Below are 57,671 nucleotides of genomic sequence, written 5' to 3' on the forward strand. Positions count from 1 at the left end.
CAAGATTAGATTTCCCATAGCGTAAGCTAGTAAGACCCCTTGAAGAACACAAGGTTGATAGGTCAGGAGTGTAAGTGTGGCAACACATTCAGCTGACTGATACTAATAGGTCGAGGGCTTGACCAATATTACATATCAACTACAAATTATGTGCAATTTTCAGAGAGCATACTTTCTGAATAAATGTTCCGCGATAGCTCAATGGTGGAGCACTCGGCTGTTAACCGATAGGTTGGAGGTTCGAGTCCTCTTCGCGGAGCCATTTTTTTTATAGCTAGAAATAGCTACTTTTTTTTTGCTTTTTTTTAGGGTTAACAATTAATGACGATTTTGTAATGAATGTTTATTAGATTGTAACAATATGTCCACAAATAAATAGTATTATAGTATAGGACAATAGGTTATTAAATAAAAATTGTAATTGATAAAAGGAGAAACGAAATGAAAAAGAGGGGAAGAAGAAAAGTTAACTACAAAAGGAGACGAGCGGTAGTGTTAGTGGCTGCACTTGTTGGTATTCTTGCAATTGGGGGAATTACATATAGCGTATTAAAAGGTGATAGCGAGACTGCTAAAGCCGATACGAAAAAAGAAGAGACAAGCACTGATAAAAACGAAACTTCAACTGAAAATACAGAAGAAAAAAAATTAGATAATTCAGGATACTTACCTTTAAAAGATGATCCTAATGCTGATGATGCAATTGAAGTTGCAAATATGACTCAAGGATTAATGAAGGGACAATTACATTATCCTGTTAGAAAAGATGGTAAAAAAGTAGTGTATTTAACTTTTGATGATGGTCCATCAACTACAAATACACCTAAAATTTTAGATATATTAAAAGAAAATGATGTTAAAGCGACTTTCTTTGTAATGGGTAAAAGCTTAGAGAGTAACGGAGCGCCAGAGTTATTAAAGAGAGAAGCTGCTGAAGGACATGCTATAGCAGGTCATTCATATACTCATAACTATTCATATTTATATCCAAATAGAGTTATAAATGCAGATAGATTTATGGGTGAAGTTAATAAAGTTAACGAAAAGATGCAAAGTATTTTAGGAAAAGATTTTACTACTAGAACAGTAAGATTCCCAGGAGGATATTGGTCTTGGCAAAATAGAACACCTGTAAGAGAAAAGTTAGATAAGGGTGGATTTGCAATAGTAGATTGGAATGCCTTAAATGGAGATGCAGAAGCTAAAAGTAGAAGTGAAGCGCAATTAATTGCACAAACTAAAAAAACAGTTGAAGGATTAGGTCCAAATGCTGATAATATAGTATTTTTAATGCATGACACTTACGGAAAAGATACTACAGTTGAAGCACTTCCAGAAATAATAGAATATTTTAAATCTCAAGGTTTTGAATTTAGAACTATGAAATAGAGTTTAATGAGTTGTCTTTTAAAGGCAACTCTTTTTTTACGTGTAAAAAATTATAAAAGTAATATATTTACAAAAAAGACTATTTACAAAATATGCATAATATGAAAAAATTAAACTGTAACATGAATTATTTTCAATAGTAATTATATTGTAAAATTAATATCAACTTTGGAAGTATTTAAACATAGTAATTATATTGTATAATTGCCTTTATTGAACCCTAACATTAGATGTTTGAAAAATATTAGAGAGGAGGTGGACTATATGAAGGTTATTGAATTAAGTGTTAAAGTGTATGTTTCTAGAAATATAAAAATAGAAGAAGCACAAATAAAAATATCAGATCTTTTAAATCAAACTTTAGCTAAGAATAAGGAATATTTAGAACTACACAATAAAAATAAATTTAAAAATTATGTGTATGATTCTTTGTATCCTATTTCTAAAAACAAAGTTTACGAAAGCGACAAAATATATACTTTTAAAATTAGAAGTATAGATTCAAAACTATCAAACTATTTTTTAAAAGAGTTAGAAAATAATTATACAAATACATTGAAAGTATTGAAGGTAGATATTAAAATAATACCTAAATATCATTTGGAAAAGATTTATTCTATAACTAGTGTTATAGAGAAATATGAAAATGGTTATTGGAAGAATTTTTTTACTATTGATGAGTATATAGATAGATTGAAAATAAATTTAGTAAAAAAATATAATTCATTTACTGGTGAAAAAATTACAGAAGATTTTCAATTATTCAAATCAATAGAAATTTTAAATAAGAAACCTATAGCAGTAAAGTATAAGGAGATTACATTATTAGGAGATAAGCTAGAATTATATATTTCAGATGATGAGGTATCGCAGAAATTAGCTTATATGAGCTTAGCGACTGGAATTGGAGAGATGAATTCTTCAATTGGAGCTGGGTTTGTAAATTATAAGTTTATGTAGGCTATAAATAAGATAGAACTGTTTCTAACAAATCTTATAAAAATATTAGATAGGAGGAGAAAAATGCTTAATCAAATTATAGATAGCATCTATAAAAATTATGGTAATACGCTAGAAGATGTAATTTTAGATAACTATGTTCCAACTGACGGTACTTATATTATAGTAAAGCCAGATAAAAATAATGATTTAAAAGAATTTTATAGAACTGATATTTTGTTTGATAAAAACAAAAAGGATGTTGATAGAAGTATTGAATATTTTAAATTGATTTGCAAAATGGATTATAATAGTAGACTTGTCGACATGAATAAACCGATTGATCCTAAAAAAATAATACAAAGTAACAATTATTTGAGCTTTTTTGTCAAAAAAGAAAGTTTTAAAAATGATGATAAAACAGGGAAGTCCAAATTAAATGAAGAGCGAATAGATGCGTATTATGAGGTTCTCAAAAATCCATTTAATAAATATTCAAAGAAAAAAGCTGCTGAAATTTATAAAGAGGTTGAAAAAGATATTGGTGAAGTTGACTTAGAAAAATTATTAAAAATAAAAGAATGGATAAATAATAATATTTTTGATCTAGATTTAAACTTAAAGCAAAAAAACTACTTAAAGGTATTCTTTTTAGTTGATGAAGAAGACTTTAGAAGAGAAGGTAAACGTTATCTAGCACCTAATATTTATAATAACAATGATTATAATTTAAAAACTAAAAAAGGAATAGTAGGTCTTCCAAATGATAATATGGGCTTAAATTCTAAGAAACCATATTTAGAAAATAAAACAAGATGTGTAACGACTCCTTATTTAATAAATCAATCAAAAGTATTAAAACAGAAGAAAGTTTTTGATTACCTTTTTAATTTAGCATCAAAACGTAAATTCAATATATATTTAAATGATTTTGAAATAAAAGCTTTATCTGATGGAGAAATTTTAGCGGATGAATTTCAAGGATTTTATATAAGGCTTAAAAAAGGAAAAGAAGCTGAAATACACGATTTTGATGTAATTTCAGAGTACTCTCCATACTTAAAAAAGAAATTTAATTTTCAAAATATTTTAGATATAGAAAGTGAAATCTTATATAAAGGTAAAAAAGATAAGGATAAGTGGAAATATGAAGTAATCAAAAAGAAGAAAGAGCTTCAAGAATTAATTAATATAATATTTTTTAATAGATTGTTAATAACTAATTACTTTACAGAAGATGTTCCAATTAAAGAGGTTAATTTAAAGAGAGCCTTATTAATGTCAAGGAACCAGCTATTTAATTGGTTTCACAAGGGGGATTCTACTTGTGTTTGGCAAAGCTTAAATAAAGCTATGAGGTTATGTCTTAAAAACTCTTTGGGAAATAGATATTTTTATAAGGCAATAAATCAATTTAACTTAATATATTCTTTAAAAGAATACTTTGAAGGAGGAGAGGAAAAAATGGCTGATATTCTTATGGGAATAAGAACGGAATTAAAGGAAAAAATTTTAGAAGATAAAGAAGATTATATCAAAAATGATAGGGAATATTTTTATGCAGTTGGTCAATTAACTTCATATTTATTAGGGAAAAGTAAGGGAAAAAATAAGCCGCTATCACTAGCAAATCCTATAATAAATGCAAAAAGCGATTTAATTTTAAAGAAAAAGATTTTTCAGCTTTATATGAAATATAATTATGATTTAGATTTAGACTTAGATGCGAGATTTAAAAGACTTTATACTATGGTTTGTGGATATGAAGTTGAAGGTGATATAAAGGGGGATTTTATAACAGCTGGATATTTAAGTAAGAAAATAATATATGAGAAAAAGGAGAGTTAATTATGAATAAAAGAGTTTACGGATTAATTTGTATTTCATCAAGAATGGCAAACTGGAATGCTGATTTCACTGGGTTTCCAAAAACAACATCAGAAGGAGATATTTTTGGAAGTGATAAGGCATTAAAATACCCTATGAAAAAATCTTGGGATAATGCAGGCGATAAAGTTTTATATATTAAGTCAATGAAACTTTCAGATGGAAAAAAGGGAGAAATATTAGTAGTTCCAAAGTCCTTAAGAGAAAGATATGAGCAAATTTTTAATGTTGAGAATTTAAAAGAAGAGAAGGATGGAAAGAAAGTTTTAACTAATCTTTTTGACGCTAAGGATGTTAAAAATTTTGGAGCAACTTTTGCTGAAGAAGGAAATAATATATCAATTACTGGCGCGGTTCAAATAGGACAAGGTTTTAATATATATGGTGATGCGGAGGCTGATGAACAAAAAATCCTTTCTCCATTTAGGGATGGAAGTGAAAAAACTAATAAAAAAGGAGACAATGAGGAAGCTAAAAATTCAACATTAGGAAGTAAAATAGTAACTCAAGAGGCTCATTATTGTTATCCATTTGTTATAAATCCACTTGCATACAAAGAATTTGTTGAATTAGGAGTTACTAAAGGGTATACAGAAAAAGATTATGAAGAATTTAAGGAAGCTGCAATTTCCTCAACAACAGCTTTTGCAACAAACTCAAAGGTAGGATGTGAAAATGAACTTTCAGTTTTTATAAAAACAGATAGTACATTATACTTACCAAATTTAGATAGATACGTAAAATTTATAAAAGGGGAAGAAAAAAATACTTTTGAATTAAACTTTAAAGAGGTTATGGATGGATTAGAAGGAAGAATTGAAAGTGTAGAAATATACTATAATACTTTAACAATTAATGTGAAGGCTAATTTTGAAGGAGCTAAATATTACAATATCTTCAGTAAAAAAGAGGTGTAATAAATGAAGGCTTTAAAGTTTACATTAGAAGGTAAAACAGGTTTTTTTAAAAGACCTGATGTGAATTCTAATCTATATTTTACTTATGGGCATATACACAAGATTGCTCTTCTTGGAATATTTGGTGCAATATTAGGATATGGTGGATATAACCAAAGGAATTTAAAATATAGTAGAGAAAAAGCTTCAAAAGAACAAAAAAAACTTCCAGAGTTTTATGAAAAACTTAAAGAACTCAAGGTTTCTATAATTCCTAAAAATAAAAATGGAGTTATAGGGAAAAAAATAAATATATTTAATAATTCTGTAGGTTATGCATCTCAAGAGCAAGGTGGAAATCTTATTATTAAGGAACAGTGGCTAGAAAATCCATCATGGGATATATATGTTGTTTTAGATAGTGAAGAAGCAAATAAAATTTTAGAGGCCATACTTAATAGAAATTTCGTATATTTGCCTTACTTAGGTAAAAATGATCATATAGCAGATATATTAAATTGTGAAGTTTACCATTGCGAAGAGTGCTTAGAAGTAAATTATATAGATAGTTTCTTTACTAAAGAGAGTTATAAGTTATCTAATAAACCTATAGATGATGATTATGATGAGTTTGATGATAGTGAGGAGGAAGAAGCTATTTATAAATATGAAGAATTTCTCCCAATAGCTCTTAATGAGGAAACAACAATGTATGAAAGTAAAAGTTTGGTTTATACGAACAGTTATTTAGAAAAACAATATGATAGTTTAGTTTATAAAGTTAAAGATAAAACAATTCAGTTTATATAAGAAGATGGTTGTAGTATATTGCTTCAATAAATTTTGAAAATATAGTGCAGCCTAATTTATTATAAAGGATTTAGTAAAAGAGATTTCTAAATTAAGAATGTTCTAGAAAGGAAAAAAGTTATGTATTTAAAGTTTTTAGATTCAGTCGAGTTGAATGGATTAATTAAAGCGGGATACGAGATTTATGCTCATAAAGATTCAGAAAATATAAAAGAAAAAGAAACATTGAATATGCATATAGATCTATGTAAAAAGTATTTTAAAAGGATTTATGAGGATAAAGGATTAAATAGGATATTTTTAAATTTTGAAAGTGTATTTTTAAATAATCCTACAGAGGAAGAAAATAAATTATTTAGGAAAATGCTAGTAGGAATAATAACCTTACATGATATAGGAAAAATTAATCCGAATTTTCAAAAGAAAAAGATGGATAATGATTTAAATATTAATATGGAGCTTAATATAGATAGCAATCATTCTATATATTCAGCGATAATTTATATAGATTATTTTCTAAATGAAATTTTGAAGGTTAGGAAAAATAAAAAAACAAAAAAAGAAAATGAAGAGGCAATTTTTGCATTACTTATTTTAAATTCATATATAATATCAAAGCATCATTCTCCATTAGATGATATAAAGTTATATTCAGGAGATTTTGGAAAACTAAATGAATGCTTTGATGAAGATCAAATAAATGAAATTGAAAAAAATATTGAGTCAATTTACTTTAAACCGCTAACTTTAAATAAGAAAAAGTTAAAGTTAATATTAGAGAAGTATAAGAATTTTAATAATAGTATTTCAGAAAGCGAAAATCCAGCTAGAAATGTTATTAATATATATAGTTATGAAAGACTCATATTATCAATTTTGATAGCTTGCGATTATTATTCAACTTCAGAATATATGAGTGGAACTGAGGTAAGTGATATAGGAACTATTAAAGATATAAATAAATTTTATGATTCTTTTAAGGAAGGTGAAATATATAAATTAATAAGAGCTTATGAGAAAGAAGAGTATGGAAAGAAAAAAGATTTTTCTAAAGTTACCAATATAAATATTTTAAGAAATGAAATGTTTTTAGATGCAGAGAAGGAGCTCTTACATAATTTAGATAAAAATATATTTTACCTAGAAGCTCCAACTGGAAGTGGGAAAAGTAATGTGGCAAATAATTTAGCTCTTAAAATAATAGAAAATGACAATTCAAAAAATAAAATATTCTATGTTTATCCATTTAATACACTTATAGAACAGAATATTGAAACTTTAAATAAAATTTATAGAGAAAGTAAAGGTGCTTTTGAGGAGATTGCTGTAATAAATTCATTATTTGCTATAAAAGAAGTTAAGGGGAGTTATGAAGAAATAGATAAATATTTTGAAGATGAAAGTTATATAGATTATTCAAAATCATTATTAAATAGACAATTTCTTAATTATCCGATGATATTAACAACACATGTATCTTTATTTTCATATATGTTTGGAACAATGAAAGAAAATATATTTGCGTTCCACCAGCTGGTAAATAGTGTGATAATTCTTGATGAAATTCAAAGCTATAAAAATTCTATTTGGAGAGAAATAATAGAATTCTTAAATGGATTTTCAAATATTTTAAATATAAAAGTTATAATAATGTCTGCAACATTACCTAATTTAGGAGGATTGCTTATAGAAAACAATAGCTTTGAAAACGTAAAAAATAAAAACTCAGTCGATTTGATAAAAAATAGAGATAAGTATTTTAAAAATAATAAATTTAGAAACAGGGTTAATGTAGAGTATTCTTTGATGGACTTAGATAAGGGTGAGGTATTTAATGCTTTAATTGAAAAATTAAAAGAATATAATGGTAAAAAGAGAATAATAGAATTTATAAATAGAAAGAGTGCTTATGAGTTTTTTGCAAAACTTAAAGAACTAGAAGAATTAGAAGAGATAACATCAGAAATAAGATTATTAACAGGTGATGATAATTCTATTGAAAGAAAAAAGATAATAAATGAGATAAAAGGAGATAGTAAATTAGATAAATCACCTTTAACTGATATGATTTTAGTAGCAACTCAAGTTATAGAAGCTGGGGTAGATATAGATATGGATATTGGCTTTAAGGATTCGTCTATATTAGATAGTGAAGAACAATTTTTAGGAAGAATAAATAGATCTTGCTTAAAAGAAGACTCAATAGTTTATTTTTTTAATTTAGATAATGCAATGAGCATTTATAAAGGTGATGTTAGGAAAAATTCAAATTTAACTTTAGAAAATGAAGAGGTTAGAGAAATATTAAAAGAAAAACAGTTTAATAAATATAATAAGTTGGTTAATAAGTATCTTTTAGATAATACTAGTGGATTCAATCAAAACAATACTGAAAATTTTTTCGGAAATATTGTAGGAAATCTTAATTTTAAAGAGATTGAGGAAAAAATGAGATTAATAGATGATGATAAAAATGAAATGCAAATATTTTTAGCTTATGAAATAGAAGTTGAAAACAAAGAAACAAAAACTCTAGAAAAAATAAATGGAGAAGATGTATGGAAAGAATATAAAAGTTTGCTTTTAAACAATGATATTGATTATGCTGAAAAAATGGTCAAACTTTCAAAGATTAAAGCTAATATGAATTATTTTATTTACAGGATAAGAACAAATCAAAACTTTAATTGGAACGATAGAATTGGAGAACTTTTATGTATTTATAATGGAGAAGACTTCTTTGAAAATGGAAAGCTTAATAAAGCAATGTTTGAAAGAGATATTGGAGAGTTTCTATAATTAAGATCATGTTATATTTATATAATAATCTTTTTAAAATAAGGAAGGTGAGAGTTTTGAATGTTAATGGTACACTTATAAATTATTATTTCCATTGTAAAAGACAATGTTATTTTCATGGTAATAGATTAAATCTAGAAGATAATAGTGAAAATGTTAGCATAGGTAAAGCACTTCATGAGGAAAGAAATAAATGTAATAATACAGAAATAGAAATTGAAAATATAAAGATTGATAAACTGACAAAAGAGTATCTTATAGAGGTTAAAAAGTCTGATGCAGATGTGGAAGCTGCAAAATGGCAGTTATTATATTATCTTAAAGTATTAAAAAATAAAGGTATTCTGAGAAAAGGAAAACTAGAGTTTATAGAAAAAAATAAAACAAAGAAGAAAATTTTGCTTTTTGAATTGACTGAAGAAAACGAAAAGGAATTATGTGAAATTACAAATAATATTAAAAAGCTAATTTTACAAGATGATATACCTAAAGTATTAAATGAATCAAAATGCAAAAAATGCGCTTACTATGAGTATTGTTATATTTGAAATTCAGGTTTTATTTTAAGCAATTAAATTTAAGAAAAAAATTTCGAGAGGGGTAATTAAATATGGCAAAAACTAAGTATATAAATTCTATGGGAGAACTTACAAGAAAGGATAATTCACTATGCTTTAGAAAAAATGGAAGAAATATTTATATACCAGTAGAAGGAGTTAATGAGATATACTGTTTAAATGAAATTAGTATAAATACTAAGCTATTAGATTTTATAGGTAGAAATAATATAATTATACATTTTTTTAATTACTTTGAGGGGTATAGCGGTACTTTTTATCCTAAAGATAAATATAATAGTGGAAAATTAATTGTAAAACAAGTTAAAGCATTTGAAGAAAATAGAATAAATATAGCAAAGAGTATAGTAAGTGGTATAGGCAGAAATATATATGAAGTACTGTACCATTATTACAAGCATGATAAAAAGGAAGTAAAAGGAACTATAGATTGGATAAAAAAAGAATTTTACTCTAGGGTAGATGAGGCAACAAATATTAAAGAAGTAATGGCAGTTGAAGGTGAGGTATGGCAAAGATTTTATTCTGAGTTTAAGGTTATATTACCAGAGGAGTTTATGATGAATAAAAGGTGCAAAAGACCTCCTGATAATCCAATAAATGCATTAATATCCTTTGGAAATTCTCTTTTATATACAAAAACAATTGCGACTATTTATAAAACACATTTAGACCAACGGATAAGTTTTTTGCATGAGCCTTCAGAAGGCAGGTTTTCGTTAAGCTTAGATATTAGTGAGGTTTTTAAACCTGTAATTGTTTATAAAACTATTTTTGAATTAGTTAATAGAAAAATATTAAAAGTAGAAAAACATTTTGATAAAAAAGTAAATTACTGTCTTTTAAATGAAGAGGGAAGAAATATATTTATAAAAGCGTTTGAAGAAAAATTAGATTCAGTATTTGTACAACCTAAATTAAAAAGAAGAATAACTTATAAAACAGCTATGAAATTAGATTGCTATAAGCTTATTAAATTTATTATGGAAGATAAAGAATTTATACCTTTCAGTTTAAAGGAGAAATGCTAATATGGGAAAAAAGAATATGAATTTTAACTATGCTTTTGTATTTTATGATGTGAATGAAAAAAGAGTAAATAAAGTTTTTAAGGTCTGTAAGAAGTACTTATCTCATTTTCAAAAATCAGTTTTTAGAGGAGAAATAACACCATCGAATCTTATTAATTTAAGAAAGGATTTAAATAAAGTAATAGAGAAAGATGAGGATTTTATATGTATAGTTAAGCTATTAAATGAAAATAGTTTTGGAGAGGAAGTGTTAGGAATAGACGAAATAGTAAATGGAGAAAATTTAATAATTTAATGTTGTTTTACCAATGATATTAATGAATGGATATGTCGTAACCATTTAAACGAGAGGGGTTAGAGAGTAATGTATATTTTACTTTTAAATTCAATGAAACATTGGTAAAATTATAGTATAAATATTGAAAAGACAGAAGTCTAGCTGTTGTTTATAATTCTAAAATGACTATTTTGCAACGATTGAACATTAACATAAGATGTATTTAAATGATTTAAATTATTAGTTTACAATAGCAAAAAATTACATTGAACATTAACATAAGATGTATTTAAATTCGAAAGGGGGTGAGGTAGATGGAAATTGATATCAATTGAACATTAACATAAGATGTATTTAAATTAGTATGCGGTAATGAAACTATTTCCTCTTTCTCTTATTGAACATTAACATAAGATGTATTTAAATCGATAATCATTTTCTATATCAAATTTTAAAGTAGAGATTGAACATTAACATAAGATGTATTTAAATTGTATTGTAGCCCTATCTCCCTAAAATCTGTTATCATTGAACATTAACATAAGATGTATTTAAATCTAGCTTCTTCTATTGCATATCCTAATTTAGAGTAAATTGAACATTAACATAAGATGTATTTAAATTTGCAAAAACATTACCAAACCAAAAAACACCACGTAATTGAACATTAACATAAGATGTATTTAAATATTTGATAGTTTGCTATAACGTTTCTACCCCACTTTATTGAACATTAACATAAGATGTATTTAAATAGACTTTTTTTTTACGTCATTAATGGGGTGTTAATGATTGAACATTAACATAAGATGTATTTAAATCCATAATAATAGAACTTACGCATAGTTTGAAACTCTATTGAACATTAACATAAGATGTATTTAAATACAAATCTTCTTAGCAGTACTTCGTTATCAGTAGATTGAACATTAACATAAGATGTATTTAAATTTATCTATTGAATTAATTTGACCGATAAATTCTTTTATTGAACATTAACATAAGATGTATTTAAATTGTACTACCAGTACACCACTTGGTTGTGTTACTGGATTGAACATTAACATAAGATGTATTTAAATTGGAACAAACGGTGTACATGGTAAAAATGGAAAGAAATTGAACATTAACATAAGATGTATTTAAATAGGTAATAAAGTTGTAAGTCTTAATATGAAAAAAATATTGAACATTAACATAAGATGTATTTAAATTTTGATTTTATGAAGGATTTAATAAGTATCGTAAGATTGAACATTAACATAAGATGTATTTAAATTAAATTTAATATAGACCAACATGATATAGATGAAATATTGAACATTAACATAAGATGTATTTAAATGAAAGAGTTGCTCCAACTTTTGAGGTGGAATTTCCATTGAACATTAACATAAGATGTATTTAAATATTAGAACAGGTTTATTAAAAGACAGTATAGGTAAAATTGAACATTAACATAAGATGTATTTAAATTTGTCATACTTTAATCTTTTTAGAATTTCAATTGAATTGAACATTAACATAAGATGTATTTAAATAAGTATGCATTGAGTGAAGAAGAAATTGATAGAGTTATTGAACATTAACATAAGATGTATTTAAATGATGATTATGATTCATTTTGCCAAATAGATTTTGAAGATTGAACATTAACATAAGATGTATTTAAATTATTGCAGGGCATAAAGATAACAGAACAGGTAAGAGATTGAACATTAACATAAGATGTATTTAAATTAGTTAAAATCTTCTTTCCATTATCATTATTCTTTTATTGAACATTAACATAAGATGTATTTAAATGATGAAAATTCTTTAGATTTAAACTGTGTAGGTTTAATTAAATATTAATAGTTTAAACTATTCTGTAGGTACCATTATTAGAATTGCAAAGATACTAACGTCAAAAAGATAATAAAGCAGAAGCAACAAGATAGATTATATAATGATATTAAAAAGGTTGATGGTTTAATAATTAAGTCATTAACCTTTTTTACATTTAAGTAGTTATAAAATAAATAATATAAAGTTAAAATTAGCAATGTAATTAAATAATAGATTATAAATAAATACAAAATAAAATTTATATATAATTTTAATATATATGAAACCTATTTAATGGATTTTAACGATAAGATATAATTATAATGTAGTATAAGATATAGAATTTTTAATATTTGAATTTAAATAGAGATATATTATAAATGAGGAGTGAATTAAATGGCAAAAATACTTTTAGTAGAAGATGAAGTTAGCATAAGAGGATTTTTAAAGATAAATTTAACGAGAAATGATTTAGAAGTTATAGAAGCAAGTAACGGTGAAGATGGCATTTCTAAAGCTATGATTGAAAAACCAGACGTAGCTATATTAGATGTTATGCTTCCTGGTATAGATGGGTTTCAAGTATGTAGCAAACTAAGAGCTGAATATCCAGATATGGGGATAATAATGTTAACAGCTAAGGGTCAAGATATGGATAAAATTATGGGACTTGAATATGGTGCAGATGATTATATAATTAAACCATTTAACCCTCTTGAAGTAGTTCTTAGAGTTAAAGCTTTACTTAGAAGGGTTACATCTGATAAAAAGAAAGAAGATATATTAAAGCACGGTCCTTTTATATTAGATTTATATTCTCAAAAGATAACTAAAAATGAATTAGAATTAGATTTAACTCCTAAAGAGTATCTAATTATGAAAACATTTATAGAAAATCCTAATAAGGCTTTTACTAGAGATGATTTATTAAATAGTGTTTGGGGCTATAATTATTTTGGGGACCCTAAAATAATAGATGTTAATATAAGAAGACTTAGAGCTAAAATAGAAGATGATGCTTCAAACCCTAGATTTATTGAGACTGTTTGGGGAATAGGATATAGATGGAAGGAATAAAGATTTTATTATGAGCATAAAGAGAAAACTTATTAGAAACTTTATGATAGTAATATTATCAAGTATTGTTATATTAGACTTATTATTAATATTTTTTGTTAGAGGATATTATTATGACAACACAGAAAATATGTTAACTAACCAAATAGATATAGCAACTAATTTTTATGATAAATATTATTCTCATACTTCACTTATCAGGAATGTGTACGACAACGTTGATGCATTTTGGAATCAAACTACAGCAGAAGTACAATTATATGATGATAAAGGTAAACTTATAATGGACTCAATTGGTGTAAGTCCTAGTAATGATTCTGAAGTTAAAGGACAAATAGATAGAGCATTAAAAGGCGAAAGTAGTAAATGGGTTGGAAATGTAGGGTATTATTCTCATAAGGTTATGGCAGTTTCAAAGCCGATAGCGGTAAATGGAAAAACAGTAGGAGTAATAAGATTTGTTACTTCATTAAAAGAGATCGATGACTCTATACTTGCAATAATATCATTTTTTATAGGAATATCATTTGTAGTATCTATAATTGCAATAATCCTAAGTTTAGTTATGGCTAAAAATATAGTAGACCCTATCTTAAAACTTAAAGATACAGCTGAAAAGATGGCAGACGGCGATTTAGATCAAAGGTGTAATATAAAAACTAAAGACGAAATAGGGCAACTTGCATTAACTTTAGACTATATGGCAGGTGAACTGAAAGAAAGAGAGAAACTTAAAAATGACTTTATATCATCAGTTTCTCACGAACTTAGGACACCACTTACATCTATAAAGGGTTGGACTATAACATTAAATGATGAAAATACAGACAAAGAAACCTTAAAGCTTGGTTTTGATATAATTGAAAAAGAATCAGATAGATTGTCAGGTTTAGTAGAGGAATTACTAGATTTCTCACGTCTTGTAAATAACAACATAACTTTAAGAAAGCAAGATGTTTCTATAGAGGCATTTTCAAATTATATTTTAAACTATATGCTTCCAAGGTCTGAGAGAGAAAATATAAAATTAACCGTAAAAAATAATACTAAAAATTTAGTATTTCCTTTAGATGTTAATAGATTTAAGCAAGTTATGATAAATATTTTAGATAACTCATTTAAATTTACTCAAGAAGAAGGAAATATAACAGTTAACTTTAGTGAAGATGAAAATAACTTAATAGTTAGCGTAAAAGACGACGGGTGTGGAATTCCTAAAGATGAACTTGAAAGAGTTTTAGAGAAATTCTTTAAAGGTAGTAATGCAAACTCAAACACAGGTATAGGGCTATCAATAGCAGATGAAATTGTTAGATTACATGGGGGAGTTCTTGAAATATTTAGTGAATTATATAAAGGAACTGAAATAATTATATCTATACCTAAAGAAAGGGAGGAATTTTAAGGGTGCTTAGAAAAATATTATTTACTATTTCAATATTTTTAATTTTACCGTTTGTTTTAACAGGATGTGTTAAATTAGATTCTAATGAAATGGTTCAAATAAATACTCCTAAAAATGATAATTTATCAATAAAAGGTAAATGGGATATAGAAAGTTACGAAGTTATAGATAAAAGTACGTATTCGAAAGATAGTATAAACAGTTTAAAAGGAAAAGACATTATTATTGACAATGATAAAATAAAAGTAGGTGATAAAGAATACGTTAGTGTTTCTTATAAATTAAAGGTAGTAAAATCAGATTACGAAATATCATATGGTTCAAAATTTACTGCATCAGAACTTGGAATAGGAACAAAGGATATTGAAGTTATCACAGCTAGTGATAAAAATAATATAATTTTTGATTTCTTTAAAAACGGAGATAGCAGCGGATATATATACTACCAAGGTGTTTTATTTAAAGTAAAAAAAGTCGATAAGGCACGTGAAGAAGAATTTAATACTTCAGTTGATAATCAAATAGATTCAAAAGCTAGTAGTACTACAAAAGGAATGGATAAAGGGCTTTATTTAACACTAAAAACTCCTAGAGTTAAATTAGATGATGGAAGTTATTCTGATGAAAAGTATAGAACACTTTGGGTAAGTTATGTAGATGGAAAAGTTCATCCTGTAGATGAAGTAAGCGGTATATTATTTCCTAGAATGTCAGGTATGTGGGTACTTAATAAAAAACATGTACAAAAGAACGGACATACTCAAGAATATTTTACAGCAAGCCAGTTTAAAAGGGAAAGTAAAGATGAATACAAAATAGAAAAAGGAGTTAGTATTTACAGCAATATTAACTATATATCAAATGATTATGTTTTAACTGAAAAATATACAGGAAATGATTTTCAAAATAAATTCCCAGATTACGAAGTATTACCTGTAGATAATTTATTATCAGATAGGGGAATAGTAATAAGTGATATCTATCCTAAAAACATAAATTCAATTTATGAAAGTGACTTTTCTAAAGAATTAAAATCTTTAAGCCAAGAAGAAATAAGAGACGTTATGCCTACTATAAACTACGGAAATTTCACAGTTAAAAGAGATGATGGGAAGTGGGATTTATACGGTAGAATTTCACCTATAGATCCAAATGGAAAATCATTTGACTATCCATTAAATATTAAACCAAATGCTAGTTTAGTTAACTTTGATACCTTAAGTATCCCGTGGAGGGCATTAAGAGGAGAAGTGCCTCTTATAAAAGATGCTTATATGTCTCCGGATGGTAAGCTTGCAGTAATATTAATAGAAAACGAGATTTTAGTTTATAATGTAATTGATGGAAATAAATTAGAAACTACACCTTCTGAAAGATATGAAATAAAAGATGATGAAAAAGTCATCATGTCAGATTGGTGTGAAAGTGACTACGTTGAAATGTGGGGTAACACTTTCAAAGAATTTAAAAAAGAAGTAAATAAGGAGGGATAATATGTTATCAAAAGAAGTTATAGGTAAAGTTTTATCAAGATGTCTTATAACAGGTGGAGACTTTGCTGAAATTTTTGAAGAAGATAGTATTTCAAATTCATTATCTATCTTAGATAATAAAGTACAAAGCGCTATAGGTGGAAGAAGCTATGGTGTTGGAATAAGGATTTTTAAAGGATTAAAGAGTATCTATGCGTATACAAACAACAACTCTTTAGAGAGTCTTTTAGATACTGCATATAAAGCAGCACTTGCACTTGGAGACTTAAAAGAAGAAAAGGAAATAATTTTAAATAATAAAATCATAGTTCCAAATAATCATATAATTAAGCATTATCCAGAAGCTGTAGATTATGCTAAAAAGATTGGAATTATGAGAAACGCTTATAATAGTGCTAAAGATTATAGCACTGATATATCTAAAGTTAGTGTAAGTTATGCAGATAAGGACCAAAAGATTTTAATTGCAAACTCAGAAGGTTTATTTAAAGAAGATAGAAGAGTTAGAACTAGACTTGGAATAAGTGCTATAGCATCTAAAGACTCAGAAAATCAAACAGGTTTTGAGGGACCAGGACGTTCTATGGGCTTTGAGATGTTTGAAGAAATAGACCCAGAATTTTACGCAAAAGAAGCGGCTAGAACTGCTGTAACTATGCTTCATGCAAAAGAATGTCCAGCAGGAAAGATGACTGTTGCTATAGATAACGGTTTTGGAGGAGTGTTATTCCACGAGGCTTGCGGTCACTCTTTAGAAGCGACATCAGTTGCTAAAGGAAACTCAGAGTTTTCAGGAAAGCTTGGACAGCAAATTGCATCTACAAAAGTTACAGCTATAGATGACGGAACTATAAAATCAGCTTGGGGTTCTATAAATATAGATGATGAAGGTCATGAATCGAGAAAAAATATATTAATCGAAGATGGTATTTTAAAAGGCTATATGATTGATAAATTAAATGGTAGAAGAATGAATATGGAACCTACAGGTAACGGAAGAAGACAAAGCTATAAGTATGCTCCAACTTCAAGAATGACAAATACTTATATAGCGGCAGGAACTGATAATACAGAAGATATTATTAAATCAATAGATAATGGATTATATGCTAAAAAGCTAGGCGGAGGTTCAGTAAACCCTGTAACTGGAGAATTTAACTTTAATGTAGCAGAAGGATATCTTGTTAAAAATGGTATTATAGGAGACCCTGTAAGAGGAGCTTCACTTATAGGTAAAGGAAGCGAAGTATTAATGAAAATAGATATGGTGGGAGATAATATAGCGCAATCTCAAGGAATGTGTGGTTCATCTTCTGGAAGTATACCAGTTAATGTAGGTCAGCCTATGATAAGAGTTAAAGATATGACTGTAGGTGGAAGATAGGAGGTGCAAAATAATTATGGAATTTAAAGAATTTAAAGAGAAATTATTTAAAAAAGCTAAAAAGAGCGGTTTAGACGAGTTTGAAATATATTACCAAGATAAAGAAAGTTTAAGCATAAATATCTACAAAGAAGAGGTAGAAAAATATAATTTAAATAAGTCATTTGGAGTATCCTTTAGAGCTAAATATAAAGAAAGAATGGGATATTCTTATACTGAAATAATTGATGAAGATTCTATAGATATGCTTATAAAAAATGCAAAACAAGGAGCTGAATTTATAGAAGATGATGATATTCAATTTATTTATGAAGGTGATAAATCTTACGAAAAAGTAGAAAACTACTATAAAGCGTTAGAAAATATTGACCCTGAAAAACTTATAGAACTTGCTATAAATATGGAAAGAGAATGTAAAAAGCAAAGTGACAAGGTAGATAACTTTGGAGGATGCGGAATAAGCTATGTAAATTCAAGTTATGGAATTATAAATTCAAAAGGTTTAGATTTAGGGGATAAATTAAATTTACTAACAGCTTATGTTGTACCTATACTAGATATAGATTCTAAAAAATATGATGGGTTTGGTTATGCTACGGCTAAGAGTTTAGAAGAAGTAAACCCAGAAAAAATAGCTTCTATGGGAATAGAAGAGGCTATGAAAAAAGTTAATGCAAAGCAAATAAAATCTTCTAAATACAAAACTATAATAAATAATGAAGCTATGGTGTCTATTCTTCAATCATTCTGGTCAGTATTTGATGCAGATTTAGCTCAAAAAGGGATTTCTCTTTTAAAGGGTAAAGAAGGAAATATAATTGCATCTAATAAAGTAAATATAATTGATAACCCATTACTTAAAGATGGTTTAGCATCTGTAGGATTTGATGATGAAGGAGTAGCTACATTTAAAAAATCACTAGTAGAAAAAGGTGAACTTAAAACCCTACTTCATAACTTAAAAACAGCGAATAAAGCAGGAATAAAATCTACGGGAAGTGGATTTAAAAGTTCTTATGCATCTCCTGTATCAGTAGGTCCTTCAAACCTTTATATAGAAAAGGGTGAAAAGACTTTAGATGAAGCTATAAAAGAAGTTAATAACGGTCTTTTAGTAACTGAGTTTTCAGGACTTCATTCTGGTGCAAACTCAATAACTGGAGAGTTTTCTTTAGCAGCTAGAGGCTTTAAGATTACTGACGGAAAAATAGACCACCCTGTTGAACAGATAACTGTTGCAGGAAACTTCTTTACTTTATTAAAGGATATAGAGGATGTGTGTGACGATATAAAATTCCCAATGAGTAGTTTCGGATCACCTTCTGTAATAGTAAAAGAACTTTCTATAGCAGGAGAGTAGATAATTAAAAGAGCGATTATAATTAAAAATACACCTAACAATTTTAGTTAATTGTTAGGTGTATTTTATTTAAGAAATTTTTAGGCTAGTAATAGTAGTATGAGCTATTAAAAAGAGTAGCGAATAAAGAGGCTAAAACTACTGCATAAAGTATTATAATAGCTATTGTTATTATGAATGACGCAATACCAGCTCTATTCCAAGTTGCTTGGATTTCAAGGAATTTGTCTACATCTTCGTTTGTATAGTTACCATTTTTAAAAGCCCAAGAGTTGCCTTTAAAACCACATACAAAGACCCAAACTATATTAAAGAATGGGATTAGACAAAGTAAAGGTAAGTAGCTTTTATTACCTATCCCCCAGATGATATTGAACATAAATGCGCCCCAGTTCCACTTTTTTATTTTTGCTGGAACTTCAAGGCTTAAATGGTCCTCAGAGTTAACTTCATAATTTCTAACTTCCACTTGAATCCCCCTAATAATTTTTACATACAAATAATACCATAAAATAATAAAAATGGGAATAGGTAAAATTAAAAAACCAGCAAAATTAAATGCTGGTTTTTTTATCGTAATCTAACTTTTGAAAAATACAAATTTTTTATTATTTTGGTAGTCCAAAGTAATTTGCACGGATAAGCATATCAGATATTTGCTGACTATCTTTTATAAGATTAATATCTTTTTCGCTTAAATCTTTAGTGTCTCCAACTATTCTACCTGAATTAAGTATAGCATAATCTTTATCAGTATTTAATAGGGATCTTCCCATGGTTGAATTTTTATATTCATCACTTGAGATACCTAATCCATAAAGAAGTGTTGGCATAATATCAATTTGACCACCAGTAACATCGAATTTCTTTCCGATTTTTTGAGTTTTATCATATATTATTAGTGGAACTCTTGGATTTCCCTCATCTGAGAACCAAGGTTCTTTCTTTGATAACATATCTATAGTATGACCATAATATTTGTGAACGCCAGTATGATCCCCTGTAATAGCAACTACAGTATTATCTAAAAGTCCCTCTTTATCAAGAGATTTTAAGAAGTTACCTATCATAGAATCAGTGTAGTGAATAGATTCTAAGTATCCACCCATTTCACTTTTATCAAGTTCAGGGTTTAAGTCTAACTTACGCATATCTTTTGGAAGTTCAAAAGGCATATGAGAAGTTAAAGTTACAGTAAATGCATAAAATGGTTCTTTTAATTCTTTTATCATAGGCGTTATTTGATTAAAGAACTCTCCATCACTAATTCCCATCCCAACTATATCTTTATCATCTACTTTATAAGAATAGAAGTCAGTGAATTTTTGGAATCCCATTCCAAGTAATGCGTTTCTGTAATTCCAAAATGATCCTTTATCAGGATGGAAAGCTTCTGTAGAGTATCCGTTACTTTCTAAAATTCTTGGCATAGAATTATAATCACGTATAGGATATCTAAAGAAAGTAGTTCCAGTTCTAACAGGAATCATTGAAGTATTAACCATAAGGTCTGAGTCTGCACTAGTACCTTGATTTACTTGTTCGTATATATTTGGGAAGTATATTCCGTCTTTTTTCAAGTTATCAAGTACAGGTGTTATTTTTTTACCGTTTATCTCTTGACCTACAGCAAAGTTTTCTAAAGATTCAACTTGAATAACTATAAGGTTTTTACCTTTGAATTTTCCAAAGTATTCGTTATTTTTTAAGCCTTTATTTTTAAAATTAAGGTAATCTGTAACTAACTTTTTATCTGAATCTGTTAATTCATAAGGCTTTGAATTCTTATATACATCATAGGCATCAAATATATGATAACCTATAGGTGAAAAGAATTGTGAAGTTTGAGTTGAATCAAATGTTTGAAACATATACCCGTTTGAAACATCAGTGTTATTTAATATATGTATGTTAAAAGGAACATAACCTATAAAAACTATTGACCCTAAAAAAGAAACTAGGAAAGTTTTAATAGCACGCTTTTTAACAGAAAAAATAGCTTTTCTTTTCACATATACATAAATACCAAGTATAACAAAATCTAAAAGGAACAATAAATCGTATGGGGTAATCATAGAGAATATTGATCCGCTCATATTATCTAAATTAGCAGTTTGGGTTACTATTAGTAAAGATGGAAGTGTTAAAAATCCTCTAAAATATAATAAATCAGTAAGTATTATAGAAGTTAATACAGCATCTATTATAAATAGGTAAATTACTCTTCCTTTACCTTTAAAAAGTAAGGCAAAACTTAAAAATAGTAGTGTGAACGCAAAATAATAAGTTAAACAATATTTAGAACTATCAATTCCAATCCAAAGGTTTAAAGAATAACAATCAGAGTTTCTAATAAAACCTTGGAATAATATACTTTTTATTATTATTGAAATTAAAGGAATTAAGAAAAGAATAGTTCTAGATTTTGTGGAATTATCGATATTTTTGAATGAAAAATTCTTTATTTTTGATAAGAACTTGTCCAATAAATCACCTCTCAAATTTTCTAGTCCAATTAAAATTATATTATAGGTAAATATATAAAGCAATAAAGTTTTAAACTAAATAAAATGGATATGTTATAATAATTATTATAAATTAGATAGTTTTTTGGAGGGATTAAGATGAAAAAAATAGATTGCAGAGGTTTAGCGTGTCCTATGCCTGTAATAAGCACAAAAAAATATTTTGAAGGTATAGAAGAAGGAATAGCTGAAATCATAGTAGATAATGAAATAGCAAATACTAATATCACTAGATTTTCAGAAAATGAAGGATTTAAAGTAGAGAGTAAATTAGAAAATGGTGATTATATATTAACTATAACTAAAGAGAAGACTTCTAAAACTTTAGAGAAAAAAGAAGGATTTGCTATAATGATAACTACTGATAAATTAGGTGAAGGTTCAGAAGAACTAGGTAAAACTCTTATGAAGAGCTACGTTTATGCGTTAAGCGAATCAAAGGAAATACCAGAAGAAATAATATTCTTAAATGGTGGAGTAAAATTAACTTCTGAGGGGTCAGAAGTTTTAGAAAGCTTAGAAGAACTTTCTAAAAAAGGAAGTAGAATCATAAGTTGTGGAGCATGTTTAGATTTTTATGGATTAAAAGATGATCTTAAAATAGGTGAGATTGGAAATATGTACACGATAGTAGAAATATCAAACTCAAAGAGAACATTAAAGATTTAACTTTAGTAATTAAAATAGAAGAGGAAATTAAATGAAGCATGTATTTGTAATTAATCCAGTAGCTGGTAAAGGGAAAGCTTTAGAATATGAGGAGAGAATTATAGAAATCTTTAAAGATAGAGATGAAGATTTTGAAACGATAATTACGAAAGAGGTTGGTCATGCTGTAAAAGCCTTAAAAGAGGCTACAAAAGATGAGGATTGTAGAGTTTACTCTATAGGTGGAGATGGGACTTTAAATGAAGTTTTAAATGGAATAGTAGGAAGCGGCTCTTCTTTAGGAGTCGTTCCTGCAGGTTCTGGAAATGATTTTGCAAGAACTTTATATAATAAAGAATATGGTGATAAACTTTTAGAAAAACTTATAGATGGTAAAGAAGAAGTTATAGACTTATGCAAAATAAATGAAAGATATTATTTAAATATATCTTCTATAGGGTTTGATGCAGAAGTTGTTATGAATGCTAGAAAGTATAAAAAGCACAGGTTTATAAGTGGTTCTATGGCATATTTTATAAGTGTTATACATACGTTATTTACCTTTAAGCCAATGCATCTTACTGTTTATTTAGATAATGAGATAAAAGAAGAGGAGATGTATTTAGTTGCAGTTGCAAACGGTAAATACTATGGTGGTGGGATAAAGATAGCCCCTAATGCTGATATAAAAGATGGTAAGCTAGAAGTTTATGCTATAAAGAAACCAAAGATACATAGATTAATTAAATTTTTACCAAAAGTACTTAAAGGACAAGATGTAAGTGGTATAGATGAAATAAAATATCTAAAATGTGAAAAGATAAGAGTAATTGCAAAAAAACCTACTGTTGTAAATATAGATGGTGAACTAACATATTTAAAAGATATTACTTTTGAAATAATAAAAGATGGAATTAAAATAATAATTCCAAGATAACCTTAAGTTTGGAGGTATAAAGCAAGTTATGAAGGAGTATGATTTAGTTGTTGTAGGTGCTGGAATAGCAGGTATGACAGCAGCATTTGAAGCTGGAAAAAGAGGCGTGAAAAATATTATTATAATCGAAAGAGAAGATTATATAGGTGGAATTTTAAATCAATGTATACACAATGGTTTTGGACTTGAACTTTTAGGAGAAGAAGTTACAGGACCAGAGTTTATAAATATAATAAATGAGAAATTAAAAGATATAGATTGCACTATAAAATTAAAAACTTCTGTATTAGAGATTTCAAATGATAATATAATATCTTATGTAAATGAAAAAGAAGGAATAAATGAAATAAAGGCTAAGGCTATTATTTTAGCTACAGGTTGCAGAGAAAGATATACCGGAAATATACTAATTCCGACAAACAAATACGAAGGTGTTTCGACAGTTGGAAATGCGCATAGATTTATAAATATCGAAGGATTATTTCCCGGGAAAGAACCACTAATTACTGCAAACAGTAGGTGGGCTATGATTTTAGCTAGAAGAGTACAAATAGAAGGTGGAAAAGTATCAGCTCTTTTACTTAGCGAAGATTCGGGATATATTCCGACAGAAGAAGACTTAGAACTTATTAAGCCATTTAACATAAAAGTAATAAAAGGTTATACTCTAACAGAACTTAGTGGAGATGGAAGAATACAAAGTGCAAAACTTAGAGAGAATAACGGAAGCGATGAAATAGAAATAAATTGCGATTCTTTATTTTTATCTGTAGGATATTATCCTGAACTTGGTATAGTTAAAAAGATAAATATACTTAAAGATAAAGAAAGAAGAGTTCCTATATTAGATGGATTTAAAACGTCTATAGATGGGATTTTTGCTTGTGGTAATGTTATCTATGGAACAGACTGTGTGAATTTAAAAAATATTGATGGAATAGAGTGTGGTTTTGAAGCTGCAAAATACTTAAAAGATAATTTTGCAAGCTTCAGTAAATAACAGATTTTGCCCCTTAGGGTTTAAGTGAATTCCATCTAAATAGATGTTATTATATTTGTTTTTATTTGTTAAACTATAAAAATCTATTAATGTTATAGGATACTTTTCTTTTAAACTTAAAAGTTTCTCTCTTAAAATAGGGAGGAACTTTTCTGTGTTTTTGTAGTAATTTGAAGGTGCAAAAAGTTCAAATGCTAAGTCTTTAATTATATCTGGAGGAATTCCTATAAAAACTTTTGAATTTATAGAAAGGGAGTCTTTTATCATAATTTCAATATTAGAAATTATAGAATCTACATTTCTACCTGAAAGTAAATCATTAGTTCCGCACATTATAAAGACATTTTTAGGTTTATTTAAAGTTACGTCCTTATAAAACCTAGATAAAATTCCAGTTGATGTGTCACCATTTATACCTTTATTTAAGATATGTAACTCACACTTAAGTTCTTGTATTTTGTAAACAAAAGAATCTTTTTTAGATACGCCGTACCCAAAAGTTAAGCTATCTCCTATAAATAAAAAGTCCACCATAAAATCACTCCTTAAAATAATTTATTAAAGCAAGATTTGCATATTAAAGTTTTCCCCTTATTCGCTTTAATAAAATCCTTTGTTTTAATTTTTTTAGTGCAAACTTCACAAACCAAATCGTTATCTGTTGAAACAACCTTCTTATTTTCCTTCTTAGGGGAAGATATATTCTTTTTTAAAGAAGAATAATTTAAAGGCTCACTTTCTATTTCTTTTATAACTGGTTCGTAAGAGAGGGAATAAGAACTTTCAGGGTATAAATATAATTCAAATCTTGGATCTTCCTTATCGTAAAATTCTTCAACAACTATTCTTCTTATCTGAGCATCATTAACTATAAGGCCACTTTTTTCTACTCCATCAAATATACTTTTTGATATGTTTATAGTATCAGGATGTCTTTTTTCGCTTTTATAATAAACCTTTAAAATAGCTATAAGGCTTTCGGAAAATACTATATCAGGATTCTGACTTCTAGCTATGTAAGCTATCTCTTGTTCGTAAAGTGCATATCTATCATTATAACTACCTGTATTGTAAGGTAGAATTGCTCTTCCATCTTTGTTGTGTAATTTGAAATTTGACTTAGTTATAGGCGAACCTTTAACTACAACTTTTGCGTATTTTGCCATAAAAAACTCCTTAATCTTAAAATTTCCTTTATTTTAATAATATACATTATTAAAAACTCCTTAACAACTCTTAGAAAAATTGATAATAGGTATATTATGAAGTATAATTAAAAAAGTATTATGACTTTAGTTAAGTAAAGAGTTATAAGAAGGTTATATCATTTTATTTTTAGTAAAATTTGATATTTTTAGATTTATATAAAAAAGAGGTAATTTATTATGGAAAGTAAATTAATTTTATCAATAGAATCAAGTTGCGATGAAACTTCAGCAGCTGTCGTTAAAGATGGAAGAGAAGTCTTATCAAATATTATCGCATCACAAATAGATACTCACAAAAAGTTTGGAGGAGTAGTACCGGAAGTTGCATCAAGAATGCATATAGAAGTTATAAATGGTGTTGTAGAAGAGGCACTTAAGGAAGCTAATGTAACTTTAGATGATATAGATGCAATAGGGGTAACTTACGGGCCAGGACTTGTTGGAGCACTTTTAGTTGGACTTCAGTATGCTAAAGGTCTAGCAATGTCAACAGGGAAGCCTTTAGTTGGAGTAAACCATATAGAAGGACATATTTCTGCAAACTATATAGAACATAAAGATTTAAAACCACCTTTTGTTTCGTTGGTTGTTTCAGGTGGGCATACTTTCATAGTTCATGTTAAAGATTATGGAATATATGAAGTTTTAGGGCAAACTAGAGACGATGCTGCAGGCGAGGCTTACGATAAAGTAGCAAGGGCTATAGGACTTGGATATCCAGGTGGACCTAAAATAGATAAATTAGCTAAAGAAGGAGATAAATTTGCAATTAAATTTCCAAGGGCAAAGTTTAATGATGGAAGTTTAGATTTTTCTTTTAGTGGAGTAAAATCAGCAGTTTTAAATTATTTAAACAAAGCCAAAATGAAAGATGAAGAGGTAAATAGAGCAGATGTTGCTGCATCTTTCCAAGAGGCGATAGTAGATGTTTTAAGAAATAACGTTTTTAAAACTTGTGAAACTAAAAATTTAGATAAAATAGCTATAGCAGGTGGAGTTGCATCTAACTCAGCGCTAAGGGAGGCACTATTAGAAGAGGGAGATAAAAAAGGAATAAAAATATTATTCCCAAGTCCTATTCTTTGTACAGATAATGCAGCTATGATTGGAAGTGCAGCTTACTTTAGATTTATAAAAGGGGAAACTTCTCCTTTAGACTTAAATGCTAAACCTAATTTAAAGCTATAGAATACATAGGGGTGGGGAAATGAAATTATTACCTGAATCAAATAGCTTCCACAAAGTTAATATGAGAGAGAAGCTTTCAAAGTTAGTAATATTAAAGTATATAGCTATAATTTTATTAGCTGTATTTGGAGTAGGATTTTTACTTCAAATGGCCTATAATTTCGTAGGAAACGAAAAGATAGGTTCAAGAATAAATTATACAAGGCTTGATGGAAAGAGAATTGAGTACAAGCAAGGCGGTGCTGGTGATTTTACTGTGATTTTTGATGGAAGTATCGGTGGGGGATCTTCAGAATGGACAGAAATTGCAGAAAAAACTTCAAAAGAACTTGGAGTAAAAACGTTCGTATATGACAGACGAGGGTATGGATTTAGTGATGGAGGAGATGCATTAACTCCAGAAGCACAAGCAGTACAATTAAAGGACATATTACGAAAAGCAGCAGCTCAAGGACCATACATATTAGTTGGAGAAGAATATGGTAGCTTAGTTATGACAAACTTTGCTAAAAAATATCCAGACTTAGTAAAAGGAGTAGTTTTAGTAGATCCTTTAGATGAAAAAACTATGTCAGAGGACATTAAGTTTTTTGATTCATTTTATAAAAAGGTTCAGTCTTTTGGTTCAAATATTTTTCTAACTTGGACTTTAGATAAATTAGGACTGGCTACTAAATTCACTAATTATGAAAATAAATTAAAATATGATTATGAAAAATATAACTACTCTTGGCAAAAAAATCAAAGTCCATATAGACAGGCGATATCAAACGAGACAAGTATGATTAAATCAGGAAAAAGTAACAGCCAAACTGACGGAATGTTTAAAGATATACCTTTATATATAATAAGTGGAGCTGATAATAGTCCTTTAGCTAGGCTAGGTTCTAGTGATTTAACTAACCAATATAAGACTTCTTATAGCGGAGGTTTCACGTCTATGAATAACGAGGATTCAATTTTAAAAGCTTTAAGTAGAGTAGTAGATAGTGCCCGTAGAATAGAAAGAAAAAATAACGGGAATAACTAAATAGAGGATAAATTAATACCGAGGTTTTAATAAATCTTGGTATTATTTTTTGAAAATTTCTAGTTTATGACATATATTTGTCACAATATATAGATATAATTTGAGCATAGTAATTAAATGGGAGGTTTTAACCATGGATATGGAAGAAAACAAAGACTATACAACAGTAGATTTTGAACCTATAAAAGAAGAAAAACCTAAAAAGAAGAAAAAAGGATATGGAGGAATAATTGCAGTAGTAGTTATAGTATCATTACTTTCAGGACTTATAGGTGCAGGTGCAACTTACTTTTTAGTAGGAAAAAGAGATGGTAATTTTACTTACGAGCAGAATCCTAGCTTTAAACAAGGTGAAGCGCTAACAACTCAAGAAGCATACCAAAAGGTAGCACCAGCAGTTGTTGTAGTATCAACAAAGAGCTTACAATTAGCTAACGGATTTATACCAGAAGAAGTTGAAGGAATAGGTTCAGGTTTTATTATAAATGAAGAAGGTTATATATTAACTAACTACCACGTTATAAAAGGTGCAAAAGAAGTTAAAGTAACTTTAAGCACAGGAAAAGAAGTTAACGCAAGTGTAGTTAACTACGATGAAACTCAAGATGTTGCTATGCTTAAATTAGAAAACGGAGTAAAGGTTCCAGCAGTTGCTGAACTTGGAAATTCAGAAGATGTAAAACCAGGTGAAGATGTTATAGCAATAGGAACTCCTCTTTCAAAGAATTTTGCAAGCACAGTTACTAAAGGTGTAGTAAGTGCTGTAGGTAGAACAGTTGAAACAAGTTCAGGAAAACAACTTAACTTAATTCAAACTGATACAGCTATAAACCCAGGTAACAGCGGTGGTCCTTTAGTAAACTCACAAGGTCAAGTTATAGGAATTAACACTTTAAAACTTGCAGGTGAAGCTGAAGGAATGGGATTTGCAATTCCTATAAACGAAGTTAAAGAAAAACTTGATGTTTTATCAAAGCCAATATTAAACATAGGTATCAAGGTTCGTGAAATCAACAAAGACCTTTCAAAAGAAATAAATCTACCTCAAGGTATATATGTTTCAGAAGTTGAAGCTTTCTCACCAGCTGAAAAAGCAGGAATAAAACCAGGAGACGTAATTATAGGATTTGATGGAAAGAAAATAAAAACTTTTGATGAATTAAAAGATATAAAAGACACTAAAAAAGAGGGAGACAAAGTTAGTATTGAAGTCGTACGTGACGGTAAAAAATTAAACACTGACGTTATACTAACATCAGAAACTCCTAAAGAAAAATAATCTAAAGCGGGACTTATGTCTCGCTTTTTTTTATATACAATAGGAATTTTATGTAAAATATAGTATAATTATTTAAAAATATTTACTTTGGAGGGTGTATGGGCAAGGTAGATAAAATATATGAAACATTAGAGATTTTAACAAAGGATAATAGAGAGGGTATAACTACTTACGAATTAAGTGAATATTTAAGTCTTGATAGAGCAAACATCTCAAGATATTTAAATATTTTGCATAAAGAAAAAAAGATATCAAAAAGAGAAGGAAGACCAGTTAGATATTATTTAGAAAAGTCTAATGAAAAAATTACAGAGAAAGAAATTGAAATAAAACTTAAAGACAATATATTAAATAATAGTTTAGATAATTTAGTTGGTGCAAACCATAGTTTGTCTATACCTATACAGCAAGCAAAAGCAGCAATGCTTTATCCACCTAGAGGACTTCACACTATTTTGCTTGGAGAAACTGGGGTTGGAAAATCTATGTTTGCAGAACTTATGTATAAATTTTCTAAAGACTTAGGGTTATTAAAAGAAGATTCAAAATTTATAAGGTTTAACTGTGCTGATTATGCAGATAATCCACAACTTGTAATGGCTCAGATCTTTGGAGTAAAGAGAGGAGCGTATACTGGTGCTGATAAAGATAGGGATGGATTATTAAAAAAGGCAGATTCGGGTGTATTATTTTTAGATGAAATACATAGATTATCTCCTCAAGGGCAAGAGATGTTATTTACGTTTATAGATAAAGGGATTTTTAGACCATTAGGGGATACAGGAGACCCTATTAGGGCTGATGTTCAGCTTATAGTTGCAACTACTGAAAACCCAGAATCGTATCTTTTGAAAACATTTACTAGAAGAATACCAATGACTATAACGCTTCCACCTCTAAAAGATAGAAATATAACAGAAAGATATTATCTTTTAGAGAACTTTATAAAAGAAGAATCAGGAAGACTTAAAGAGAGCATTTATTTTAATAGAAATGCTTTGATTTCATTTTTATTATATGAGTGTCCTTATAATATAGGTCAACTTAAAAGTGATATACAGTTAGCTTGTGCAAAGGCTTTTTTAAAATATAAATCAAATGAAAATAGATTTATAATTATTGATGGTTCTGATTTAAATAAAAGGATAAATAATGGGATATTAAAATTCCAAAAATACAGAGATGAAATAGAGAGCCTCTTAAAGAATATGGGAGAAACTTTAATCTTCTCATATAGTGATGAACCTATAAAGAAAGAAATAGATAATAAGAAATCATCAAAATATTTTTATGACATAATTGAAGAAAAGATAAAAGCCCTTAAAAGTGAAGGGATGAGCGAAAAAGATATAAATAAGATTATAAATATAGATATAGACAGATATTTTAATAAATATATAAATGAATTATCAGAAGATATAAAACTTGAGGAAATAATAAAAATAGTAGATAAAGAAATTTTAATAGTTGTAAAAAATATTTTAGATAAGGCAGCTAAAAAGCTAGATAGAATATATGAAGACAACGTTTATTATGGGTTAGCACTTCATATGCAAGGGAGTATTGAAAGAATAAAGAACGGGCAAAAGATTTATAACCCAAAATTAAATAATATAAGAATTAGATATATGGAAGAATTTTTAATTTCTATGGAACTTACAGAAGAAATAGAATCTAAATTTAAAATTCATATACCTTTAGATGAAATAGGCTATTTAACTATGTTTCTTTCAGCTAAATCAGAAGCAGAAATCAAAGGGCGAGAAGAAAAAGTATCAGTTTTAGTTGTTATGCACGGAAATTCTACAGCAACTAGCATGGCAGAGGTGTCAAATAAATTTTTAGGTGAAAAATTTGTTTATGCTTTAGATATGCCACTTAGTATGAAGGCAGAAGAAATGTATTTAGTTGTATTAAATAAGATAAAAGAAATAGATAGAGGAAAGGGTGTACTTCTTCTAGTTGATATGGGTTCTTTAACTAATTTTTCTACTATGATTATGGAAGAAGTTGATGTTTCTATAAAGACAGTTGATATGGTAAGTACTTTAGTTGTTATTGAAGCTAGTCGAAGAGCTATTAACGGTAGAAGTTTAGATGAAGTGTATTCTTCTTCAATAGAAGCTACTAAGGTTAACTATTTAAATAATAATTTAAATAAAGGGAAGAAGGAAAATATAATTATAACAACCTGTTTTACTGGAGAAGGTTCAGCAGTTAAATTAAAAGAGATAATATTAAAAAAACTACCTATTAAAAATATTAGAATAAAACCTTTAGATATATTAGATAGAGATGAGTTTTTAAGGAAATTAGAAAGACTTAAAAATGATTATAATATACTGGCTATAGTTGGTACTTTAAATATGAATATTATAGATATTCCTTTTATAGAAGCAAAAGAAATATTAAAAGGAAGTGGGATTTTATTATTAAGTGATTATATAGATAGGGAAGAGGAATTTATAAAAATAACAGACTCTCTAAGTTCAAGTTTGAAAAAACTAGATGGAAAGGTTTTAGTTAAATATATAAGGCGCGCAATTTTAGAAATACAAGATAGATTAAATATAAAGGTTTCACACGAAGTATCTATAGGGATAATAATGCATCTTAGTTTTTTAATTGAAAAAATACTTTCAAAAGAGAATAGAAAAAAATTCAAAGGGTTAAATGAATTTAGAGATAATCACTCAAAAGAGTTTATTCTTTTAAGGCAGAGCTTTAGAAATATTGAAATAAATTACGATATAAAAATGGATGATGACGATTTAGCTTATATAGCTACAATGTTTTTAGAAAATGCCATTAGTGTGTAAAAAAATAAAACTGTGTATTTTGCTATTTAGTGTGTATTTTTATAAATTCAAACTGTGTAAAGATAATAGTGTAAATAATTACATGGTGATTTAAAAGAAAAGCTAACAATAGAGCCAAATATAGAATTTTTTATAAAAAAATATCTTTTAGTCATAATGTGGCATGCAAGTTGCTATATATAAATAGTGTAAAGTGAAAATAAAATAAAATTAAAATAAATTACCGCTAAGGGGGAATTAAATATGAAAAAAATATTATTATGTTGTTCAGCAGGAATGTCAACAAGTCTTTTAGTAACTAAAATGGAAGCAGCAGCTAAGGAAGCTGGAATCGAGTGTATGATAAATGCATATTCAGAAGCTGACGTTAAAAACCACGAAAGTGAAATGGACGTATTATTATTAGGACCACAAGTTAGATTCTTAGCTAACAAAATGAAAGCTAAATATGAGCCAATGGGAATTCCAGTAGATGTAATCAATACTGTAGATTACGGAACAATGAATGGTAAAAAAGTTTTAGATCACGCTTTAAAATTATTAGATAAATAAATTTATAGTACTTAACATTTATTATAGGACACAAATGAACTCTAATGAAATCATTAGAGTTCATTGACTATTACTTTTAAGCAAGAGGAGATTGATCTATGGAATATATAATAGGTGTAGATGGTGGAGGTACTAAAACTGAAGCTGTTGCGTATAACCTAGATGGAGAAGTCCTAAAAACTTCACTTACTGGATTTGGTAACTTAGTTAGTGGTAAAGAAGAGGGCTTAAAAAATATAACTGATGCTATAAAAGAGATTATAGAAGAATTAGGAAAAGATGGACTTAAAGGTTTATATCTTGGAATTGCAGGGTCAGAAGTAAGTGACAATGCAGAAATTATCTATAAAGAAATAAAAACTAAATTTGGTATGGATTCAATAGTTATGAATGATGGCGATTTAGCCCTTAAAGCATTACTAGGTGGAGAAGACGGAATATTAGTTATAGCAGGAACAGGTTCAACTGCTTTTGGAGTGAGTGGTAACAAACAAGCTAGATGCGGTGGATGGGGTCACCTTTTAGGTGACGAAGGTAGTGCATATAGAATTGCAATAGCTGCCTTTAAAAGAATGATAGAAGAAAATGATTTTGGATTTGAAAGAAGTGAATTATCACAAGATATATTAGATAAATTAGATTTTAATGATGTAGATGAGATTATTGGCTTTATTTATTCATCTACTAAAGATGAGATTGCAAAAATGGCTTCTTTAGTTTCTATTCATGCAGAAAATGGAGACGAAAAAGCTAAAGAAATCTTAGTATATGAAGGAACTGAACTTGCTAAAGCTTGTGAAAGGGTATTTAAAAAGCTAGAGTTTGATTCATGTAAAGTAGGTCTTGTTGGAGGCGTAATTAGAAAATCTAAGATATTTAGAGAAACGTTTGAGGGTTATTTAAACGAAAATATAAATGTGGAAGCTTTTGTTTCTGATGATGTATCAGCAGCTAAGGGAGCATATTATATTTATAAAAGAGAAAATAGATAAAGTTAGTTAAATGAGTGTATTGGAGGACGTAAGTAATGAAAAGATTAGGTATATCAGTATATCCAAACCACTGCTCAATGGACAGAGTAGTTGAGTATATTGAACTTGCAGCTAAATATGGGTTCGAGAGGATATTTACATGTTTATTATCAGCAGAAGGAAAGTCAACAGAGGAAATAGTAGAAGAATTTAAAATTATGCTTGATGTAGCAAACAAGCATGGAATGGAAGTTATAGCAGATTTAGATCCTTCGGTTTTTAATAACTTAGGTGCAACTATCTATGATTTAAAGATGTTTAAGGATATGGGCTTAAGCGGAATAAGATTAGATATGGGATTTGCAGGAAATGAAGAGTCAATTATGACATTCAATAAGTATGGATTAAAAATTGAACTTAATGTAAGTAATGGAACTAAATATGTAGATAACATAATGTCATATAAGCCAAACTTAGAAAACTTATATGGTTGTCACAACTTCTATCCACATGTTTATACTGGGCTTGGATATGATCATTTCATAAAATGTAGCAAGCAATTTAAAGATTTAGGAATTAAAACTGCTGCATTTGTTAATGCACCTTCAGCTGAGTTTGGACCTTGGCCTGTAAGTGAAGGGTTATGTACTCTTGAAGAACACAGAAATCTTCCAATAGACGTACAAGCTAAACATCTATTTGCAACAGGATTAATTGATGATGTAATTATAGCTAATTGTTTTGCATCAGAAGAAGAGCTTAAAGCATTAAGCGAAGTAAATAAAGAAATGCTTGAACTTAGCATAGAATTTAATGACGAAGTTCCAGAACTTCAAAAGAAAATAGTTTTAGACGAGTTCCACTTTAATAGAGGAGATTGTTCAGACTATGTTATAAGATCAACTCAAAGTAGAGTTAAATATAAGGGTGAAGAATTCACACCTAATAACAACGAATTAGATATGGTTAAAGGGGATGTCTTGATAGAGTCAGATCTATATACAAGATATGCAGGGGAGTTACAATTAGCAAGAAAAGAAATGAAAAATAGTGGTAAGACAAACGTAGTAGGAAGAGTAGTAGAGGACGAACTATTCTTAATCGACATGATAGAACCATGGCAAAAATTCGGATTTAAACTTAGAAAGTAATTTTAATAGAAGATATTTTATAGGCTGTGGGGTATGGGACCATAGCCTATACTAGCACAATTAGAAAAATTTACAGAAGGTATGTAAAGGAGCGTTTTTAATATGAAAAAAGAAGGAATTAAAATCGTAACTATTGGTGGAGGATCAAGTTATACTCCAGAATTAGTAGAAGGATTTATAAAAAGATATGATAAGCTACCAGTTAGGGAGCTTTGGCTAGTTGATATAGAAGAAGGAAAACATAAACTTGAAATCGTAGGAAATTTAGCAAAAAGAATGGTTAAAAAAGCTGGAGTTCCTATGGAAATACATTTAACACTAGATAGAAGAGAAGCTTTAAAGGATGCAGATTTTGTAACTACTCAAATAAGAGTTGGTCTTTTAGATGCAAGAATTAAAGATGAGAGAATTCCTTTAAGTCACGGTGTTATAGGGCAAGAAACTAATGGTGCTGGAGGAATGTTTAAAGCATTAAGAACTATTCCAGTTATATTAGATATAGATAAAGATATGCAAGAACTATGTCCTAACGCATTTTTAATAAACTTCTCAAACCCAGCAGGGATGGTAACAGAGGCTTTATTAAGATATGGTAAAAATAAAAAGGTAATAGGGCTTTGTAACGTACCAATAGGAATGGAAAAAGCAGCTGCAGATATGCTTGATGTTGATCATTCAAAAGTTAGATTTGATTTCTTTGGATTAAATCATATGGTATTTGGTAAAAACATTTACGTTGATGGAGAAGATGTAACTGATAAAGTTATAGATTCTATAGCACAAGGTAAATTAGGTTCAATAGTTAAAAATGTTAAAGATTTTGGATGGGATGCAGATTTTATAAAATCATTAGGAATGATGCCTTGTCCTTATCATAGATATTACTATCAAACTTCAGAAATGCTAGAAGATGAATTAAAAGAATTCTCTAAAGGCGAAACTAGAGCAGAAGTAGTTAAAAGATTAGAAGATGACTTATTTGAATTATATAAAGATGAAAATCTTGATGTTAAACCACCTCAATTAGAAAAAAGAGGCGGTGCTTATTATTCAGATGCAGCTTGTAGATTAATTTATTCAATCTATAATGATTTAAAAGATATTCAACCAGTAGACGTTAGAAATAACGGAGCAATAACTGGAATAGATGATAATTCAGCTGTAGAAGTTTCTTGTGTAATCACAAAGGACGGTCCAAAACCTTTAGCTATGGGTAAATTACCTCTTGCTGTTAATGGATTAGTTCAAACTATAAAATCATTCGAAATGCTTTGTGTAGAAGCTGCTGTTGAAGGAGATTATCATAAAGCTCTTATGGCATTATGCTTAAATCCTTTAATACCTTCTGAAAAGATGGCTAAGACTCTTTTAGATGAGCTTTTAGAAGCGCATAAAGATCACTTACCTCAATTCGCTTGGTATTTTGAAAAATAAAAAAGCTTAATAGATATATAAATATAAATTTTAATCACTTGAGCTAAATAGCATTTTTATGTTATTTAGCTCTTATTTTTTTTAGTTGTAATATGTTATAATTATTCATTAGATATATGAAAATAATCTAGGAGGATATAAAATGAGCGTAAAAATAATAACAGATAGTACAAGTTATATACCTAAGGAAATTAAAGAAGATTTAGACATAGAAGTTGTATCTTTAAATGTAATTTTTGATGGGGAAAGCTACAGAGAAGTAGATATAAAAAATGAAGAATTTTATAAAAAGATGGAAGAGACAGGTGAAATACCTACTTCTTCACAGCCTGCTATTTCAGAAGTTTTAGAGATTTTCAAAAATAAAGTTTCTAATGGAGATAAGATAGTTGGAATATTTATGTCAAGTGAAATGAGTGGGACATACCAAACAGCAAATATGATAAAAGAGATGGTTTTAGAAGAGTATCCTGAAGCAGAAATTGAAATTATAGACTCTAGAACAAACTGTATGCAGATGGGATATGGTGCTATAGTTGCTGCAAGAGAAGCAAAAAATGGAAAAGATATTCAGGATGTTGTTTTAAAAGCAAATGATACTCTAAGTAAGAGTAGATTCTTATTTTTACCTGAAACTTTAAAATACCTTAAAAAAGGTGGGAGAATAGGTGGAGCGCAGGCGCTTTTAGGAGGCTTATTAAAAATAACTCCAATATTAACTGTTGAAGACGGTAAAACAACTATATATTCAAAAGTTAGAACTAAAAAAAGAGCAGTTGAAACAGTATCTAATAAAGTTATAGAAGATATGTTAGAAAAGGGACTAGGTGAAATTACAATTCATCATATAAACTGCGAAGATGAAGGGATAGCTCTAAAACAAAACATAGAAGCTAAATTAAAAGAACATGGATTAGAAACAAACGTATTAATAGAGTCAATTGGTCCTATAATAGGGCTTCATGTAGGCCCTGGAAGTATAGGAGTTGCATATTATACGAAAAATTAATAAAAGACTAGGGGGATATTTAAACTTATGAAAATTAAAATGGAGAAAGCATTTTTAAATAAAGTGTTTTTTATAGCAATTCCAATTATAATTCAAAACTTTATAACATCATCACTTAATATAATTGATACGATGATGATTGGAAAGCTTGGTGAAACAGAAATTGCATCTGTTGGGATAGCAAACCAATACTTTTTTTTACTTAATATAATTATAATGGGATTGTTTAGTGGTATAGGGATTTTTGTTTCTCAATATTATGGGAAGAGAGACATAAAAAGTATTAGAAAACTTGTAGGCGTTGGTATAGTATCAGCGCTTATAATAGGAATTATTTTTACGTTTTTTGCAAGGGTTATGCCAGAAGGTATAATCGGTTTATTTAATACAGATAGTAAAGTAATTAAATTAGGAACTGATTACCTTGTTATTGTAAGCTTAAGTTATGTATTCACTGCTATAAGTTTTAACTATAGCATTGCATCTAGATGCGTTGAAAAAACAGTTGTACCTATGATTGCAAGTTCAATAGCATTACTTACAAATACATTTTTAAACTGGGTTTTAATATTTGGTAATTTAGGTGCGCCAGAGATGGGAGTTAAAGGAGCTGCTTATGCAACTTTAGTAGCTAGAATATTAGAATTTTTAATTATGGTTTCTTATATTTATTATTCAAAGAGTCCACTAGCTGGAAACTTAAAAGAGCTTTTAGCATTTGATTTTAAGTTTGTAAAAAGAATAATAAATACTGTTATACCAGTAGTATTAAACGAAGCATGCTGGGGATTTGGTTCTGTAATGTATAACGTTATTTATGGAAGAATAGGAACAGGGGCTATAGCGTCAGTTCAAATAGCAACAACTATAAACAATCTATTTATGGTAATAATATTTGGTGTTGGTAATGCAGCACTTGTTATGGTAGGAAACCAAGTAGGTAGAGGAGATAATAAAAAGGCTATGGAATATGGAAACAATTCTATACTCCTTGGCTGTTTAGTAGGGGCTGCAGTTGCAATATTACTTGCATTCTCAGCAAATGCTGTTGTTGGAATTTACGATGTTTCAGATCAGGTTAAAGATTGGGCTAAAGCTATACTTTATGTATCTTCACTTGTTATGATTATAAGAGTTTATAACATAATAGCTATAGTTGGAGTTTTAAGAGGTGGAGGAGATGCTAAAGTATCATTTGCTATAGAAGGTTTAACTATGTGGTGTATAGGAGTTCCTTTAGCTATCTTAGGAGCTTTCGTATTTAACTTACCTGTGTATTTAGTTTATGCTCTTTGCACCTTTGAAGAAATAGTTAAGGGAATAGCATGTTTCTTTAGGATAAGGTCTAAAAAATGGATAAAGAATTTAGTTCACGATGAAAATGATATAGAAGAAGTAGTAAACTTGCAAGAATAACGGGGGATTTTTTAGGGATGGAGAATTTTATCTTATATGTAGTAGCTATATGCTTTACTATTGGGGCTATAGATTATATTTTCTTAAATAAATTTAATTTAGGTGTGCATTTTGAAGAGGGCGTAAAAAATATGGGCCCTCTAGCCATATCTATGATAGGTATTATATCTTTAACTCCTATAATAGTAGATCTTTTAAATAAGTATCTAGTTCCTTTAGCTTCAAAGCTTAATTTAGATCCCTCTATATTTACATCAAGCATAATAGCTGTAGATATGGGAGGGTTTAACATAGCACAAAGTATAAGCTTAAATGAGAGTATGGCTCAGTTTTCAGGGATTCTTATAGCATCTATTTTAGGATGTACATTAAGCTTTACCTTGCCACTTGCCTTAGGAATAGTAAAGAAAGAACATATGGAGTTTTTGACTATAGGTATGCTTTTTGGAATAATAACTATTCCAATTGGAATTATAATAGGTGGTTTAATGCTTAAAATACCTTTTAAAACTGTAATAATTAATACTGTTCCTATAATAATTTTATCTATAATAATTTGTTTTTTAATAGTATTTTTTAAGGATTTAGTATTAAAAGTATTTACCTTTATAGGAAGAGGAATAGTTACGTTAAGTATTATTGGGTTTATTTTTGTTGGGATAAAAAGCATAACAGGAATAGAAATTATAAAAGGACTTATGCCTTTAGATGAATCTATTAAAATAGTTGGTGGAATTGCTATTTTCTTAGGGGGAGCTTACGTTATGCTTCAAATCCTAAAAAATATTTTAAAGGGGCCTTTAGATAAAATAGGTAAAAGGTTTGGAGTTAATAATGATTCTATAGGAGCGTTTTTAGGAAGCTTTGCATCTGCTATAATAGTCTTTGTTAATTTTGATAAATTAGATAATAAGGGAAAGATTATATGTAGTGCATTTTCAGTAGGAGGTGCTTATTCTTTAGGAGGGCAGTTAGGCTTTGTTTCAGGAGAAGCTAAAGATATAATAGGGATATACATATTAGTTAAATTAATATGTGGATTTAGTGCTGTTATTTTAAGTATAATTTATATAAACAAAACAGAAATATTACATAAGGGATGATGTTATGAGATTAAAATTAAAGGTCGTAATTACTATAATAGTATCTATAATAATTGGACTTCTTATTATATTTTTCTTTGATAAATATAATAAAAACACTTTATCTGGAGAACTTAATATTTTAGTAAATGATTCGAATTATGAATATATAAATAGCGTATCTGAAAAGTTTATGAAAGAAAATCCGAAGGTAAATATTAAGATAAATTCAATTAAGGATTCTAATTATGATAAAGAGTTAGAAAAAGATATATCAAAAGGAAAAACTAATGATATATCCTTAGCTTACAGTGAAAAGATAGATGAATTTTTAAAAGAAAAAGTTGATCTTTTAGATTTTTCAGATGTAATTAAAACCTACAAAATGAATTTTTCAAAAAGGTCTCTTCAAGGAGTTTATAAAGAAAACTCATATAAAGGGGTTCCTTTTGAGGCTTATCCATTAGCTTTATATCTAAGAGAAGATTTACTAAAAGAATATGGTTACTCGTTTGAAGATATAAAAACTTGGGATGAAATTATAGATATGGGGAAATATATCTACAAAAAAAGTTATGGTAAGGTAAAAGCTTTAAATGCTACAGGAAGTGATTATAAGTATCTAGAGATTTTAGTTTTTATGCAAAACTTAGAGAAGACTAACGATTTTAAAAAAGCAAAAGAAGATTCTAATAAATTTCTAGAAAAGCTAAAAAAAGATAATATTTTAAGCTTGAATGAAGAAACTGGATTTGTAGGTAGGATAAATTCTGTAGATGTAATAAACGAAATTGAAGGTTTAAGTGTTAAGTGCATGTGGACTGCAAATTCTGCACCTTCAAAAGAAATTTCAGGAAATAGATTTTTTGTTAGAAATGGATATAATCTTATAGCTTTTAATAAAGATTATAAAAAGAATAATTTAGCTAAAGAATTCATTATCTATTTAACTAACGATACAGAAGATTCTTTAAAGTATACTTTAAAAGGAGATATTTTCTCAAGCTATATATATACTTACAGAAACTCTGAGATAGAAAAAGAAGTTAAAAATTTCTATAAAAAGAGCCCTTTCGTAATATTAAGTAATATATTAGAAAAGGCTCCAGAATTAAAAGAAATAAAAGAAACTAAATAATATCTAAACTCTTATATATTTCATTATAAGATGAGATAGTTTTATTTGCAGTTTGCCTCCAAGAAAATTGGAGGCTTCTTTTATATCCTTTTTCAGCTATATCTAGTCTTAAACTTTCATTTTCAACTATCTCAAAAATACTACTAGAAAGACTTAATATATCGGAAGGTTCAATCAATATAGAAGAATCTTCTGTAACTTCTGGAATAGATGTAACGTTTGAAGTTATAACGGCAGTTTTACAGCTCATAGCTTCAAGAGGTGGTAAGCCAAAGCCTTCATAATATGAAGGGTATACAAAAGCAGTAGCACCACTATAAAGAGTAGGTAAGACCGTATCTTCTATATATCCAGTAAAGATAATATCATCTATATTAAGAGATTCTACATATTTAAATAAGTTTAAGCCATCATCTTTTAAAGAGCCTACTATTAAAAGTTTCATCTTTTTACTAAAGCTACCTTTAGCTTTTAAAAAGGCATCTATAAGGCCCTTTACATTTTTTCTAGAACTAAACCCGCCAACATATAAAAGATATGAAGTATCAAAATTAAACTTGTTTTGAATTATCTTTAGGCTTGCATCTTTAGGTAAAGGCTTATAAATTTCAGAGGTAGCTAAAGGAGTTACGAATATTTTATCCTCAGGATACCCTTTAAAAAACCTTAAGATATCTCTTTTAGAAAATTCAGAAACAGTAAGTATTCCAGAAGAATTTTCTATTATATTTGGCATGTCTCTAAGAAAGCGTTTTAAATAACTAGGACCTACAGTTTGAGGCATTATATATGGAATTAAATCATGGATAGTAACTACATAATTTAAATTTTCGTATCCAAAGGGAAGTCCCATTCCATTTTGAGGTATGTGATATAAATCTATATCTTTAGAATTTAGTATCTCAGGTATATAAATATTTTCAAAAAATCTTCCATGTTTTCCAGATGACATAATAAAATCAGGATTTAAATTATTAAATTCTTCAATCATTTCACCTGTCCAAATTAAAGTATATTTATTATTCTTATCAAGGGTAAGTACTTCTTTTACTAGATTTTTAGTATAAGTGCCTATACCTGTTCCGCTGTGTAAATTAATACTTCTTGAATCAATTCCTATTTTCATAAAGCACTCCTTATAATATCTATAATATAAAATATTAAAGGTATTTAAATTTGTGATACAAAATCACAAAAATTATATAAATTCATATAATAAAAAGGAGAGATGCTAGGAGGTTTCTTATGGAAAATTTTAAGATAAAAAATATTATAGAGGATAATTATAATATAAAAGTAAACTCAGTAGAAAAAGTTAAAAATACTTATAAGATAAATGGTTTTGAGGGATACTGCTTAAAAGTTGTAAAGTATGATTTCCCTCATTTTTATTTTATCTATAGCGTTATAAGTCATATAGCTAATAATAATGGAAGAGTATTAGATTTTATAAAAACTAAATCTAGCAAGGATTATATAAGATTTAGCGAAGGCTATGCTTATTTAACTCCATGGATCGAAAGTAGAAGTGCTAATTTTAATGACTTAGATGAAGTTAAAAACATATCTAAAGAGATAGCGTATCTTCATAAGGCTAGTGAAGGGTTTGTTATTAAACCAGCTATGAGGCCTAGAGTTAATTGGTTCTCTTGGATAAATGTATTTAAAACTAGAAAAGAAGAAATTTTAGATTTTGAAAAGAGGATAAATCAAAAAATTTCAAAAGATTATTTTGATAATCTTTATTTAGATAATATAGATAGAGAATTATATTTAGCTGACCTCTCTATAGATGATTTAGAAAAGTCTAAGTATAAAGAAGTTATGAGTGAAGATTTAATGAGGCTTTGTGTTTGTCATCATGATTTAGCGGATCATAATATTTTATTAGATAAAGATGAAAATGTAACTTTTATAGATTTTGATTATTGTATATTAGATAGTTATTTGCACGATTTAAGTTCATTTTTAGTAAGGGTTTTAAGGGTTAATAATTGGGATGAAAAAATAGCATATGAAATAATCAATTCATATAGTGAAATAAACTCTATAGATACAGAAAAATTAAATGTTATGAAGGGCTTTATAAGATATCCTCAAGGTTTTTGGCAGTTAGGGCTTCAAGCTTATTGGGAAAGGCAACCTTGGGAAAGTGAAAAGTTTAATAAAAGGTTAGAGAAATATATTATTGAAAGTAAATATAGAGAAAAGTTTATAGAAAAGTTTTATTAAATGAAGGGGTGGTTCATATTAATGATTGTTTATTAAATAGTTTTTTAATGGAAAATAATATTGAATTAACAGGAAACTATTTTGGAGTTTCCAATGTACAAGATGAAGAAAAATTACTTAATCACATTGATTTAATAGTAGAGGTACAGAGGATTTTTATGAAATACCACACTTTAAAAGATGATTCAGTTTTAAATGAGATAGGAAGAGAAAATTCAAAGCTTGAGATTATAGGAAGAAGGCTTACAAATAAATACTCTAATATAAAAGATCATAATATAGAAAAAGCTTTAATAAATAAGTTCAACGATACTATAAATAAATTAAAAGATAGAAAGTTTAAAGATTTAGTTAGAAGAGGAAACTTAAGAGATGAGGTTTGTATATCAAAGTTAGATTTAACAAACCTTAGAGTAGTACATGAGATAGAGATAGGAAAAATAAAAAGAATGAGTTTCAACTTAATAGAAGAAGATTTTATAAATTATATGAGAAAAGTTAAAAAAGTTAAAGACTTTTATTTTGTTGAAAAGTGCATAGATAAATATATAGAAAAGGCTAAATTAAACGATATAAGCAAAGAATATATAATTTTAAAATTAAGCCTTCAAGATGATTGTATTAAGTATTTAGATAAAAATGAAACTTTTGATATAAGCTTTGATTATTTACTTAAAATTATGAGTAGGGATGATTTAAGTTTTTAGGAGGAAAGATGAATAGAGTTAGATATGCAGAAAAAAAATATCTTTGTAAATATGATTTAAGTAAAGACTTTTTTGATTCTTTAGGAATCTGTCCTTTAGATATAACACCTCTTAGAAAAGTATATCTTATAAACACAAAAGATGGGAAAAAGATTTTGAAGAAAGTTGATTATGATAAAAATAAGATCAACTTTATAAATAAAAGCTTAGAGTATATAAATAAAACATTTGAAAATACTATAAAATTTCAAAGTATACAAGGAAAACCTTATTTAAGATGGAAAGATGAAAACTATATACTTATGGATGTTTTAGAAGGTAGGGAGGCTACTATAAACAATATATTAGACGTAGAGCTTTGTATGAAAGCTTTAGATAAGCTTCATAAAGCTTCAGAAAAAATAGTATTTAGCCTTGAAGAAGATGATGTAAAGATTTTTAAAGGTGATAATTTAATTTATAAGTTTGAAGAAATAGAAAATGATTTAGTAAGTATAAAGGATTGGGTTATAAAAAGTCATTATAAAAATGAGTTTGATAATTTATTTCTAGAACTTAGCGATTCTTTAATAGAAGATGTAAAAAGAGCTAAAGAGATGATTTGGGTAAGTAATTATGAAAAACTTATAAATGATAAAGAAAAATTAATTTTATCTCATAATGATTTAGCACACCACAATTTTTTAATCAAAGGTGAAGAGGTAAGTATTATAGATTTTGATTACTCAAATATAGATTTAAGAGCTTTAGATGTTTCAGATTTCATCTTAAAATGGATAAAAAATAATGTGTTTGATATAGTAAAAGCTAAAGCCGCCTTAGAAGCTTATGAAGGAGATAACCCTTTATCAGAAGATGAATATAAAATAATATATATAAATTTAAGTTACTCTAAAGATTTATATTCTATAATAAAATCTTATTACCATAAAGAAAAAGAATGGGATTACAATGTATTTTTAAATAGACTTTTAGTAAAAATTGAAAATGATAAATACAGAAGAGAGTTTTTAGTTCAATTTAAAGAATATTTGATTCATAAATTAAAATAAAAAGATGATGGCTTTTGTCATCATCTTTTATAGTTAATTATTTAAAATTATATCTTTATAAGCGGCTATAGTATCTAAGGAAGTCTTTTCAAAAGAAAATTCTTGACTTCTACTTAAAGATTTTTTAACTAAAGTTAGCATAAGGAAACTATCATCTAAAACTCTGCAGATAGCAGAACTTAATGCTTCTGTATCATAAGGATTAACTAAAAATGCAGAATCTTTACAAACTTCGGGAAGAGAAGTTATATTAGATGCAATAACAGGTGCTCCACAAGCCATAGCTTCAAGAGGAGGGAGACCGAAACCTTCATAAAAAGAAGGATAAACTAGCATTTCAGTTGCATTATAAAAAAGAGGTAGATCGTAAAGTTCTACAAATCCTGTAAAAACTACATCATTTGAAACCCCAAGTTCTATAGCTCTATTTAAATACTTTTCATAGGATAAGCCTTTTTTACCTACTATAACTAATTTTAAGTTTTGTCTTTTATAATATGGTATTAACGAAAAGGCTTCAATTAAGCCTAATATATTTTTTCTTGGACTAAACCCTCCAACATATAATATAAACTTAGATTCTATACCGTATTTTTCTTTTATTATCTTTTGGCATTTACATTTACTCATAGGTCTATATATATCTTCAGATGCTAGGTGAGTTACATATATTTTTTCTTTTGGGATATTATATCCTTCTGCTATATCATTTTTAGAGAATTCTGATACGGTTATAATTCCATCGCAGTTATTAAGGATGTTTGGCATTTCATCATTAAAAATACGTAGATACCTATCACTAACTGTGTGTGGCATTTTTAGTGGAATTATATCGTGCAAAGTAATAGCTTTTTTACATTCTATATTAGTTGAGAGACCTACACCGTTTTGAGGAACGTGATATAGTTCCATGTTGTTGTTAGAAAGAAGATTAGGAACTCTAACTTCATCCCAAAAGTTTTCAAAAGATTTAGAATCAACGTTTTGAATCTTAAAGTTTTTATTTAAGTTTTGTAAATCAGAATTTAAAGGCGTGAAAATTAAGTAATCATTTATCCTATCTACTTTATTAAGATTATTTATAAGTTGATACGTATAAGTTCCTATACCAGTTCCGCGATACCATTTAGCAGCTCTTCCATCTATCCCGATTTTCATATTTATATCCTCTCAAACATTAATCTTTATATATTATATTAAGATATATCTAAAAATGTTAATAAAAGTGGAGTAGATGACATATAGATATATAGGGGGTGAGGAAATATGATGAGAGAGTTTGAAATAGAAAGACAATTTAACTTAGAAATCGAAAATATAAAGCCAAGCAAAGGTGTGTATTGCCTTAAAAGTAAAGATGGGCTTAGATGTCTTAAAAAGATAAATTATGGACCTCAAAAATTATTGTTTGTTTACGGTGCAAAGGAACACTTAATTAAAAATGGATTTAAGAGTGTTGATAAGTACTATTTAAATATAGATGGTGAGCCATATGCATTAGTAAACGAGGATCTTTATACACTTTCAGAGTGGCTTGAAGGAAGAGAATGTGATTTTCATAACCTAGAAGATGTGAAACTTGCTTCTAAGACTTTAGCAAAATTACATGAGGCATCAAAAGGATACGATCCACCTGAAAATTCAAAACTTAAAAGTGATTTAGGTAGGTGGCCAAATCTTATGAAAAAGAGAGTAAAATCTTTAGATAAAATGAGAGATATGTCTAGAAAGAAGACAAATAAAAGTGAATTTGATTTAATTTATATTAAGTCTATGGAATTTTATAAAGAGATGGGTAAAATAGCACATAAGACATTAGAAGAATCTAACTATAATGAACTTTGTGACATAGCAGAAAAAGACAAGAGTTTTTGTCACCATGATTATACTTATCACAATATAATAATTGATAAAGAAGACAACGTAAATATAATTGATTTTGATTATAGTAAAAGAGAGATAAGAGCGTTTGATGTATCAAATTTTATGATAAAAGTTTTAAAAAGGGTAGACTGGAATTTTGATTATGCAAAAGGAATATTAGATTCATATAACGAAGTTTCACCTTTAAGAGATGATGAGTATAAAGTTTTACTTGCATACCTTCAATTTCCACAAAGATATTGGAGACTTGCAAACAGGTATTATTATAATGAAGTTAATTGGGGCCAAAATACATTTTCTAAAAAGCTACAAAATATCATAGATGAAAAGGATAAATATCTAGACTTTTTAGAAGTATTTAGAAAAGAGTATAATTTATAAAAAGACATCTTTTAAGATGTCTTTTTAATATGTTTGAAATTTTAGGTTTATAAAATCACAGAAAATATTATTTAGTCATATTTATATATGAAGAAGTAATTTGTAAGGAATAAAAAATGGAAATCGGGGATATAGTAGTCAGAAAGTCTTATGATAAAGATATTACATTTAAGATTATAGATATAAAGGATGGAAAAGACGGTCCTGTATATATATTAAAAGGAATAAATATAAGAATAATTGCAGATTCAAAAAGAAGTGATTTAGAAGAAGTAGAAGAGGATTATAGCGGAGAGCAAGATAAAATATTAAATAAAAAGGTTGATAGCGCTATTAAAAAAGCTATGAGTGATAGAAATATAGGAATGAGAAAAAGCAATGATGGAAACATTAAAATAGGAACAAAAGTAAAAAAAAATAATGTGAATAATAATGAGATGTTTTTTGGAAGACCTGGAAGGATACTTCATGTAGATGGAGATAAAGAATACTTAGATACATGCCTTAAAGTATATAAACAGCTTTCTTTAGATGCAGTTGGAAGGGCTGTTTCTGAAAGCGAGCAGCCTTCTGTTATTATTGATTTAGTTAAAGAGATAAAACCTGACATTGTAGTTTTAACTGGTCACGATAGCGTATATAAAGGGGTAGATGACTACTTAGACCTAGGAAGCTATAGAAACTCTAAATACTATATAGATTCAGTTAAAGCCCTTAGAGAATACAACTCTAGTTATGATGAACTTGTTATTTTTGCTGGAGCTTGTCAAAGCTGTTATGAAGGTATATTAGATGCTGGAGCTAATTTTGCATCATCTCCAAGTCGCGTTTTGATACATTGTTTAGATCCTGTATTTGTTTGTGAAAAAATAGCATACACAAAAATCGACGAAGTAGTTTCTATTAAAGATGTTATAGAAAATACTATAACCGGCTTAAAGGGGGTTGGGGGCTTACAAACTAGAGGAAAGTATAGAGAAGGCTACCCTAAATCTCCATATATTTAGTTGAAAAAGTTGTCTTAATATTATATCTTTTATTTTAAATGATTTAACATGTATAAATAAATCAAAATTGCACAAAATAATATAGTAATAATATTAGAAAATATGTTGACTTTATGATGTGTAAGTGATAAAATTAAAATTTTATTTGACTTCACTTGTAAAAAATGGTATAATCTAAAATAGAAAGAGGGGTGTTTTACGTGGAAAATATTAGAACAATTGCCTCGATAAAAAGAAGCATTGAGGGCCACTTAGGAGAAAAGGTGACTCTGAAAGCTAATGGAGGAAGAAAAAAGATTCTGGTTAATGACGGAGTTATAGAAAGTGTATACCCTAGCATTTTCGTTATTAGATTAGAAAACGACACCCAAAGAACCGTGACATATAGTTACTCAGATGTATTAACACAGACAGTACAATTGGATTTTCCAAGATAGTAAAAAAAGCTAGCGTTAATTCTTAGGAATTAATACTAGCTTTTTTTATATATATAAACTATAAAATAATTTTAGATAAAAAAAAGAAAGATGGTGGGTTTCCATCTTTCAACTATGGTATAAAAGGGTATTGAGAATTTATGAGAGGTTATATGGTCAATAACCAATTACTATATTACGACATAAAGGTACCCTTGTCAACAAAATTTATTAAAAAATATTAAAAAAAATTATGAAAACATTTACTAAATTATGTATATTACAAATTATGTAAACAAACTGTCGATAAGTTAATAAATTTTATTAAAAAAACAGTCATACTTTCTAACTATTAAGTATATAAATGATAGTAGGTATTTTATGGGAGGGTAATAAAATGGAAAAAATAGATGTAATAAAAGAAAATGTACAATTAGAACAACTAGCAGACGAAAACAAGGAATCAGAAATGATAAATGAAGAATATTTAATTCCAGATACACATCCGGATGTATACGAAGTTCTTATGGTTGAAGCAAAGCCAATAGTTTTATCTAAGGATATGTCAGGAAGTAAATTAAATGTTGAAGGAAGAATAGACTACAATGTACTTTACTTAGCAAGAGAAGAAAGTATGGTTGTTTGTTCTGTGAATTATTCTCAGAAGTTTTCAAACCAAATAGAGTTAGAAGAAGCTGAACATAAAACAGTCTGTGAAGTAGATTGCAGAGTAGAACATATTGAAGCAAAAATAATAAATGAAAGGAAAGTTGCAATTAATGGCATACTTAACTTGAATTTTGAGATTTACAAAGGAAAAGAAGTTCAAATGATAAAAGATATTGAATGTGAAGAAGGGGTTGAAGTACTTAAAAAATCAGAAGTTATAAATAAAACAGATTTAAATGACACTTTAGATATAGTTGGAAAATCTGTTTTAAGAGTAAGTATGGACAAACCACAAGTATCTAGAATATTAAAATCAGAGATTATATTACAAAAGAAAGAAATAAAACTTGGTGAAGACAAAGCTTATTGCGGATGTTATTCTAAAATCCGTATATTATATTGTGGAAGTGAAGGAAAAGAAGTTCATTATTTAGAAGATAGTGTATATATATCTAAAGAGTTAATGATACCAGAAATGAAGCAAGATATTACAATTGCGGCAGACTTTGATCTAGTAAGTAAAGATATAAATGTTGAAGAAGATGATTTAGGGGAAGCTAGAATAGTTAATATTGAGTTTATGGCAGAATGCAAAGTAAAAGTATTTTCAAAAGAAAATATAGATGTAATTATGGATGCTTATTCGCCTAAAGTTCCAGTTCAAATCGAAAAAGAAGAAGTTGAAATGGGAATGCTTCATGGGGTATATAATTCAGATACAGTAGTAAAAGATAATATTTATATAAAAGAAGATGATATGAAGCCAGAGTATATAGTTGCAGCATCAGGAAATATAATAGTTACAGACAAACAAGTATCTAAAGATAAATTAAATATAGAAGGATATATAAAGGTTTGTGCAGTTTATAAAACTAGTGATGAAGAAAAGTATTTGTCTAAGGTTGAGGGAGATATTCCGTTTGGTGCTACTATAGAAGCTAAAGATGCTGATGAGAAGATGAAAGTTTTAGCTAAAGCATGTTTAGAAGATTTAGAATTAGGGGTAGAAGCTAACACTATAGCTGTAAAAGCTAATGTTGTTATGAATTGCAAAGTATTATATAACGTTAAAAAAGAACTAGTAAGTGATATAAAAGAAGTTGAAGGTGAAGAGTTAAAGAAAAAAGCAAGCCTGACTATATATGTTATAGGAAAAGGTGATACTCTTTGGAATTTAGCTAAAAAGTATATGACTACTATGTCTGAAATAATGGAACTTAATGAAATGGAAGATGGAGAAAAGTTAGTTTCTGGAGATAAAATACTTATTCCAGGAAGAGCTATTTCAAAATAGAATTATAAATAGGCTGCCTAAGGGCAGCTTTTTTATTTATTCAAATTATAAAATTAAAGTTAGTATAAATTGAATATAAAAAATTAAATTGAAGAAAATATCTATAGAGAATAATAGAAATCCTTTTGATTAGACAAATTTTTGAATATATTAAGCAAATTTGGAAATAATAAATAACGCATGAATTGAGGTGGCTATTTTGGAAGGATTACAGAAGCATAAACTAGTAATTATAGGAGGAGCCGAGGATAAGAAAGGTAGAAAGGTCATTTTAAAAGATGTTTGTAATTTAATAGATAAAGAAAAAGATGAACTTTTAGTGGTTACTGTAGCTTCAGAAGTTCAGGGGTTAGTGTCTAGCGATTATAAAAAAGTTTTTGAAGAAATAGGTGTAAAAAACTTAAGGTTTTTAAATATGGAATTTAGAGAAGAAGCTTATAAAGAAGAAAATATAAAAAAAGTTAAAAACGCAAAGCTTATATTCTTCACAGGAGGAGACCAACTTAGAGTAACTTCTTTGATAGGAGGAAGTCCTATAGAGGAAGAACTTAATAATTCTAAAGATAAAGTTATAGTAGGAACTTCAGCTGGAGCCTCTGTTATGAGTAGCACGATGATTTTAAGTGGAGATGATGAAGAAGCGCCAAGTAAGAAGACTGTTAGTATGTCAGCTGGACTTGGACTTTTAACAGGGGTAATAATAGATCAGCATTTTTCTCAAAGAGGTAGGATAGGAAGGCTTATATCGGCTATAAGTGAAAATCCTAGCACTTTAGGGATAGGGATTGACGAAAATACAGCTATTATAGTTAGTAGAGAAAAAAAAATCAAAGCAATAGGTGAGGGCGCTGTTTACATAATAGACGGAAAGGATATTACTTACTCGAACGTTTGGGAAGAAGAGAAAAGTAGAACTTTCAGTATATTTAATATTAAATTACATTTATTAAACAAAGGGGACGTTTTTGACCTTGAAAAAAGGATACCTTTTGAGGAGGAAGTAATTAAAAATGAAGATAACTAGCAAAAAAATATTTAAAGGAAGAAATATATATTCTCACAAAAAATGCATAAGAATTGATGTGGATTTAGAAGGGTATGCAGAAATTCCTAGTAAAGATATTGAAAGCTTTAACGAAAAATTATTAAAATATGTGCCTGAACTTTATAGTCACAGATGTGGTATAGATGTAGAAGGTGGGTTTGTAATAAGGCTAAAAGAAGGAACTTACCTAACTCACATATGCGAACATACTATAATAGCATTACAAAATAAGCTAGGGATTGAGGTTTCTTACGGAAAAGCTAGAGAGGTAGAAGGAGAACATTATTATCTAGTATTTCAATACATCTACGAAAGAACAGCTTTAAAAATAGCTGAATTAAGTGTGAAATTAATAAATTCTCTTATAAGAAAAGAAGAGTTAGATTTTAATTATGAGATAGATTCTATAAAGAAAATACTAGATAAAGAAATTATAGGTCCTAGTACGAGCGCTATAAAAAAAGCTGCAGAAAGCTATGGGCTTCCTGTTTTTGAAATAGGTAACTCCGGTTATTATCAAATAGGCTATGGAAGACAAAAAAGGCTTATAGAAGCTACTATAAGTTCTAAAACTAGTTGTCTAAGTGCAGATATTGCCTGTGATAAAGCTCTAACAAAAACACTTCTTTTAAGTCAAAACATACCTGTTGCAAATGGTATAAAAGTATTTAATAAAGAAGAGTTACTAAAAGAAGCGGAATATATAGGTTATCCTTTAGTTTTAAAACCTCAATTTGGTAACCAAGGCAATGGGATAATCCTTAATATAAAAAATAAAAGAGAATTACTTCAAAGTTACAACAGAATAAAAAAAGACTATAAAGATATAATTTTAGAAAGGTATCTTATAGGAAATGATTATAGGGTATGTGTAGTAAACGGAGAAGTCGTAGCTGCATCAAAGAGAATACCGCCTTATATAATAGGTAATGGAATAAGTTCTGTAAAAGAACTTATAGAAGAAGTAAACAAAGATAAAAGGCGTGGTGAAGATCACGAAAAACCTTTAACCAAAATTAAAATAGATAAAGAATTATTAAAAGAGTTAAAGAATGTAGGACTTTCTTTAGAGAGCGTTATAAAAACAAGCGAGTCTGTAATTTTAAGAAGAAATGCTAATATCTCAACGGGGGGAGTTGCAGTTGATTGCACTGAAGAAATTTGTGATGAAAATAAAGAGATTTGCAAAAGAGCAGCAAAAATTATAGGGCTTGATATTTGCGGTATAGATATAACAACTAAAGATATAAGTAAGCCGCTAGATAACGAAAGCGCAATAATAGAAGTTAATGCAGCACCTGGAATCAGAATGCACCACCACCCAAGTATCGGAGAAAGTAGAGACGTTGGTGATAGCATAATTAATTATCTATATGACGGGGACCCTAAAAACATCCCTATTATTTCAGTTACTGGAACTAACGGAAAAACAACAACAACCAGACTTATAGCACATACCTACAAAATGATGGGATTAAACGTTGGGATGACATCTACAGAGGGAATTTTTATAAATGATGAATGTATAGATGTAGGTGACGATACTGGTTTTGAAAGTGCAATGAGTATTCTTTTAAATGGAGAAGTTGATGTAGCTGTATTAGAAACAGCGAGAGGTGGGATACTTAAAAAGGGTTTAGCTTATGACATAGCAGATGTAGGAGTTTTAACAAATATAACAGAAGATCATTTAGGAATTGGCGGGATTGATACTTTAGAGGAATTAAGTTTTGTAAAGTCACTTGTTTTAGAAGCTGTTAAAGAAGAGGGGTACTCTGTGATTAATGCAGATGATTTATGGAGCACTAAAATAATAGATAGAATTAAAAGTAAAAAAATATACTTTTCAAAAGATAAAGATAATACTTTGATTAAAGAAAATATTTCAAAAGGTGAAATAGCAGTATCTATAGACGGTGATAGTATTTGTGTTTGGAACAACTTCAAAAAATATAAAGTTTTGAATATTAAAGATATTCCTATAACGTTAGATGGAAAGTTATCTTTTAATATTGAGAATTCATTAGGAGCTTGTGCAGCTTTAGTTGGAATGGGTGTAGATTACTGTATGATAGCTAAAGGATTTCAAAGTTTCTACTTAGACTCTAAGCACAATAAAGGAAGATTTAATATATACGAAGTAAATGGAAGAAGCATAATTTTAGATTACGGACACAATATTGAAGGATACAGAGCTATCTTCGATTCTTTAAAAAACACTAAATACAAAAAAATAATAGGTGTAGTTGGTGTTCCTGGAGATAGAAGTGATGAGAGTTTAATTAGAGTAGCTAACCTTTGCAGTGAATTTTTAGATAATATAATAATAAAAGAAGATTTAGATAGAAGAGGAAGAGAAAAGGGCGAAGTTGCAAAGATAATAAAATCAGGAATAGCTTTAGATAAATTAAATAAAACTAAAATAATATTAGATGAATTAGAAGCTATGGAATATGCTTATGGTATAAGCGAAGAAGGTGATACTATTATTTGCTTCTTTGAAGAGTTTGAAAGGTTAGAAGCTTTAATTAAAAAAATTAAAGTAGAGTCTTTAAATACTTTAAATAAAAACAATATAGAAAAGTGGAACGAATAAAAGGGTTGCTAAAGCAGCCCTTTTAAATTTTAATAAATAATAGTGAAAAAATAAATTAATAGGTTATAATATATATAAAACAAAGAAAGAATGAATTCGGGAAGGGGTAGCTATGAAGATTAAAGCTTATGCTAAAGTTAATATAGCTCTAGATGTAGTAGGAAAAAGAGAAGATGGATATCATCTGTTAAGGATGATTATGCAAGGTATAGATTTATATGATGAAATACATGTTGAAAAGATAGATAAAGGAATAGAACTAAGTTGTAATAAACATTACGTTCCAACTGATGAAAGAAACTTAGCTTATAAAGCTGCAAAATTATTTATGGATACTTACAACATAAAGTCAGGAGTTTCTATAGATATAAAGAAAAATATACCTGTATCAGCAGGACTTGCTGGAGGTAGTACAGATGGTGCTGCAGTTTTAAAACTTATGAATAGGCTATTTAAAGTTAATGCAAGTGATGATGAATTAAGAAGAATCGGGGTTAGGCTTGGTGCAGATGTACCTTATTGCATAAATAGTGGGACTGCTCTTTGCGAGGGTATAGGAGAAGAAATTACAAAGCTAAAGCCTTTTAAAGATAAAATATTAGTTTTAGTAAAACCTCCATTTGGTGTTTCAACTAAAGGTGTTTATGGTGCTTTTGATTTATCTAAAGTAGTATTCCATCCAGACGTGGATGCTTTAATTAAAGGTATGGAAAGAAATGATTTAAGATTTGTAGCTAAAAATATGAAAAACCTACTTGAAAATGTAACTTTAAACAAGCATAAAGAGATAATATCTATAAAACAAAAAATGCTTGATCTAGGTTCAATAGGTTCAATGATGAGCGGTAGCGGACCTACTGTATTTGCTTTTTTTGATGATATGCTTAAAGCAAAAGAATGCTATGATTATATGAAGCAAAGATATAAAGATACATATATAACTAGAACTATTTAAAAAAATATTTATTTTAGATGTATAACCCCCGGATATTTGGTAACAATTAAAATATCAGGGGGTATTTATTATGAAGATTAAAAAAAGTTTATTTATAATTTTAAGTTTATTATTAGGAAGTTTATTAATAAGTTGTACAAGCACTGAGGTTAAAGCGGATAACTACATTGAATACGATTATAACAATGTTAAAGATGAAATAATAAGATTTCACGTTTTAGCAAATAGTGATAGTAAAGAAGATCAAGAATTAAAATTAAAGGTGAGAGATGAAGTTATAAAATATTTAGAACCACTTTTAAAAAATTCTAAAAGTATAGATGAGTCTAGAGAAATTTTAAATAAAAATAATTCTAAAGTTATTAATATTGCAAATAAAGTAATTAAAGATAACGGTTATAGTTATACAGTAAAAACTGAACTAAAAAAAGAAAACTTTCCGGAGAAAGTTTATGGAAATATTATCTTGCCTCAAGGAGAGTATGAAGCATATAGAATATTAATTGAAAAAGCAAAAGGACAAAATTGGTGGTGTGTTATGTTCCCTCCACTTTGCTTTGTAGACGTGACTAAAGGTGAAGTTGCATACGAAGAAACAGAAAAAAGAATGGAAGAAGCATTAAAAAATGATGGTAAAAAAGTTGTTTTAGAAGAAGGGAAAGAAGATATTAAAATGAAATTTAAAGTAGTGGAAATTTTTGAAAATATTTTTTCGAAATAAAAAATACTTGATAAATGCTTTGAAGAATCATAAACTATACCTTGTACACTAAATTAACATATGGGGGTGTTGTCTAATGACTAGAGCATTAGCAATGGTATCAGGAGGTCTAGATAGCATACTAGCAGCTAAATTAATAAAAGATCAAGGAATAGAAGTAATAGGAATATGCTTCAGATCTTATTTTTTCAATGAAGAAAATGCAAAGAGAATGACAAAGCAGATAGATATACCTTTAGAGGTTGTAGATTTTTCAAAAGAACATTTTGAAATGGTTAAAAGCCCTAAACACGGATGGGGGAAAAACATGAACCCTTGTATAGACTGTCACGCTATGATGATGAGATATTCAGGAGAGTTATTAAAAAGATTTGATGCAGATTTTATAATAACAGGTGAGGTTTTAAACCAAAGACCTATGTCTCAAAACAAGCAAGCTCTTAATAAAGTAAAAAGTGAATCTGGATTTTCAGATATAATATTAAGACCTTTATGTGCTAAGAATCTTGAAGAAACTCAAATGGAGAAAGATGGATTAGTAGATAGAGAAAAGTTATTAAATATTTCAGGAAGAAGCAGAAAACCACAAATTGAACTTGCTGAAAAATGGAATATAGTAGATTACCCTTCACCAGCTGGTGGTTGTAGGTTAACAGAGCCAAACTTTGCACATAGACTTAGAGAAGTCGTAGATAGACAAGGTGATGCTACACCAAAAGAGATAGAGCTTTTAAGATATGGAAGACATTTTATAACTCCAAATGGTTCTAAGATTATAGTATCTAGAACTAAAGATGAAGGAGATATTATAAAAACTCTTTTAGATGAAAATGATACAGTATTTTATCCAGTAAGTCATAATGGAGCTATGGCTATTGCAACTGGTGAGTTAAACGAAGACGATATAAAATTAGCTTTAAAAATCGTAGGAAGATACAGTAAAGGAAAAGACTTAGATGAAGTAGAAATATCTTATGGTAAATTCGGAAAAGTTTTTGACGGAACTGCTAAAGAAAAACCAGCATCTGAAGAGGAAATAAATAAATATTTAATTCAATCTAAGTAAGGTGGAAAAAAGGTATGGAAAACAAAGCAATAATTAACGTAACAAGCAATGCAACTATGGAAGGTGACGAACTTATAGAAGTTATAAGTCCTGGAACTTTTGAGAAGATAGAAGAAGAATTTGTTGCAAAATACAAAGAAACAGAAATTTCAGGTATGGATGGAACTGACACTACTATAAAAATCGGAAAAGATTATGTGATTTTAGAAAGAGAAGGGTCAACTACTACAAACATGAGATTTCAAAAAGAAAAGCCAGAGGTATCTTTATATAGTACTCCATATGGAATGCTTGAGATATCACTAGAGACTAGAAAACTTGAAATTGATTTAAATGAAGAAGGCGGATTAGTTAAAATCAATTATGATATGATAGTTCAAGGGCAAGCGCCTTTAAATACAGAATTAATTATGCAGATTAAAAGAGCTGTATAAGGATATAAATTAAGGTTGTTTTATTTTTATAAAGCAATCTTAATTTTTTTTTGCTTTAAGTGAGTAAAAAATGAAAATTAAGGCAAAATTATAATTAGGAGGTGGTATATTATGGGGAATCACGAAAAGTATTTAACTATAATTAAAACTATTTGTGAGAAAAATAATATATCTAATGATGAACTTGAAGATATTTTAAAAGAAAAAGAATTTAAATACTTAGTTATACTTTGCCTTAAAAAATATGATTGTGTAGACGAAGAGGGGTTAAAAAGAATTCTACGTGTAAAGACTAGAAGGAGTTTATATAATAACATTAGAAAAGCAGAAGAAAAATTGCTTATAAATAGAAACTTTAGAAAAAGATATTATGATCTAGAAAAAGACATAAAAAATATCATAGATATATGATATATAATACTAGTAATTAACAGTATTTTATGATAGCATATAATCTATGATATTATTCATACAAAAAAACACAACACAATACAATACCCCGCAAGCTCATTTGTGGGGTAATATTTATTATACTTAAAAAGTATTCTAGTGTCAATCTAATATTTTTATCTCAAATATATTCCTAAATGTACATTAATTGTTAATCATTTCATATTAACAAATTTACAAATAACTACTTGAAAAGGTTTCTTCCTTAGAGGATAATAAAAGA

49 protein-coding genes, 1 tRNA gene, 1 rRNA gene and 1 CRISPR repeat array are annotated in these 57,671 nt (G+C 28.2%); of the genes, 45 read left to right on the plus strand and 6 right to left on the minus strand.

The features are described from left to right. The 16 genes from INR60_RS15745 to INR60_RS15820 form a co-directional block, all read left to right on the plus strand. Nucleotides 1–126, plus strand: a 23S ribosomal RNA gene (locus tag INR60_RS15745); the annotation flags it as partial. Nucleotides 127–187: 61 nt separating this feature from the next. Continuing rightward, nucleotides 188–262 (plus strand) — tRNA-Asn (locus INR60_RS15750). Between the two features lie 179 nt (nt 263–441). Next, on the plus strand, nt 442–1,389 hold the full coding sequence (locus tag INR60_RS15755) for a polysaccharide deacetylase family protein (RefSeq protein WP_194192453.1): 948 nt from the start codon (nt 442–444) through the stop codon (nt 1,387–1,389). Between the two features lie 264 nt (nt 1,390–1,653). Beyond that, entirely contained in the window at nt 1,654–2,349 is a 696-nt protein-coding gene (gene cas6 / locus INR60_RS15760; RefSeq protein WP_194192454.1) for a CRISPR-associated endoribonuclease Cas6, read from the plus strand. A 63-nt stretch (nt 2,350–2,412) separates the two neighbouring features. Next, nucleotides 2,413–4,176, plus strand: a complete 1,764-nt coding sequence (locus tag INR60_RS15765; protein WP_238480466.1) for a type I-B CRISPR-associated protein Cas8b/Csh1 — start codon at nt 2,413–2,415, stop codon at nt 4,174–4,176. Nucleotides 4,177–4,178: 2 nt separating this feature from the next. Then, complete coding sequence (locus tag INR60_RS15770; protein WP_194192455.1) at nt 4,179–5,132, plus strand: type I CRISPR-associated protein Cas7; 954 nt, start codon at nt 4,179–4,181, stop codon at nt 5,130–5,132. Nucleotides 5,133–5,135: 3 nt separating this feature from the next. After that, nucleotides 5,136–5,921: a type I-B CRISPR-associated protein Cas5b gene (cas5b, locus tag INR60_RS15775; RefSeq protein WP_194192456.1), complete on the plus strand. Its 786-nt coding sequence runs from the start codon at nt 5,136–5,138 to the stop codon at nt 5,919–5,921. A 120-nt stretch (nt 5,922–6,041) separates the two neighbouring features. Next, nucleotides 6,042–8,720, plus strand: a complete 2,679-nt coding sequence (cas3, locus tag INR60_RS15780; RefSeq protein WP_194192457.1) for a CRISPR-associated helicase Cas3' — start codon at nt 6,042–6,044, stop codon at nt 8,718–8,720. A gap of 56 nt (nt 8,721–8,776) precedes the next feature. Continuing rightward, nucleotides 8,777–9,268 carry a CRISPR-associated protein Cas4 gene (locus tag INR60_RS15785; RefSeq protein WP_207729592.1) on the plus strand — a complete coding sequence of 164 codons (492 nt, stop codon included), beginning with the start codon at nt 8,777–8,779 and terminating at the stop codon, nt 9,266–9,268. Between the two features lie 62 nt (nt 9,269–9,330). Then, entirely contained in the window at nt 9,331–10,329 is a 999-nt protein-coding gene (gene cas1b / locus INR60_RS15790) for a type I-B CRISPR-associated endonuclease Cas1b (RefSeq protein ID WP_194192459.1), read from the plus strand. Between the two features lies 1 nt (nt 10,330). Then, nucleotides 10,331–10,624 carry a CRISPR-associated endonuclease Cas2 gene (cas2, locus tag INR60_RS15795; protein WP_194192460.1) on the plus strand — a complete coding sequence of 98 codons (294 nt, stop codon included), beginning with the start codon at nt 10,331–10,333 and terminating at the stop codon, nt 10,622–10,624. 181 nt (nt 10,625–10,805) lie between these two features. Next, nucleotides 10,806–12,412: a CRISPR direct-repeat array (repeat unit 30 nt; unit sequence ATTGAACATTAACATAAGATGTATTTAAAT). A 417-nt stretch (nt 12,413–12,829) separates the two neighbouring features. Then, nucleotides 12,830–13,510 carry a response regulator transcription factor gene (locus INR60_RS15800; protein ID WP_194192461.1) on the plus strand — a complete coding sequence of 227 codons (681 nt, stop codon included), beginning with the start codon at nt 12,830–12,832 and terminating at the stop codon, nt 13,508–13,510. 10 nt (nt 13,511–13,520) lie between these two features. Beyond that, nucleotides 13,521–14,915, plus strand: coding sequence for a HAMP domain-containing sensor histidine kinase (locus INR60_RS15805; protein ID WP_207729593.1), 1,395 nt, complete (start codon nt 13,521–13,523; stop codon nt 14,913–14,915). Between the two features lie 2 nt (nt 14,916–14,917). Next, a complete protein-coding gene (locus INR60_RS15810) occupies nt 14,918–16,408 on the plus strand; it encodes a hypothetical protein (protein WP_194192462.1) in 1,491 nt (496 codons plus the stop codon). Between the two features lies 1 nt (nt 16,409). Further along, nucleotides 16,410–17,792 (plus strand): TldD/PmbA family protein, encoded by a 1,383-nt coding sequence (locus INR60_RS15815; RefSeq protein WP_194192463.1) that lies wholly within the window; start codon nt 16,410–16,412, stop codon nt 17,790–17,792. 16 nt (nt 17,793–17,808) lie between these two features. After that, entirely contained in the window at nt 17,809–19,152 is a 1,344-nt protein-coding gene (locus INR60_RS15820) for a TldD/PmbA family protein (RefSeq protein ID WP_194192464.1), read from the plus strand. Between the two features lie 85 nt (nt 19,153–19,237). Here INR60_RS15820 and INR60_RS15825 read toward each other — a convergent pair whose 3' ends face one another. Both INR60_RS15825 and INR60_RS15830 read right to left on the minus strand, forming a co-directional pair. Then, the gene (locus INR60_RS15825) at nt 19,238–19,621 is read right to left on the minus strand and encodes a ribonuclease G (protein ID WP_338015019.1); all 384 of its coding nucleotides are present in this window, start codon (nt 19,619–19,621) and stop codon (nt 19,238–19,240) included. Between the two features lie 139 nt (nt 19,622–19,760). Next, nucleotides 19,761–21,638, minus strand: a complete 1,878-nt coding sequence (locus tag INR60_RS15830; protein WP_194192465.1) for an LTA synthase family protein — start codon at nt 21,636–21,638, stop codon at nt 19,761–19,763. Between the two features lie 138 nt (nt 21,639–21,776). On the opposite strand from INR60_RS15830, the gene yedF reads away from it, so the two are divergent. From yedF to INR60_RS15845, 3 genes are read left to right on the plus strand one after another with little or no spacing between them, the layout of a single operon-like run. Next, nucleotides 21,777–22,346 carry a sulfurtransferase-like selenium metabolism protein YedF gene (yedF, locus tag INR60_RS15835; protein ID WP_194192466.1) on the plus strand — a complete coding sequence of 190 codons (570 nt, stop codon included), beginning with the start codon at nt 21,777–21,779 and terminating at the stop codon, nt 22,344–22,346. A gap of 31 nt (nt 22,347–22,377) precedes the next feature. Then, a complete protein-coding gene (locus INR60_RS15840; RefSeq protein WP_194192467.1) occupies nt 22,378–23,262 on the plus strand; it encodes a diacylglycerol/lipid kinase family protein in 885 nt (294 codons plus the stop codon). Between the two features lie 28 nt (nt 23,263–23,290). Continuing rightward, nucleotides 23,291–24,262, plus strand: coding sequence for an NAD(P)/FAD-dependent oxidoreductase (locus INR60_RS15845; protein WP_194192468.1), 972 nt, complete (start codon nt 23,291–23,293; stop codon nt 24,260–24,262). On the opposite strand, the gene INR60_RS15850 is transcribed toward INR60_RS15845, so the two are convergent. Together INR60_RS15850 and INR60_RS15855 are read right to left on the minus strand one after the other, a co-directional pair. Continuing rightward, the gene (locus INR60_RS15850; RefSeq protein ID WP_194192469.1) at nt 24,230–24,796 is read right to left on the minus strand and encodes a GDSL-type esterase/lipase family protein; all 567 of its coding nucleotides are present in this window, start codon (nt 24,794–24,796) and stop codon (nt 24,230–24,232) included. The genes INR60_RS15845 and INR60_RS15850 overlap by 33 nt on opposite strands. 11 nt (nt 24,797–24,807) lie before the next feature. Then, nucleotides 24,808–25,428: a RusA family crossover junction endodeoxyribonuclease gene (locus INR60_RS15855; RefSeq protein WP_194192470.1), complete on the minus strand. Its 621-nt coding sequence runs from the start codon at nt 25,426–25,428 to the stop codon at nt 24,808–24,810. 219 nt (nt 25,429–25,647) lie between these two features. Between INR60_RS15855 and tsaD the strand changes: the two genes are divergently transcribed. The 12 genes from tsaD to INR60_RS15915 all read left to right on the plus strand — a co-directional run bounded on the left by tsaD (nt 25,648) and on the right by INR60_RS15915 (nt 40,539). Then, nucleotides 25,648–26,658 (plus strand): tRNA (adenosine(37)-N6)-threonylcarbamoyltransferase complex transferase subunit TsaD, encoded by a 1,011-nt coding sequence (gene tsaD, locus INR60_RS15860; RefSeq protein ID WP_194192471.1) that lies wholly within the window; start codon nt 25,648–25,650, stop codon nt 26,656–26,658. Nucleotides 26,659–26,677: 19 nt separating this feature from the next. Further along, nucleotides 26,678–27,688, plus strand: coding sequence for an alpha/beta hydrolase (locus INR60_RS15865; RefSeq protein WP_194192472.1), 1,011 nt, complete (start codon nt 26,678–26,680; stop codon nt 27,686–27,688). Between the two features lie 133 nt (nt 27,689–27,821). Next, on the plus strand, nt 27,822–28,967 hold the full coding sequence (locus INR60_RS15870) for a S1C family serine protease (RefSeq protein ID WP_194192473.1): 1,146 nt from the start codon (nt 27,822–27,824) through the stop codon (nt 28,965–28,967). A 98-nt stretch (nt 28,968–29,065) separates the two neighbouring features. Next, nucleotides 29,066–31,786: a sigma-54-dependent transcriptional regulator gene (locus INR60_RS15875; protein WP_194192474.1), complete on the plus strand. Its 2,721-nt coding sequence runs from the start codon at nt 29,066–29,068 to the stop codon at nt 31,784–31,786. Between the two features lie 243 nt (nt 31,787–32,029). Beyond that, on the plus strand, nt 32,030–32,338 hold the full coding sequence (locus tag INR60_RS15880) for a PTS sugar transporter subunit IIB (protein WP_194192475.1): 309 nt from the start codon (nt 32,030–32,032) through the stop codon (nt 32,336–32,338). Nucleotides 32,339–32,436: 98 nt separating this feature from the next. Beyond that, complete coding sequence (locus tag INR60_RS15885) at nt 32,437–33,330, plus strand: N-acetylglucosamine kinase (RefSeq protein ID WP_194192476.1); 894 nt, start codon at nt 32,437–32,439, stop codon at nt 33,328–33,330. A gap of 35 nt (nt 33,331–33,365) precedes the next feature. Next, the gene (locus tag INR60_RS15890; RefSeq protein ID WP_194192477.1) at nt 33,366–34,460 is read left to right on the plus strand and encodes a DUF871 domain-containing protein; all 1,095 of its coding nucleotides are present in this window, start codon (nt 33,366–33,368) and stop codon (nt 34,458–34,460) included. A 102-nt stretch (nt 34,461–34,562) separates the two neighbouring features. After that, nucleotides 34,563–35,894 (plus strand): 6-phospho-beta-glucosidase, encoded by a 1,332-nt coding sequence (locus INR60_RS15895; RefSeq protein ID WP_194192478.1) that lies wholly within the window; start codon nt 34,563–34,565, stop codon nt 35,892–35,894. A gap of 142 nt (nt 35,895–36,036) precedes the next feature. Next, nucleotides 36,037–36,903 carry a fatty acid kinase binding subunit FakB gene (fakB, locus tag INR60_RS15900; RefSeq protein ID WP_194192479.1) on the plus strand — a complete coding sequence of 289 codons (867 nt, stop codon included), beginning with the start codon at nt 36,037–36,039 and terminating at the stop codon, nt 36,901–36,903. Between the two features lie 27 nt (nt 36,904–36,930). After that, complete coding sequence (locus tag INR60_RS15905) at nt 36,931–38,319, plus strand: MATE family efflux transporter (protein WP_194192480.1); 1,389 nt, start codon at nt 36,931–36,933, stop codon at nt 38,317–38,319. Between the two features lie 17 nt (nt 38,320–38,336). After that, nucleotides 38,337–39,422, plus strand: coding sequence for an ethanolamine utilization protein EutH (eutH, locus tag INR60_RS15910; RefSeq protein ID WP_194192481.1), 1,086 nt, complete (start codon nt 38,337–38,339; stop codon nt 39,420–39,422). Between the two features lie 4 nt (nt 39,423–39,426). Further along, the gene (locus INR60_RS15915) at nt 39,427–40,539 is read left to right on the plus strand and encodes an ABC transporter substrate-binding protein (protein WP_194192482.1); all 1,113 of its coding nucleotides are present in this window, start codon (nt 39,427–39,429) and stop codon (nt 40,537–40,539) included. Here the strand turns inward: INR60_RS15915 and INR60_RS15920 are convergent. After that, nucleotides 40,532–41,665 (minus strand): glycosyltransferase family 4 protein, encoded by a 1,134-nt coding sequence (locus INR60_RS15920; RefSeq protein ID WP_194192483.1) that lies wholly within the window; start codon nt 41,663–41,665, stop codon nt 40,532–40,534. The genes INR60_RS15915 and INR60_RS15920 overlap by 8 nt on opposite strands. A gap of 119 nt (nt 41,666–41,784) precedes the next feature. Between INR60_RS15920 and INR60_RS15925 the strand changes: the two genes are divergently transcribed. The 3 genes from INR60_RS15925 to INR60_RS15935 are packed head-to-tail and all read left to right on the plus strand — an operon-like array spanning nt 41,785 to nt 44,530. Next, nucleotides 41,785–42,771 carry a CotS family spore coat protein gene (locus tag INR60_RS15925; protein WP_194192484.1) on the plus strand — a complete coding sequence of 329 codons (987 nt, stop codon included), beginning with the start codon at nt 41,785–41,787 and terminating at the stop codon, nt 42,769–42,771. A 47-nt stretch (nt 42,772–42,818) separates the two neighbouring features. Further along, nucleotides 42,819–43,478 carry a hypothetical protein gene (locus tag INR60_RS15930; protein WP_194192485.1) on the plus strand — a complete coding sequence of 220 codons (660 nt, stop codon included), beginning with the start codon at nt 42,819–42,821 and terminating at the stop codon, nt 43,476–43,478. 8 nt (nt 43,479–43,486) lie between these two features. Then, the gene (locus tag INR60_RS15935) at nt 43,487–44,530 is read left to right on the plus strand and encodes a CotS family spore coat protein (protein ID WP_194192486.1); all 1,044 of its coding nucleotides are present in this window, start codon (nt 43,487–43,489) and stop codon (nt 44,528–44,530) included. Nucleotides 44,531–44,563: 33 nt separating this feature from the next. Here the strand turns inward: INR60_RS15935 and INR60_RS15940 are convergent, their stop codons facing one another. Next, nucleotides 44,564–45,688, minus strand: a complete 1,125-nt coding sequence (locus tag INR60_RS15940; protein WP_194192487.1) for a glycosyltransferase family 4 protein — start codon at nt 45,686–45,688, stop codon at nt 44,564–44,566. Between the two features lie 108 nt (nt 45,689–45,796). Between INR60_RS15940 and INR60_RS15945 the strand changes: the two genes are divergently transcribed. The 11 genes from INR60_RS15945 to INR60_RS15995 all read left to right on the plus strand — a co-directional run bounded on the left by INR60_RS15945 (nt 45,797) and on the right by INR60_RS15995 (nt 57,409). Beyond that, nucleotides 45,797–46,795, plus strand: coding sequence for a CotS family spore coat protein (locus INR60_RS15945; RefSeq protein WP_194192488.1), 999 nt, complete (start codon nt 45,797–45,799; stop codon nt 46,793–46,795). Nucleotides 46,796–46,911: 116 nt separating this feature from the next. Further along, entirely contained in the window at nt 46,912–47,802 is an 891-nt protein-coding gene (yabG, locus tag INR60_RS15950; protein ID WP_194192489.1) for a sporulation peptidase YabG, read from the plus strand. Nucleotides 47,803–48,002: 200 nt separating this feature from the next. Beyond that, complete coding sequence (locus tag INR60_RS15955; protein WP_194192490.1) at nt 48,003–48,239, plus strand: Veg family protein; 237 nt, start codon at nt 48,003–48,005, stop codon at nt 48,237–48,239. 376 nt (nt 48,240–48,615) lie between these two features. Beyond that, a complete protein-coding gene (locus INR60_RS15960; RefSeq protein WP_194192491.1) occupies nt 48,616–50,181 on the plus strand; it encodes a DUF3794 and LysM peptidoglycan-binding domain-containing protein in 1,566 nt (521 codons plus the stop codon). A 199-nt stretch (nt 50,182–50,380) separates the two neighbouring features. Next, nucleotides 50,381–51,205, plus strand: coding sequence for a cyanophycinase (locus INR60_RS15965; protein WP_194192492.1), 825 nt, complete (start codon nt 50,381–50,383; stop codon nt 51,203–51,205). Next, nucleotides 51,192–53,822: a cyanophycin synthetase gene (cphA, locus tag INR60_RS15970; protein WP_194192493.1), complete on the plus strand. Its 2,631-nt coding sequence runs from the start codon at nt 51,192–51,194 to the stop codon at nt 53,820–53,822. Before INR60_RS15965 ends, cphA begins: the two co-directional genes overlap by 14 nt. Before the next feature lie 112 nt (nt 53,823–53,934). Next, entirely contained in the window at nt 53,935–54,777 is an 843-nt protein-coding gene (ispE, locus tag INR60_RS15975; RefSeq protein ID WP_194192494.1) for a 4-(cytidine 5'-diphospho)-2-C-methyl-D-erythritol kinase, read from the plus strand. A 70-nt stretch (nt 54,778–54,847) separates the two neighbouring features. Beyond that, nucleotides 54,848–55,498 carry a stage II sporulation protein R gene (gene spoIIR, locus INR60_RS15980; protein ID WP_194192495.1) on the plus strand — a complete coding sequence of 217 codons (651 nt, stop codon included), beginning with the start codon at nt 54,848–54,850 and terminating at the stop codon, nt 55,496–55,498. A 76-nt stretch (nt 55,499–55,574) separates the two neighbouring features. Next, nucleotides 55,575–56,564: a tRNA 4-thiouridine(8) synthase ThiI gene (locus INR60_RS15985; protein ID WP_194192496.1), complete on the plus strand. Its 990-nt coding sequence runs from the start codon at nt 55,575–55,577 to the stop codon at nt 56,562–56,564. Nucleotides 56,565–56,578: 14 nt separating this feature from the next. Further along, nucleotides 56,579–56,998 carry a YwiB family protein gene (locus tag INR60_RS15990; RefSeq protein ID WP_194192497.1) on the plus strand — a complete coding sequence of 140 codons (420 nt, stop codon included), beginning with the start codon at nt 56,579–56,581 and terminating at the stop codon, nt 56,996–56,998. 111 nt (nt 56,999–57,109) lie between these two features. After that, nucleotides 57,110–57,409, plus strand: coding sequence for a hypothetical protein (locus tag INR60_RS15995; RefSeq protein ID WP_194192498.1), 300 nt, complete (start codon nt 57,110–57,112; stop codon nt 57,407–57,409). Nucleotides 57,410–57,671 lie beyond the last annotated feature (262 nt).

Origin of the sequence: Clostridium chrysemydis, assembly GCF_015234215.1 — a bacterium.
In the GTDB taxonomy this organism is placed as follows: Bacteria; Bacillota; Clostridia; order Clostridiales; family Clostridiaceae; genus Clostridium; species Clostridium chrysemydis.

Excerpts from the sequence above, each read along its gene's own strand:
- eutH (WP_194192481.1), top strand. The coding sequence starts at position 38,337 with ATGGAGAATTTTATCTTATATGTAGTAGCTATATGCTTTACTATTGGG.
- cas1b (WP_194192459.1), top strand. The coding sequence starts at position 9,331 with ATGGCAAAAACTAAGTATATAAATTCTATGGGAGAACTTACAAGAAAG.
- INR60_RS15960 (WP_194192491.1), top strand. The coding sequence starts at position 48,616 with ATGGAAAAAATAGATGTAATAAAAGAAAATGTACAATTAGAACAACTA.
- INR60_RS15800 (WP_194192461.1), top strand. The coding sequence starts at position 12,830 with ATGGCAAAAATACTTTTAGTAGAAGATGAAGTTAGCATAAGAGGATTT.
- INR60_RS15870 (WP_194192473.1), top strand. The coding sequence starts at position 27,822 with ATGGATATGGAAGAAAACAAAGACTATACAACAGTAGATTTTGAACCT.
- ispE (WP_194192494.1), top strand. The coding sequence starts at position 53,935 with ATGAAGATTAAAGCTTATGCTAAAGTTAATATAGCTCTAGATGTAGTA.
- INR60_RS15890 (WP_194192477.1), top strand. The coding sequence starts at position 33,366 with ATGAAAAGATTAGGTATATCAGTATATCCAAACCACTGCTCAATGGAC.
- INR60_RS15815 (WP_194192463.1), top strand. The coding sequence starts at position 16,410 with ATGTTATCAAAAGAAGTTATAGGTAAAGTTTTATCAAGATGTCTTATA.
- yedF (WP_194192466.1), top strand. The coding sequence starts at position 21,777 with ATGAAAAAAATAGATTGCAGAGGTTTAGCGTGTCCTATGCCTGTAATA.
- INR60_RS15755 (WP_194192453.1), top strand. The coding sequence starts at position 442 with ATGAAAAAGAGGGGAAGAAGAAAAGTTAACTACAAAAGGAGACGAGCG.
- INR60_RS15930 (WP_194192485.1), top strand. The coding sequence starts at position 42,819 with ATGGAAAATAATATTGAATTAACAGGAAACTATTTTGGAGTTTCCAAT.
- INR60_RS15875 (WP_194192474.1), top strand. The coding sequence starts at position 29,066 with ATGGGCAAGGTAGATAAAATATATGAAACATTAGAGATTTTAACAAAG.
- tsaD (WP_194192471.1), top strand. The coding sequence starts at position 25,648 with ATGGAAAGTAAATTAATTTTATCAATAGAATCAAGTTGCGATGAAACT.
- INR60_RS15850 (WP_194192469.1), bottom strand. The coding sequence starts at position 24,796 with ATGGTGGACTTTTTATTTATAGGAGATAGCTTAACTTTTGGGTACGGC.
- INR60_RS15840 (WP_194192467.1), top strand. The coding sequence starts at position 22,378 with ATGAAGCATGTATTTGTAATTAATCCAGTAGCTGGTAAAGGGAAAGCT.
- INR60_RS15845 (WP_194192468.1), top strand. The coding sequence starts at position 23,291 with ATGAAGGAGTATGATTTAGTTGTTGTAGGTGCTGGAATAGCAGGTATG.
- INR60_RS15995 (WP_194192498.1), top strand. The coding sequence starts at position 57,110 with ATGGGGAATCACGAAAAGTATTTAACTATAATTAAAACTATTTGTGAG.
- cphA (WP_194192493.1), top strand. The coding sequence starts at position 51,192 with ATGAAGATAACTAGCAAAAAAATATTTAAAGGAAGAAATATATATTCT.
- INR60_RS15865 (WP_194192472.1), top strand. The coding sequence starts at position 26,678 with ATGAAATTATTACCTGAATCAAATAGCTTCCACAAAGTTAATATGAGA.
- INR60_RS15915 (WP_194192482.1), top strand. The coding sequence starts at position 39,427 with ATGAGATTAAAATTAAAGGTCGTAATTACTATAATAGTATCTATAATA.
- yabG (WP_194192489.1), top strand. The coding sequence starts at position 46,912 with ATGGAAATCGGGGATATAGTAGTCAGAAAGTCTTATGATAAAGATATT.
- INR60_RS15985 (WP_194192496.1), top strand. The coding sequence starts at position 55,575 with ATGACTAGAGCATTAGCAATGGTATCAGGAGGTCTAGATAGCATACTA.
- INR60_RS15805 (WP_207729593.1), top strand. The coding sequence starts at position 13,521 with ATGAGCATAAAGAGAAAACTTATTAGAAACTTTATGATAGTAATATTA.
- cas5b (WP_194192456.1), top strand. The coding sequence starts at position 5,136 with ATGAAGGCTTTAAAGTTTACATTAGAAGGTAAAACAGGTTTTTTTAAA.
- INR60_RS15920 (WP_194192483.1), bottom strand. The coding sequence starts at position 41,665 with ATGAAAATAGGAATTGATTCAAGAAGTATTAATTTACACAGCGGAACA.
- INR60_RS15905 (WP_194192480.1), top strand. The coding sequence starts at position 36,931 with ATGAAAATTAAAATGGAGAAAGCATTTTTAAATAAAGTGTTTTTTATA.
- INR60_RS15820 (WP_194192464.1), top strand. The coding sequence starts at position 17,809 with ATGGAATTTAAAGAATTTAAAGAGAAATTATTTAAAAAAGCTAAAAAG.
- INR60_RS15935 (WP_194192486.1), top strand. The coding sequence starts at position 43,487 with ATGAATAGAGTTAGATATGCAGAAAAAAAATATCTTTGTAAATATGAT.
- INR60_RS15885 (WP_194192476.1), top strand. The coding sequence starts at position 32,437 with ATGGAATATATAATAGGTGTAGATGGTGGAGGTACTAAAACTGAAGCT.
- INR60_RS15880 (WP_194192475.1), top strand. The coding sequence starts at position 32,030 with ATGAAAAAAATATTATTATGTTGTTCAGCAGGAATGTCAACAAGTCTT.
- INR60_RS15940 (WP_194192487.1), bottom strand. The coding sequence starts at position 45,688 with ATGAAAATCGGGATAGATGGAAGAGCTGCTAAATGGTATCGCGGAACT.
- INR60_RS15765 (WP_238480466.1), top strand. The coding sequence starts at position 2,413 with ATGCTTAATCAAATTATAGATAGCATCTATAAAAATTATGGTAATACG.
- cas3 (WP_194192457.1), top strand. The coding sequence starts at position 6,042 with ATGTATTTAAAGTTTTTAGATTCAGTCGAGTTGAATGGATTAATTAAA.
- INR60_RS15990 (WP_194192497.1), top strand. The coding sequence starts at position 56,579 with ATGGAAAACAAAGCAATAATTAACGTAACAAGCAATGCAACTATGGAA.
- INR60_RS15925 (WP_194192484.1), top strand. The coding sequence starts at position 41,785 with ATGGAAAATTTTAAGATAAAAAATATTATAGAGGATAATTATAATATA.
- spoIIR (WP_194192495.1), top strand. The coding sequence starts at position 54,848 with ATGAAGATTAAAAAAAGTTTATTTATAATTTTAAGTTTATTATTAGGA.
- fakB (WP_194192479.1), top strand. The coding sequence starts at position 36,037 with ATGAGCGTAAAAATAATAACAGATAGTACAAGTTATATACCTAAGGAA.
- INR60_RS15945 (WP_194192488.1), top strand. The coding sequence starts at position 45,797 with ATGATGAGAGAGTTTGAAATAGAAAGACAATTTAACTTAGAAATCGAA.
- INR60_RS15770 (WP_194192455.1), top strand. The coding sequence starts at position 4,179 with ATGAATAAAAGAGTTTACGGATTAATTTGTATTTCATCAAGAATGGCA.
- INR60_RS15895 (WP_194192478.1), top strand. The coding sequence starts at position 34,563 with ATGAAAAAAGAAGGAATTAAAATCGTAACTATTGGTGGAGGATCAAGT.
- cas2 (WP_194192460.1), top strand. The coding sequence starts at position 10,331 with ATGGGAAAAAAGAATATGAATTTTAACTATGCTTTTGTATTTTATGAT.
- cas6 (WP_194192454.1), top strand. The coding sequence starts at position 1,654 with ATGAAGGTTATTGAATTAAGTGTTAAAGTGTATGTTTCTAGAAATATA.
- INR60_RS15855 (WP_194192470.1), bottom strand. The coding sequence starts at position 25,428 with ATGGCAAAATACGCAAAAGTTGTAGTTAAAGGTTCGCCTATAACTAAG.